Raw genomic sequence first — 53,815 nt, 5'->3', positions numbered from 1 at the left:
CCTCCTGCCGCCTCACGCGGGCAACGGGCTCGGGGGGCTGGGTGGGGGTAATCAAAATGTTTGTTTTTTTTTCTTTTTTTCACACCCCCAAACCAACGGCCCCCCCCCGATAATTCGCCGGGGGCGGGCGTCTCCTCCCCAAGTCGTTCAGATCACCGAATGATTTTGACGATCTTGCGTGTGCCTGGATCAACGATAACGGTCTGATTGTCGACGACTACATAGCGGTATTCGACGTCGGGAACTTCATGAAGCTCGACCGTATCGGGTAGCGTTGAGCCGATATTGAGCTCCACCCCAGGGATCTTCACCGAGGCGAGCGGCTGCTTTTCCACATATTCCCTGATGACGGTCTCCTGCTCAGGCGCGATGATCACGTCCTGAGCGGCAGCGGCGCCTATACCTGCCAGTAGTAGAAACCCCGCGGCTACAGTGGAAAGTCGCATTTTCATAGTTGCCTCCTTTATGATGTGACTTTAGCTGAGCTCTTTTGGCATCATCTTCGCGCCAGACTCATCGAAACATCAGGCCGCTGCAAATGTTCCTTGGCTGGGCTTCGGTCCGATCCGAGAAGCCTTGCCATTGGACTTAAGTCTGACCTGCCGCGCGCATGGGTCCGGCTATCGATCCGCCCGGAACCGCGACCGCTCGCACTCGTTCGCCGCAAGTTCATGGGAGGAGTTCAAGGAGAGGAGTGTCCAACACCCTCATCCAGCCTGTTTCCAACCGACATTCAGACCCCGTGTTAGGCTTCGCCAGGAGAAAGGAAATGGCCGACAACAAGTGCAATCGAGACTTCCTCGACCACGACCGCCTGTCGGTGGACGAGTATTACGAAGTGGAACATTTCGCACGAGAAAATGGCGTTTCGCCCAGCCAGGTCAGCAAGCTGATCAAAAAGAACGGCAACGATCGGATGACCCTTACTCAAGCAGTGAGAGCCTTGCGCGACCGGAAGTGAAAAACCCGCCGCGTCTTCCGCCGCGCGGGCGATCAGGCGTTGCACCATCTGTGCCGAAGGATCGAAAGCATCGGAGTTGGCGCGTCATGGCTTGCTGCCTCGCTCAACGAGGGCAGTGGAGTTTATGCGAAAAAACCCGTCGGGTGCGGTTTCCGTCCAGCCCGTAAAGCCCTAAGTTCCCTAGCGATTGATCAGTTGCAGATCAAAGATGGCGTCGCTTAGCGTCGTTCGACGACAGATTGGCCGGTTCTCTCGAATCATGCCGCTGGCGCGACGCGCCGCCGACCGGGCCGTTGGGGATATGGCGCCATACAGAGCGACAAGACTGATCGATCGATGGAATGCACTGTCGCTGGCCACTCAGTTTCTGCTCGCCGGCGGGCTATTCTCGCTGTCGGCGATGATCGTGGTGGGAATTTCCGTGACAAGCCAGATAGAAGCCGCGGTCACCCGGAACTCGGCTTCTGCGACCGCTCTTTACGTCGACAGCGTTGTCGCGCCGCTGCTCCCCGACATGCGCAGGAGCGAAGTGCTCGACGAGAGCGTTGCCCACGCGCTGGATGAAACGCTGGGACAAGGCGCACTCGGCACAAGGCTCGAATCCTTCAAGCTCTGGCGCCGCGACGGCACCATCCTCTATTCAACCAATAAAAATTTGGTCGGGAAGCGCTTTCCACTCAGCGACAATCTCCGGGCCGCATTCGCAGGCGACATAGTTGCTGAATTGGACAGGCACTATGATAACCAGGCTGAGAGGGACAGCGGCTTGCATCTTCTTGAAATCTTTAATCCGATGCTTCAGCCGTGGTCGGGCGAAGTCGTGGCTGTTTTGGAATTCGACGAGATCGCCACCGATTTTGAAAAGGACCTCCGGCAGGCACTCGTTCGGACCTGGTTCGATGTCGCAGCCGTCACCACTATTTTCTTCCTCGGGCTCTCGGCGATCGTTTTTCGTGGCAGCCGCACGATTCGTTCCCAGAGCCGCTCATTGAAGCAGCGCATTGCCGAACTTTCCGAACTGGTTGTTCAAAACAGAATGTTGAGACTGCGGGTGCAGCGTGCCTCGCAGCGCGCTACGGCGCTTAACGAACGTTACCTCAGGCGGATCGGCGCGGACCTGCACGACGGGCCGGCGCAACTGGTTGCCCTCGCGGCGCTGGGGATCGACAGCCCCGTGCTTGCCGATTCTGCCACGCCGGCTGCGGCGCGCGCACGGGAATTGCAGGCAGTCAAAGCCAATTTGGACGATGCGATGCGAGAAATCAGGAATGTCAGCAAGGGCCTTATGCTGCCGCATGTCGAGAATGCCGAGTTGACGGAAATCCTCGAGCTTGCCGTGCGAGCACACGAAGGGCGAACCGGCGTCAAAGTGATGCTGTCCATGACCGGGGGACACACACCCTTGTCACCAGCGGCCAAGATCTGCATCTTTCGCTTCATTCAGGAGGCGCTGAACAATGGCTTCCGCCACGCCGGGGGTGCCGGTCAATCGGTCGCGAAACATTTCGACGGGGAGCGCGTTTCTATCGAGGTTTCCGACACCGGCCCAGGTTTCGACCCGAAGATCATCCACCCTGAAAGGCTGGGGCTCATCGGGCTGCGTGAGCGGGTAGAAAGCCTCGGCGGCCAATTTAGTGTAACATCTTCACAGAATGGCACGGTGGTGAAAATGGTTCTCAACATAGTTGAAATAGGACAGGCGTGATGGCAGCGGCCATAAAGCTCGCCGTCATCGACGACCATCCGCTGTTCAGGGAGGGCGTCGTGCGCACTCTCGAGCAGATCGGCGGGTTCGAGATCGTTGCCCAAGGCAGCAGTAGAGATGACGCCTTGCGGATATCGGAAGACCAGCAGCTCGATATTCTCCTGATGGACATCTCGGTGCCTGGAGGGGGCCTCAGCGCGATCGAACCGGCTCTGGAGCGGCACCCGGATCTGAAAATCGTGATGCTGACCGTTTCGGAGGAAAACCAGCACGTCATGACCGCCTTGCAGAGCGGGGCAAGAGGCTATGTCCTGAAGGGTGTCGGGTCGAGAACCCTGGCCGCGATACTGCGCACGGTGGCGTTGGGCGAACGGTATGTTTGCCCGCAATTGTCGGCGCGCGTGTTGGTCGACCTGTCTATCCAGTCAACCGCGACCGCGAAAGTTGACGTGCTGGCCGAGCTCACCAATCGTGAAAGAGAGATACTGACGCTCGTTGCCGCGGGATTGAGCAACAAGCGGATCGGTCTTCAGCTGAATCTGCACGAGAAAACCATAAAGCATCACATGACGCGAATCCTCGCCAAGCTCAATGTGAGCAACCGGACCGAAGCCGCGATGACATTGCGCGACGCGACCGAGCATCAGCATCCGCCTGCCCGCCATCCTGCGTGAAGCAAGGTAGCCTGCGGCCTGTGAACTCGTCATCACTCGATCATGGCGAGCAGTCTTGCCCGATCGGAGTTCGTTGCCTGCCGGCGAATGATGGTACGGCCCATGGCATCCCGCATTTCATAATGGCCGCCGTCGATGCGCTCGCTGAGCCCGTTGGAATGCACCACACCCACACTTGCCCCGCGCACTTCGATCCGGTCTCCAGTGGTCGCGTTGACATAAACTTTTGGCTTGTTGCCAGGGGTTACCGCGGCAACTGGATTTGCCGGGGGGTTGCCTTTCGATGATTTTGATTTGCCCTTGCCCGCGTTGGCATTGGAGTTCGAACTCCCTGGAGTTCCAGCGTTTCCAGAGTTCCCGGGGCTTCCAGCGTTCCCGGAGTTTCCAGAGTTTCCGGAGTTTCCAGAGTTTCCGGAGTTCCCAGCGTTCCCAGAGTTCCCTTGTGCCTGGGCCGCCTGCGGGCTAAGCGTCAGGGACAGGCCGTCCTGTGCCACACGGTAGGGGCTCACGACGAGAGCCAAGGCCGATGCGCTGAGGCAAATGGCGACGCGAAGCCTTCGAAGAGATTTGAGCCTGGGCTGCGATTGAGGGCACGCAGGCCGCGCATTCATCCTGGCGAGAACTCTTGTCTCACGGAGCCTCAGGCGTTGCGGCCGTATCGCGTCTGTGATCAATGAATTTGCCAATAGCACGCTAGAATATCCTCTGACCGTCTTGGTCTGCGTCGCGTTTCTACCTGTTTCGAATTCGAGCCAATCCTCTGTACTTTGCACCAGTTTATCACGCTTTCGCCATCATCAGGCGGTGTCAAGACCCACCAGTCTCAGGGGGAGAAACCGGTGGGTCTCGCTAGCGCAGGAAGGGACTCATTACTGCGCAAGTGTGTTGCCTTCATTGATCGGGCCCATCAGCCGATAATAAGCCCGACGGCTGCGACCCCGAACACCAAGCCAAATACCGGAAAAAGCAGCCAACGTGCCTGGTGAATGCTGGGGTCCATTGCAGCCTCCTGTCACGGGATCGGCATCGCAACGACGCCTGCAGGATCTCGGTTCCTGAAAACACTCTCATCTCAGGCTTTTGCGATAGCAGTCCCGGACCAAAGCACCGCCTGCGCCAGCCCATGGTCGGCCAGCGGGCAGACTGAAGTCCTATCTCAGGCCTTTTTTTGAGCATGAAGGGCACCCGTCGAGGGGTATCGGCCGGAAGGGTCCTCAATATGCATGCAAAAAGCCCGCCAGCTTGAACGGCGGGATGTACTGGCGACGTAAATAGCAGTCGCCGTTCGATGAAAGGAGACTGGTCTCCAACCTCAATCGATGCATGTTGAAGGGTCCGCCGTGGGGGCAGCGGACCCCTCCTTTATCCCGAACAAGGGCGTTAGGTCAGAATAAGGACGATCGTGAGCGTATCCGGGTCGACGATGACGATTCGGCCATCAGCCAACACGAAATACTCATAGGATTCGTAAGCCGGGACAATCTCGACGATTCGCGGTGGCAGGCGACGCAGTTTGATCTTCTGTCGCGGAACCTCAACACCCACTGAGATGTCAAAATCGACGCTGGCAACCGGTTCGACCTTTTCCTGCTTGAGGATTTGGGTGATTTCCGTTTTCTGTTCAACGGTCACATTGCTGATCGCGCCGGTCGAAGTCTCATCCTGTGGCTGAGTAGAGGTCGTGCCCTGAGTCTGCTGCTCGGTAGTGGCACCGGCCTCGCCCTGGGTCTGCTGCTCGGTTGTGGCGCCAGCCTCGCCTTGGGTCTGCTGCTCGGTGGTTACGCCGGCTTTGCCCTGGGCTTGCTCATCGATCTGCATCTTCGCCTTGCCTTGAGCCTGCTCCTCGGCTGTGGCGCCGGCCTTACCTTGGGACTGTTCGCCCATCGTACCTTCCGGGCAACCGGCCGTGCCGGCCGGGCAATCGGCGCCCGACTGGCTTTGGGCCGGCTGCTGTTCCTGAGCGAATGCTGCACCACAGCCAACGCCGATGGCCAGCATACTGGTGATCAGAACTTTTTTCACGAAACATCTCCTTCGAAAAGTCCGTCCCTTCACGGGGAAAACCACCTCTAAAAAGTTTTGTTCCAGGCGAATTGACCGGGCGGAAGCGATCGGGCCTGTTGGAACAGTCTGCATCCAGGCGCGCGCCGTACTGAGCCATGGTGCGCGCGCCGAATAGGGCTCGTTCTTTGTTCCAGCAGAGGTGCGGGTTCCCTTGTTCGGCCCACGCGAGGTCCTGGTAGGGGGCGGAGATTGAAAGATCCGCGCTCGCTGCTGACAAATCTCTTCCAACCGCCGGTTGCTGGACGCCGGGCAGCCGGCGCGCCTAGGATTTTGCCCGGTCCGCGCGCACCGGGCACATCCCAGCCCCCCAAGCCGTGCTTTGATCGCCCCGTCGCACCTGCAGGTAGGGCGGGCTTTTTTTGTCTGTGCTGGAACTTGTTGTAATCAGCACAGCATGTTCTTACGAGGGCCAACGCTCCGTCGCAGACGCAGCCTTGGAAAGTCAGAAAACGTGGAAGAATCTGTTTGGGAAACCAACAAGATCCGTGCGACGCGCGTTCCGCAGACCGTCGAACACGGAAGGGCGCTGGTTGAGGACCTTCGCCACACACTGGCCCTGTCACATCGCTTGGTGCAGGCGTCGCGTGCGCTGCTGAAGCGGTCCAAGGACCAGGGCGTTGCTACTGAGCCTTGAAACCGAAAGCAGCCGAAAATGGTCGGACCGGGCCATCTTGCCTTAAAAACTGCCGAAAGCTAAAATTACATTAGCAAGTTGGACATAGTTCAAAGCAGAAGACTTGTTCGCGAAATGGACAAGAACACTGGCCGCAGTCTCCCTGAATGGCTTCAGAGGCATCTGCCCGATGATCCGGTGATCGCATGGGATATCGCCACCAAGATTTCGACAGAGACCCAGGGCAAAACTGGGCTTGGTCGCAGCGTCATCAGGAAGGGCGATCGAAACGAGAATTTGAACGAGAAACAGGACGAAGCTGACGCCGTCGTCAGCGAGCCATACCCGGTCGCCTTGCTCCTGGTTCTTTCTGTACTCTCGATAGTGGGCGGGGCAGTGTACGCGGTCCTTCGTTGGGAGGAGTTTCTATAGCGGCGAACACAAACCTGCAGTTTTTTCCTTTGAGGATGGAACACTGTCCTGCGACGAAAGTTTAGTGCCAGCAGCGTAGTATTGTCCCCCATACAGATGCTGCGAGATCGGTGGCCCCGATTAGCCCGCGTCCTCTCCCCCGAGGGCGCGGGCTTTCTGCTGTTGTCACGGTCTTTCCGGGCCGCCTTTGGTGCCGCCGGGCGGTCTTTGCGAGTGTTCGGTTTTCAGCGGGAGCAATGGAGTTCAAAGCACCCTCGGCTGCAGGTTGCAGCGGTACACAGCGACATTACGCATGCGGTCTCGGTCCTGCGATGAGTTTTGCTTCAGTCAAGAATTGGTCCTTCCTTGACAGCAAAAAGTGCTCTTCACATATTTTCCCGCAGCCGTCGCTCACGGCTCTCGTGGAAGCTCAAATACTCGTTCAGTTGAATGGAGGTTGTAATGAACGACAGGACTTTCGATCGGCCTGTTTTCGTCAGGAAAGGGGAGTTCATGGTAGAGGAAATCGAATGCTTGGCTGATGCTTTCGAGTTCCTGCAGGAATGGCCGAAGAATCGCAGAGGGCCAATCTTTGACACGGCGCTCCGAGCTTGCCAGCGCGCCTATGATGGCCAAGTCCCCATTTCAGTTGCACGCGAGGCTTTCGCCGGCTTCGCCAGATCGGCCAAGATCCTCGAGGACGTCTCTGCAGCTATGCCCTGGATGACAGCACCGAAAACCGGTCGTGGTGGCGTGATGGCGTAACCGATGTAGTAACTAGCGAAGGATCGCCGGCGCCGCAGGGGGGCGGGGAAGGTGGGTTGCCTTGGTTGGCGCCGGCCAAGCGGCGTTGGAGTTCGCCACGAAGGAAGAGGTTCGCCAGATTGATTATGGCGTGATTGCGGAAGTTCGCCGGGCCTGCCGATAGCGGCGCTCCTCGATGCCTCCGATATCGTCCCGCGCTCGGCGAAAATACATCAGGGCTCCGGCCGTAACTGCGTATTTAGAAATCGCACTTCTAGGCTCATGCAACGAATGCCAGCTAATCCGGCTTTGGCACGGGGTTTATCGTCGCCAAAAAGAAAGCCCGAGCAAATCGAAGTTTGGATCATCTCACCTGATATCCACGAGCCTAGCTCCATTGATCGCACCTTCACTAGCAATTCCGGTCGGGCTTTTAGCTGTCTAGTTCGGGAACAATTTGCGTGAAAAAAATTCTGCCTTGTGTCGCGTCCTCTGCCTTGGCCGTTCTGTCGATATCTGTCCCTGCCTTTGCGGAGGGAGATGCTGCGTTGGGGCAAAGAGCGTTTCAACGCTGCTCAGGCTGTCATTCAACCACCGACCAGAGAAAAGCTGGCCCGGCCCCGGCGGCATTGTGGGACGGCCCGCCGGATCTGTGGAGGGGTTCCGTTATTCGGAAGCCCTGAAGTCGGCCGGCTTGGTATGGGACGAGACAACGCTGGACCGGTTTCTAGCAGCGCCCCGCGATGTTGTTCCGAAAACGACGATGACGATGGGTGTGTCGAAGCCTGAGGATCGGCAAAATATTGTCGCATACCTGAAGTCGCTCTCGCAGTAGACTCGAACTTGTTCTCGCAATGCGGGACTGCTTTCGAACCTGATGGTCTCGGAAAACGCCGGGTCATCTTCCGTAAAGTCCTGTCACGCCTTGAGCCGCCGGCCCTGGAGCACGCGCAGTCGCTCCGATCTGCGGCAACGGCCGCGCTTTGTTCTGACGTCTACCCCAACATTGCCAGGTGCTTTTCGGAGCGGAAGCAGCAGTCCTTTTCAGGGCCGTTCTGCGCAGATGGCGATTGTACGTGATGCGCACCCAGTGAACGACAATACCGGTGCCGACCGCGCAATGCGGGACGTGCCTGTGTGGCTGCATTTAGAAGCCACGTTTCTAAGGTCATGCAAATTGCGGTGGCTAATCCAGCATCGCCCGGCGAGCTAGCTTTAGCACTAGCCACCAAATTGCCAATGTCTCAGTCGGCCGGGAAGCTCCAGGCCGCTTGGGAAGCCTATTCGGGTGGAGCAACCCAGGAGAACCTACCGGCCATGATCTCACTGAATATCAACGGGCGAGAGCACGAGGTTGACGTTGACCCCGAAACCCCGATCCTTTGGGTTCTGCGTGATACGCTAGGAATGAGCGGCACCAAGTTCGGCTGCGGCGCAGCGCTCTGTGGCGCTTGTACGGTGCATCGGGATGGCGAGGCTATCCGCTCGTGCAGCACGCCGATTTCCGCCGTTGAAAGCGGCAAGATCACCACGATTGAAAAGACAACCGACGGCACCGACCGTGTCGGCGCGGCTGTCCATGCTGCATGGGTCAGGCACGACGTGGCGCAATGCGGCTACTGTCAGAGCGGCCAGATCATGAGCGCGACGGCCTTGCTCGCCTCGCTGTCGGCCGGCGCGCAGCCGACCCCTGAAGAGATCGACTCCGCCATGGCTGGTAACATCTGCCGTTGTGGAACCTACGCTCGTATCCGCGCCGCCATAGCCGACGCCGCCAGCACTCTCGTCTGAAGGAAACGCATATGTTCCCCAATATAGATCACAAAGAGCTGCCGCGTGCGCTGCAGCACATGTTGGAACGGCGTCAATCCACCGTTGCTCAACCGTTGCCGCGCCGCAGCTTTCTAAAGTTGACTGGAGCCCTCGGCCTGACAATCGGCGTTTTTCCACACCTCGCCGCTGCGCAGTCCACCGATGCGGCTGACACGGCCGGCAGCCTCAAGCCAACGGAACAGCCGGCCGCCTTTGTGCGGATCGCGCCCAATGGCGAGGTCACCGTGACGGTCAATCGGCTGGAGTTTGGCCAGGGCGTGCACACCGCTTTGCCGATGATCCTGGCCGAAGAGCTCGATGCCGACTGGTCCCTGGTGCGCAGCCGGCTTGGCACCAACGACGCCGCCTATGCTGATCCTCTCTTTGGCATTCACCTCACGGGCGGGTCCAACACGATCAAGAACAGCTTTACGCAGTATCGCGAGCTCGGCGCCCGCGCGCGGGCCATGTTGCTCGGCGCCGCCGCAGCGCGCTGGAACGTGGACGTGTCCACATTGCGTACTGAGGCCGGCGTGGTTCTGGGTCCCGAGGGCCGTAGGCTGGGTTATGGCGACCTGGCCGATGCGGCCATGGAACAGCCCGTGCCCTCGCAAGTGCAACTGAAGGATCCGAAGGACTTCCGCATCATCGGCCGCCCCACCGGACGGCTCGACGCGCGCGCCAAGAGCAGCGGCCAACAGGATTTCGGGATCGATTTCCGGCTGCCCGGACAACTGACCGCCGTTGTCGCCCGTCCCCCGGTCTTCGGCGCTCGCATCGGCTCTTTGGACGACAGCGCCGCGCGCGCAGTCAAGGGCGTGAAGGCCGTCCTGCGCGTGCCGCTGGATCGTGGCGCTGAGGGCGTGGCCGTTGTGGCCGACGGATATTGGCAGGCCAGCCAGGGTCGCGATGCCCTTAACATCGAGTGGGACACATCGGCTGTAGAAAAGGTCGACAGCGAACAGCAACTCGCACAATACCGCGAGATGGCCGCTCGCCCTGGCCCGCGCCAGTTCGATGCCGACATGGCGCCGTTGGAAACGGCGCCGATGAATCTAGAAGCTGAGTTCGTGTTCCCGTACCTCGCCCACGCGGCGATGGAACCGCTGAACTGCACGGTTCGGCTTTCCGACGATCGTGCCGAGATCTGGATGGGCAGCCAAAGTGCCGGGCTCGATGCCGGCGCTGCCGCAACCGCGCTCGGCCTCAAGCCGGAACAGGTCGTGGTTAACGTGCAGATGTCGGGCGGCGGCTTCGGCCGGCGCTTTTCCAGCACCTACGACACGGTGATCGAGGCCTGCGAAATAACCAAGGCCGCCAAGGCGGCGGGACTGAACGCACCGATCCGCACGCTTTGGAGCCGCGAGGACGATATGAGGGGCGGCTACTACCGTCCCATGCACCTGCACCGCGCCCGCATCGGCTTTGACAAAGAAGGCAATGTGCTGGCCTGGGATCACAGCATCGTCGGTCAGTCCATACTTACGGGAACCGTGTTCGAGCAGTTCATGGTGAAGAACGGCATCGACGCCGCCACGACCGAGGGCATGCGGAACCCCTATCCGCTTCCAATGCGCCTGACAGTGCATCATCCCGAGGTCAACGTGCCGGTTCTGTGGTGGCGTAGCGTTGGCTCCAGCCATACGGCTTTCGTGATGGAAACCTTGCTCGACAATATAGCGCGTGCAACCGACCAGGACCCGGTCGCCTACCGCATGCGGCTCTTCGGCGATCAGCACACTCGCCACCGTGACGCATTGCAACTGGCCGTGGACAAGAGCGGCTACGGCAAGACCCGGCTTCCCGAGGGTCGAGCCTGGGGTGTGGCCGTGCACGAGTCCTTCAGTTCAGTGGTGGCCTACGTGGTCGAAGCCTCTGTTGCCGACGGACAGCCGACGCTGCATCGGGTCACGGCCGGGGTTCACTGCAATTTGGCCGTCAACCCTCGGACCGTGGAAGCACAGGTACAGGGCGCGGCGATCATGGGCTTGTCGATGTGTCTGGCAGGCTCTGCAATAACGCTCAAGGACGGCGTCGTCGAGCAGAGCAACTTCAGCGACTATACGGTGGCGCGCATGACGGATGTGCCGGAATTCGACATCCACATCGTGCCTAGCGCCGAACCCCCCACGGGCATGGGTGAGCCCGGCTTGCCGCCGTTGGCGCCGGCATTTGCCAACGCCATCGCACGGCTCACCGGCAAACCGCTGCGTCAATTGCCCTTCAATCTGACGTAGTCCTTTTTTGCGCCAAATCGCTTCTGCTCGCTGCTCCCTAGTTCAGCAGCGAGCGAAGCAGATACCGCCTTGTCGGCGCTCGGCTGCCATCGGGGCGTTCGGAATCTGCGCAGTACCAGGCAGTCCCGGACTACGCCATCGCATCCTGAGCGGTCGCGGCAATGCTGACTCGTGCCGGCAGGGGCCGCGCGGAGAATAAATATGTCGAGACAAGCATGCTGATTATCCGCCATAATCCTCATGGACCTAGAAATGAGGTTTATAGGTGAGAAGAGGCGACTTCAGCGAATGGGCTGTTTTTATCGCGGTTGCTGAGGAAGGGAGCTTCACACGCGCGGCAGCAAAGCTCGGCCTCTCCCAATCCGCACTCAGCTATGCGGTCCGCATGCTCGAGCAACGGATCGGTGTGCGATTGATCTCGCGAACGACGCGCAGCCTGTCGCTGACCGAGGCAGGCGAAAGGCTACTTAGCAGCCTGCGGCCGGCGTTTGACCATATCGACAGTGAAATTGCTGCGCTCACGGCGCTTCGCGACAAGCCTGCAGGCACGATCCGCATCACCACGTTCCGGCATGCCGCCCGAAATGTTCTGTGGCCCGTGTTGTCGAAACTCCTGCCGAATTATCCCGACATCACGGTTGAGGTCCATGTGGATGAAGGTCTCACCGACATTGTGGCAGAGCGCTTCGATGCCGGTATCCGCATGGGTGAACAGGTGCAAAAGGACATGGTGGCGGTCCGGATCAGCCCAGACGTCAGGATGGCAGTTGTGGGATCCCCGTCGTACTTTGCCAATCGTCCCGCCCCGCAGACACCCCGCGAATTGAGCGAACACCGATGCGCAAGCTATCGTCAGAATACCGGGGGCGGCCTCTACGCCTGGGAGTTCGAACAGGACGGTGTCGAACTTGAGGTCCGGGTCAATGGACCGCTTATTTTTAACGACAACGAGATGCTCTTGGATGCCGCAGTCGATGGCTTGTGTTTGGTGTACACGTTCGAAAGCCAGGTATCCCAGCATGTTGCGGACGGCCGCCTGGTCCGGGTGCTGGAAGACTGGTGCCCGCCATATTCCGGCTACCACCTCTATTATCCAAGCCGGCGGCAGCATACTGCCGCCTTCACGCTTCTGGTCGACGCTCTCCGATACAGGGCATAATGCGGACTGCCGATCATTTATCAATGTGATTTCTAACTTCATGCCGATTATGCCGTCTAATCGGCCGGCGCGACATCACCTAACTTCCCGTTCATCGAAGACAGGAGTTAGCCATGAGCAAAGTTTGGTTCATCACAGGGGCTGGCAGCGGTATCGGCGCCGCAACCGCCAGCGCGGCACTGAAGGCAGGCGATCGGGTGGTCGCGACCGGCCGCAATCTCGACAAGGTGAGTAACGCTCTGCGTGGTGTCGCTAGCGACAGACTTGCGGTCGTCCAGTTGGACGTGGCCGATGAAATACGGGCCAAGGCGGCCGTCGATAAGGCGATGGCGGCGTTCGGCCGCATCGACGTTCTGGTCAACAATGCCGGTTACAGCCTGCTCGGCAATTTCGAAGAGTTGACCACCGCTGAAATCGACGGGTTGATTTCGACCAATCTGTACGGCGTGGTTCATGTCATGCGCGCGGTCCTTCCCGTCATGCGCAAACAGCGCTCAGGACACGTTATCAACGTCAGTTCGCTCGCCGGAATCATGGGCTTCAAGCATTGCGGGGCCTACAGCGCCGCCAAGTTCGCCGTCGAAGGCCTTTCGCAGTCGGTGGCTCAGGAAGTCGCCCAGTTCGGCATCAAGATCACCGCCGTCGCACCGGGCTTTTTCCGCACCGACCTCCTCGATGACCAAAACGCCAGGTACGGCAGCGGCACCATCGACGACTATGCTGCAGAAGGCAGCGCCAAAGCCATGTGGTCCGGCTACAACGGCAAGCAGCACGGCGACCCTGCCAAACTTGGCGACGCCCTTGTGAAAATCGCCGGCATGGACAATCCGCCAAAGCAGTTCCTGGCCGGTAGCGATGCCGTTACTGCGACAAGGTCGGCGCTTGAGGCACGGCTTGAGGAAATTCGCGCATTCGAGGACCTGTCCAATTCGACAGATGGGTCTTTCTAGATCAAAGCACGGAGAGCGGGGCCACGCCGGGTCGAGCGAATGGACTGCGCGCGAATCCTTATCAAAGCAGCCAGCATCGACAATATCGAGGAGACGAAACCGCCCCGGCCTCTGCGCGCTGCCGAGCGTGTAGCGGGCAGCGCGGGACACTCGCAATCTGGCCTCGTCGGGCATTGATGCTGACCTCGCGAGAAGGAGTATCTCAGGGGCGAGGACGAACTTCGGCACGCCTCGCTGCAGGATTTCTGGGACGAGGGCTAAAGCGGGATATCTCAGATCCCATACCTCATGGCGATGAAGACCACCGGTGCAAAGATCAGGAAGATCGCCATTACTATAATAACGGCAAGGGCCAGGTTCTCTGTTCGCCTGACAAGGGCAGCGACCTCATCGTCGCTCGACGAAACGAGATCAACCAGCGAGAAATCTGTTGGGTTAGGAGTTTGATTGTCATTTGCGGGTCGGCTTGCGACCTCATCGACAGTCTGTCTGCTCTGGATAAGAGTCACAGTTCTTTCCGCCGTTAGGGTGTCATATCGGGTGCCCGCCGATGAGTGATACAGCAGGCCCCCGATGAACCACCGATGAAGGGACTTTACTTGGCAGCCCAACACCAAATGCATTGGTAAGGTCTTGGTTGCCAACCCTCAGCCCTATGTCCATGACGCAGGGACTTCAGTCTTACCGCTTGTCGACCATAGCCCAGCGGCGGAACCGAGTGCTGCCCGTCCCGTTTGCCGACCAGTGATAATTCAGAGATCGGAGAGGTAGCCATGGCTGACGGTCCAACGGTTGTTAACTCAGGCGGAAATGGCGGCGGCACTGCTATCGCCATCGTTCTCGCAATTATCGCAATCGTGATCCTGCTGTTGTTCACCGGCGTTATCAACATCCAAGGCGGGGGCGACGGAAAGGACCTCGATGTAAAGGTTGAAGCCCCCAAGGTTGAAGCACCCACGGTCGAAGCGCCCAAGGTCGAAGCGCCAGCCGCGCCCGCTCCGGCAGAGCCGGCCGCACCTGCCCCAGCCGCGCCCGCTCCGGCAGCACCTGCTGACGGCGGCTGAAGGACGCCTTCAGGGGAAAGGTCCGCAACCTACAGCCCCGCTTTTATTTGAGCGATTGTCAGTCGTTTGCGGGGGTGGCCGGCGCCATTTGGGGAGCGTTGGGGTAGATTGCCTGTAGGGCGCAGGCCGGCGGCGTTGGGGTCCGCCGCCGTTGGATACTGCCGAACCTGGCGATTCAAGTAATTCGGTGATCGCGGAAGTCCCTGTGCACTGCCGTCGGTCTCGCTTTCCTCATTGGTCGCCCGGACCGGCAGATAGGCATTGGTGTCCAACCGCAGCACGATCTGAATGAGGTCCGATCGGCCGATCTTTATTTCACCAGCAATGGAGTTGAGTGCACCCTCGGTTGCCTCCAGCTATCGAGATCTCGGTATGGTTCGTCGCCAGCAACAAACGGCACGAGTTGAGGATGTGCCGGCGAATCGCCGCGTTCAAAGCCGCGTTTGCCAAGGGCCAATATTTCAACGAGCACATCCGCAATCACTTCCGGTATTATTTGGTTGCGACCGATAACGATGCTGCGTGACCTGCCGATCGGTATTCATCGTGTTCGCTTTGGTGAATCGCCTTGCTGTTTCCACTCGCGTTGGACCTCGATTTCCTCTGGTTCTTTCTTGTCTACCGTCGCGGTCTCGCTGTCGGCCTCACTGGCCGCGCGAAGCAGTTCGTCCAGTTTGGCGTGCAGCGCCTGCGTATCGCGATGCTCGGCGCGCTGGATGAACAACGTCATCGCCCACGTCGCCAGTGTCGCAATGGCGTGCCAATCGAGGCTATCCCGATCGAAGATTAGCCAGAGGCCGGCATAGGCAAAAAAGATCAGAAATGCCTGCGGGCGCGACGTCAGCGTGCCAATGTGGGTGATAGTGCTTCGGACCTGGTGGTTTGCCATGTGCAAGGCCTCCTATGTATCTCCATAGGATAGCGGCTGGCGGTCCGGGGAGTAGTGATCAAGATCGCGCATGTCGAGGGTCCTGGTCGCATATGGGGCACCCTAAAAAGTGCTCTGCATCGGGCTTGATCTGCCGATCGTGACCTCTGCCCGGGCATCCAGTGGCTTCGCCCGGAATTGCGACGCTGACGCGTCCTCGGTGACTTGCTTTCGCGCCGTGGCCGTTATCACCACCCCGTCACCAATGCCAATTCCCCGCGCCATGCAGAAGATTTTGGAGCGGCAAGCGGCATCGTCAAGCGTTGGCTAATATAGATGAGCCCGCTTCATCCAATCGATGGATGAAGCCCATATGGGCCGGTGCTACTTTGATGCATAGCGCGACCATGGCAAGGCCAGGGACGGCAGCCCGGTTTTGCTGCCCAAGAAGCCCGCTGGCTCTAGGGGCTGAATATGAGCAAGACGACTCTCATTGCTATCGCTATCCTCGCGATCAGCGTCGGCTATGCCGAAGCCGCGGACCGTAAGGTCGAAACCGCGCCCCTCGGGACGTACGCCAATTCGAAGAACCTGCCGGTTTGCAGCGCGTCAAGCTCACTCTTCGAAGTCCTCGGTGACAAGTGTTTTCTCGTCAAGGGTTCGATGATCTATGGCGACATCGCCGAGCTTTCCCAGATAATCACTTTGGGCTGGTAGCCGGAGCAACAACGGCGCTCGACGCTAATTCCGCAGCCTTACGCCGACACCACACTGCTATCGGCCGTGCCGTTGATCGAACTGCTCGAACTGGAGACCGACAGCGGCACGATTGAGCTGGCCATGAATAGGATCGTCGCCCGCCAGCGAATTCCCCCTCATGAAAAAGTCTGACGCGAGATTGATTTGGTTTAAAGCCGCTTCTTTGCGCGTGAATCGCAAGAGTTTTCCCAGGGGCGGTGGGGACAGGGCGATCTTGTCGTCGACATTTGTCGGCTGGCCACCCCAACCGACCTTCGTCGGTGTATCCACGATCCGCTGTATGCCGCGCTACTGATCTTTCATGCGCAGCAAAGCGGGTGACGCCTTAGCAATCGACATCCGGACCCAAGCGGCGGAAGCGCCTGGCGATTCAAGAGCATGTCGCAGTGTAAGTTCCTTCCGAACGCCTTGCCGTTATGAAGCAACTGCCTGCGATCCGAACCTAGTTCATTTTCAACTGGCCGACGCGGTTTTCGGCGATCCAGCGGGCGGCGAGCACCAATGCGCCCATACTGAAATCCTTGCCGTGCTTGGCCACCATTTCTTCCGACAGGTTGGCGAGCCGTTCGAAAAATTCGTCCTTGCTATGGTCCTCGGGTGTGGGTTCCGTTTGCATCTTTTCCTCCTTTTGCATGCAACCACTATTTGAACATCTGCGCGGGAAAAGTGACGATCGCGGCGGTGCCGTCTACCGAACCGACCGCCAGGTGCCGTCCGTCACCCGACCAGGCAAGCGCCGCGATCTCACCGCCCAAGGGTCTGACCAGCAGTTCGTCCCGCGCGCCGATCTGGGCTATGGTGATCCGGCCATTGGTATAGCCGGCTGCAATCAGTTTCTTCTCCGGGTGCGCAGCCACTGTCTCGACCGGCACCAGCCCGGCGCGGCCAGTCTCCAACGCGCCGGAGGCATCGCCGTGAAGCGGCGGCGCGGTCATTGACCAGCCGGCGATCCGGAATGCGCCCGATGTGAACAGTGCATTCTCCGGCAGGCTCCAGCATACTGTCCGGACCGGCGATGGAAATCCTTCGACGATGTCAGCTCGGCCATCGGTCACGCTGACCAAAGCAAAGCCTCCGGTTTCGAGCCCGCAGGCCAACCAAGTGCCGTCGCCACTCCAGCGGATCGACACGGGGCGCGCTGAAAAACTGATATCGCTTATCAAGGTCGCGTCGCCTTCGACAATCCAAATCGATAATCCGTCCTCCAGACCATAAGCGAGGCGCCGTCCACCCGGCGAAAAGGCAAGCGCGTCCGTGGACGGTGCCGCACCATGTCGCAGTCTCACCGCGTCGCCGTGGCCGCGTGACAGGAAGACATCCTGCCCGTTGCTGACGGCTGTCATTGCCGGCTGGCGGCTGTGGTCGATAGCGACGATCGGTCCGTCGATCTTCACCAGCGTCTCCATCAGGCTGCCGTCCGCGGTCAGATGCACCGCCTCGCCGGCCGCTGTTCCGACGAGGAAGCTGGACCGAAGGTAGCTGGCGAGCGGGATATCGCCATCTCCCAATGCAGCAGTGGCAATCAATGGCGCTGGTAACTTTTCCCTTGGGCGGATCGTCGTCTGGCCGAGATCGCCGCTCACTCTGATCCGCGACTCCGGCGGCTCCTGGTCCGCGACCGTGGCTATTGCGACCGTTCCGTCCATGCACGTAAAGGCGACTATCGAGTCATCGGTGCTGAAGCGCAGATCGGCGATCGCCGACGGGCGACGCCAGCTCCGCGCCAGCAGGTCGAACAAGGTCAGGTTCTGTATCGCGTGCTGGTTCATGGCTGGCTCCCATCGTAATTCTCATCCGGTGCCGCGAGGCTGCGGTCGACGTCCTCGACGTCGGCTTCCGCGGCGACGATGCGCTCCTCGCACGCCGCACATGCGAGCATGATTGCCGCGGCTCTCTCCTCCGCTTCATGCAAGTCCTGCACCAGTTGCGCGTTCGCGCCGCTCCTGCCGATTTCGAGTTCCAGGCGCAACACATCCATCTCGATGCCGGCGCGCTTCTGATTTAGCCGCAGCGCCTCGGCAGTAAGCGCGGAGACGTTGGCGATCAGATCGAGCCGGCGAGCGAGCAGCGCGTCACGCCAGTCAGGTTGCCCCATCGGATCCTCCTGTCATTTTTCGCTTCCGGCCATCGGTCCGTGCGGTTTTTCAAAAGCTGATAGCAACCTGGGCAACGTGCCCGCCTGCGAATGGAACTGTTTTTCAGCCGTTTCGATGTGGCTCTTGAGCTGATCCCAGATGTCGACGCGGATCATCGATGTCGTATCGCCGGTGAGGTGCTCGATCTCGTCGACGCGGAACTGACGCGACAGCGAAACGCCGGAAAACACGAAGTCGCGCAACAAGATCGCATGGTTCTCGATGAACAGATGGATCATCGGATGGGTTTTCCGTGGTGACGCCGCCGGCGGCAAGCTCGGCCCGGATGAAATCCTGGAAGTGGCTCTGGAGGCGATGTTGGCTCTCGCCCATGAAGCGCATGACAAAGACCAGATCGCGGGGCATCAGCCTGACAAGATCGCCGGTGACGCCATCGGCCTGGCTGGACATCGGCTCGTGCGGCCCTCGGCTGTCTTTGTTGTTCGGCATGTTCTCTCTCCGGCGCGTCGCCCGCCCATGGGCCATCGCCGTCAAATAGTAGAGAAAGGGTAACAATTGAATAGATAATATTTGTTGTCGGATTTGCTGCACTTGCTAACTAACTATGTTGCAATTGCGAATAGATGCTAAATATTACAGGCGTACGTTACAACTGTAAAAGAACGTTACAGTTGGCTATCAGCTCATATGCCGAAAGAGCGGCGATTTTGTTTTGAGCGCCAGCCATGGGTGCTGTTTTCAAATTGGCACGGCGCTTGCCTTGTACACTCCATAAGAAGCCCATCGCGCTTTTTGACGCGGTGCCAAAAGAACGAAGGAACGGAGGAAGCAGGGACCAGTCGCGTCCGCTTCGATACGCCCCATCGCAAATGCGATTGGCGCCGAGGATCCCTGCCAGACGCCTCTAGAACCTTTGCCGCGATCCACTTGAACGGCCGAACCATGAGTCGCGCCTGAATGCGCAGCCCTTTGTCGTGCCGTTCGCACTCTCACTAGCGGTGCTGTGCGCCGCTTCATGCCGGGGTCAAGGGACCTGCGGCTCAAACCTGGTGGAGGCTTATGACCATGACGTCTCTGACGCTCAACAAGATTACCTCGCAACGCGGAATCTCCGTGGGCGAGGCAACCAAGAAGATTGCCGATCTCGGCTGGAATCCTTCCTACGTCCAGGAAGCGATGACGTTTCCGACAGACTATAAGATCAACAAGACGCCGCGAGACCCGATGAAGCAGGTCCTGCGGTCCTATTTCCCCATGCAGGAAGAGAAGGACAATCGCGTATATGGCGCGCTCGATGCGGCGTTGCGCGGTGACATGTTCCGCAACGTCGAGCCGCGCTGGGTCGAGTGGATGAAACTCTTCCTGGCCATCATTCCCTTCCCGGAAATCTCCGCCGCTCGGTCGATGGCGATGGTCGCCCGCATCGCGCCCGGCGAGGAGCTCAGGACCGGCTTCACCATGCAGATGATCGACGAGTTCCGTCACTCGACGATCCAGATGAATTTGAAGAAATGGTACATGGAGAACTACATCGATCCGGCCGGCTTCGACATCACCGAGGAAGCCTTCGGAAAATGCTATGCTACGACTATCGGCCGGCAGTTCGCGGAAGGCTTCATCACCGGCGACACCATGACCGCCGCCTGCATGTACCTGACCGTGGTCGCCGAGACCGCCTTCACCAACACGCTGTTCGTCGCCATGCCTTCGGAAGCCGCCCGCAACGGTGACTATGCGCTGCCGACCGTCTTCCTGTCGGTGCAGTCCGACGAGAGCCGGCATATCGGCAATGGCCATTCGCTGCTGATGGCGGCGCTCAAGGAGCCGGAAAATCACCTCTTGCTCGAGCGCGACCTTCGCTACGCCTTCTGGCAGAACCACGCGATCGTCGACGCGGCCATCGGCACCTTCATCGAATACGGCACCACCAACCGCGACAAGAACAAGGAGTCCTACGCGGAAATGTGGCACCGCTGGATCTACGAGGACTACTACCGCACCTACATGCTGCCGCTCGAGAAATACGGCATCAAGGTCCATCACGACGACGTCCAGGCGGCCTGGGAACGCATTACCAAAAAGAATTACGTCCACAAGGTCGGACAGTTCTTCGCGGTCGGCTGGCCGGTCAACTTCTGGCGCATCGAAGCCCAGACCGACAAAGACTTCGAGTGGTTCGAGCACAAGTATCCGGGCTGGTACGCCGAATTCGGCGACTTCTGGAAATGGTACGCCAAGCTCAGCCACAAGGGCGAGAAGGTGCTGCTGTTCAACAGCGACGTCGGTTACGTCTATCCGCACCGCTGCTGGTCCTGCCTCGTTCCCTGCCTGATCCGTGAGGATATGGTTGTCGGCGAGATCGACGGCCAGCTGCACACCTTCGCCCACGAACTCGACAAGTGGACTGCCACCGTGGCGTTCGCCGACGAGTATCAGGGCCGGCCGACGCCCGCGATGGGCCGCTTCAGCGGCAAGCGCGAGTGGGAGACGCTCTATGACGGCTGGGATCTGGCCGATGCGATCAAGGACCTGAACTTCGTCCGCTCTGACGGCAAGACGCTCGTCCCGCAGCCGCATATGCGCTTCGACGACACGGAGATGTGGACGCTGGACGACGTGCGAGGCAACAAGCTCGGATCGCCGCTCAACGCGCTGCGTGCCATGTCGCCCGCGGACCGTGAGAAGCACCTGGCGGAATACCGGGCCGGCTTCACGATCAATCCCTGCAACTGATCAGGCCAAGGGGCGGGTTCGTCCCGCCCCTTCTCTTACTGGAGGTCCGTATGTCGGAAACCCACATGGTCAGGCTTAGCCCGGTCGGCGTCGAATTCGATGTCGAAAATGGCGAAACGGTGCTCAACGCCGCGTTCCGCCAGGGCATCGCGCTGCCGCACGGCTGCAAGGAAGGGCAATGCTCAGCCTGCAAGAGCGTGTTGCTCGACGGCGAAGTCGACATGCTCAAATACTCGACCTTCGCGCTAAACGACATGGAGAAGGAGAGCGGCCACGTCCTTTTGTGCCGCTGCATCGCCTACTCCGATCTGGAAGTCGAGCTTCTCAACTACGACGAGGAGATTTTGGCGAAAGCGATCGCTGTGAAGACGTTCAAGGGCCGGATTGCTCGGATCGAGCACCTGACCCACGACATTCGCGGCATCGAGATCGAACTCGGCTCGCCGATAAAGTTCTGGGCGGGACAATATGTCGACATCACGGTTACCACGCAAAAAGGGGAGACGATTACGCGCTCGTTCTCCATGGCAAATACGCCGGACCAAACCGAAAAACTCTGCTTCATCATCAAAAAATACCCTGAGGGAAAGTTCTCCGGAGAACTCGATTCCGGAGGAATCAAGGTCGGAGCACAGGTCACTGTCGTCGGACCCTACGGAACCTGTTTCCGCCGGGACGAACGGCAAGGACCCCTGATCCTGGTCGGGGCCGGATCGGGCATGTCACCGATCTGGTCTATCCTCAACGACCATCTGAAGAGCGGCGAGAAACGTCCGGTCTACTTCTTCTACGGCGCCCGCACCCGCAACGACCTGTTCTATCTCGACAGGATCGCTGAACTCGTCGGCAATCATTCCGACGTCACCTTCATTCCCGTGCTGTCGCACGCGAATGACGACGCTGAATGGCAAGGTGAGCGCGGTTTCGTACACCAGAGTGTCGACGCCAAGCTCAAGCAACTGGGGGTCGACGGGCAGGGCGATGTTCATGCCTGTGGTCCGCCGCCAATGATCGATGCGCTTCAGCCGGTTCTGTTCATGAATGGGTTCGAGACGGAGCGGATCTTCTTCGACAAATTCACCACATCGGCAGGTGCAACGCCGGCCCACTAAGAGGGTGGCCACGCAACTGTAACCACAACTGCAACAAGGGAGTGAAGACTATGCCAGCTACCTCGAGTTCAGTCGGATCCGGAGCCGCCGGCGCGGCGCTCTTTGCCGACTCTGACAGCCGGAAGTACCGGTATTTCGACCCGAAGGGCCAGCGTGCGACCCACTACGAGGACATGACGGTCGACGTGCAGCCCGATCCCGAGCGTTACCTGATCCAGGACTGGATCATCTCCTTTGCCGACGGCAAGGGCGCCTATGTCAAGCAGAACACCGCCGCGCAGAGCTCCAACTGGCATGCCTTCCGCGCTCCGGACCAGGAATGGGAGCGTACGCACTACCAGCGTCAGTCGAAGATCGAGACGATGGTGCAGAGCGTCATCAACAATGCCCGCAAATCGGGCGCGCCCAAGACTTTCGACAAAGCCTGGGTCAAGATACTGCAGACGCAGCTCGGCGCGTGGAAACATGCCGAATTCGGGCTCGGCACCTCGCTGATGCAGGCACAGCGCTACGGCTACACCCAGATGATCAACAACGCGACGTTGACCAACTCGTCCTACAAGCTCCGGCTTGCGCAGGACATTACGCTCTACCTTGCCGAGATCGGTATGGACCTTTCCGGCTGGGACGACGAACTCGGCAAGAAGACCTGGCTCGAAGACAAGAACTGGCAAGGCACCCGCGAAGCGGTCGAGACCATCATGGGCGCGACCGACTATCTCGAACAATATTTCGCCATCAACATCATCTTCGAACCGCTGGTCGGGGAAGCATTCCGCTCAGGGTTCCTGATGCAGATCGCCGCCGCCAACCATGACTTCATCACGCCTGCAGTGATCTCGGCGGCCGAGGCCGACTACGAGCGCAACCTCGCCAACACGATCGACCTCATGCACTTGCTCGCCAACGATGAGAAACACGGCGCGACGAACAAGAAGCTCTTCCATGGCTGGGTCAAGAAACACGGCGCGCTCGCCGACAAGGCAGCCATCGGCCTGCAGCCGATCTGGTCGATGCCGCATTCCAAGCCAGTCGCGTTCGCGGATGTCCGCGCCAAATCCGAGGAACGGATTGGCCAGATCCTCGGCGAACTCGGCCTCAAGCGCTGACACAGGGAGAAATGCCATGTCACTAGCAGCACGCGACGCAACGCATTCCAACATCTTCAAGGAGATGAAGGACATCACCTTCGAACAGACGATTTCGCATCAATGCGGCGTCACCATGAATGACTCGGTCGAGGCCAGGGCCATCGCCGAATTCATGGGCCAGAAGCCGGGGGTGACCATCACTTACCAGCCGGCACTGATCCGCATCGACGGTGACGGCAAGCTGATCTTCAAGATGGACGCGATCGGTGAATATCTCGGCCGTGAGATTTCAGCGGAGACCTTCGAGGTCAACACCTCCACCCACTACGGCCGCATGGTTCGCGTCGACGACAACACCGTGATCCTGTTCGGCAACATGGATGAGATGTTCGAATACATCGAATAGCCGCCAAAAAAAAACCGGGCGCGCCGCCCTGGTTGCGGCGTGCCGAACCGATCAACGCCCATCTTGCGGAGGAAAGAATGTTTAGGACACCGGAAGGCAAGGATATCTTCGTGGTCGACGGCCACACCCATTTCTGGGACGGCAGCCCGGACAACCAGAAAAATGTCCACGGCAAGCAGTTCATCGATTGCTTCTACGCCTATCACACCGGGCTGAGCCCCAAGGACCAGCTTTGGGAGAAGAGCAAGTTCGAGAAATACAGCGCCGACGATCTCTATCGCGACCTGTTCATCGACGGTCCCGATGATGTGGCGATCGTCCAGTCGACCTATCTCAAGGACTTCTACAAGGACGGCTTCAACACGATCGAGCGCAACGCCGAGGTGGCCAAGCGCTATCCGGAGCGTTTCATCGTCAACGGTGCCTTTGACCCCCGCGACGGTGAGAAGGCTCTCGAATACATCCACTTCCTCAAGGAGACCTACAACGTCAAGGGCGTGAAGATGTACACGGCCGAATGGAACGGCGCTTCCAAGGGCTGGAAGCTCACCGATCCCGATGCCTACAAGTGCTTCGAGCTCTGCGACAAGCTCGGTATCAGGAACATCCACGTCCACAAGGGTCCGACGATCATCCCGCTCAGCAAGGATGCGTTCGACGTGCATGACGTCGACTACGCGGCGACGGATTTCCAGGGCCTCAACTGGATCATCGAGCATTGCGGCCTGCCGCGTCTCGACGATTTCTGCTGGATCGCGACGCAGGAAACCAACGTCTATGGCGGACTGGCGGTAGCGCTGCCCTTCATCCATTCCCGCCCGCGCTATTTTGGCGAGGTCATCGCCGAACTGCTGTTCTGGATTGGGCCGGAGAAGATCCTGTTCGGTTCCGACTACGCGATCTGGACGCCGCGTTGGCTGGTCGAGAAATTCTGGGCCTACCAGATCCCCGAGGACATCGCCGCGGAACGCGGTGTGCAGCTGACCGACGAGATAAAGGAGAAGATCCTCGGCCTCAATGCCGCGCGCCTATACAGCATCGACATCGAAGCCAAGAAGAAGGCGCTCGCCGGTTCGCCCTTCAGCATTGCGGCGGAGTAGGGCCATGGCAACCGCCAGCGTTTCCGGCAACCGCGAGAACGAACTCTGGCGGCGCCTTGGTGAGGTCAACGACCCGGAGCTCGACGAACCGATTACCGAGATGGGCTTCGTCGAGCGGGCCGCGATGACGAGCGATGGCAGCGTGGAGATAGACTTCCGCCTGCCGACCTACTGGTGCTCGCCCAACTTCGCGTTCCTGATGCTGGACGGCGTCCGCAAGGCGCTGGACCAGCTCTCATGGTCGCCGGCCTATCGCGTCAAGCTGCACGACCACATGTTCGCGGAGGAGGTCAATCGCGGCATGGAAGCCGGCAAGACATTCAGCGATATATTCGCCGAGCTTGCCGAGGATCAGGATCTCGGCGCTTTGCGCGAAACCTTCAGGATGAAGGCATTCAAGCGGCGCCAGGAGGCAGTCCTGCGCGGCCTCAGGCAGCACGGTCTGACAGATCGGGAAATCCTCGCCATGGACCTGCCGGCATACGACGTCGCCCGTTTCGAACCGGGCGAGGCGGCCAACCAGAAGCCGAGGTACAGGGCGGCTTTGCTCGAGCGCTACCCCGACCGCCGGATGGATGATCCTGTCTTCGTGACCTGGGAAGGACAACGCATACCGCCCGCCGCGCTCGGGGCCCATCTCGCCGAACTGCGCGGTGTGCGCGTCAACATGGAGTTCAACGGCGCGCTGTGCCGTGGGCTCAAGCAGACCAGATACAAGGAACTGGATGTGGTCGAGGGCGAACCGACGCTGGTCGATTTCATCATGGATCGCGTGCCGGGACGAGCCGCGCCGACCGCCTGAAGCAGAGCTGAAAACAACGGCCTCCCCCGCACGAGGCCCCTAACCAACAACCCGCCCGTAAGGCGGAAGGAGGAATCATGCCCAAGATAATGCTTCACAATTCCGACGCCCGCCGCGCTCTCGCCCGTGGCGTCTTTCGGCTGGCCGCTGCCGTCGAGCCGACGCTCGGCCCCAAGGGCATGAACGCCATGATCGACCGGCCGATCGGCACGCCGATGGTGACCCGCGACGGCGTCAGCATCGCCTCAGAAATCGAGCTGCATGATCGTTTCGAAAACATGGGCGCGCAGGTGGTCCGCGAGGTGTCGATGCAGACCAACGAGGTCGCCGGCGACGGCACCACGACTGCCATCGTGCTCGCCAACGCTCTCATCCAAGGCGGTGTAGAGGCGAATGAACGCGGCGTGAAATCCGTCGATCTGTGCAAGGGCATCGACCTTGCCGTTGCGGCGGTGGTGGCCGCGCTCAAGGCCTCGGCCAAGCCGGCAAAGGGGAACGGCATCCTGGCTTCGGTCGCCAATATCGCTGCGACAAACACGAAGCTTGGCGCGCTGGTGGCGGAAGCCCATCAGCGCGTTGGAGCCGAAGGTGTCATCACCACGGACTTCAGCGTCACCACCGAGACCACGCTCGATGTGGTCGAGGGCATGTCCTTCGAACGCGGCTATCTTTCTCATCACATGGTGACTGACCAGGAGAAGATGGAGGCGGTTCTCGAACGACCCTACATCTTGATGACCGATCTCAAGATCAAGGAGCCTGAGGCGCTGAATGCGGTTCGCCGCATTGCCGACGAGGATGGTCGGCCGCTGCTTATTGTGTCCGAGGAAATGTCGCCGGAAGTTGTGGTGACGCTGCTCGGCAAGCAGGGACCTGGAAAATACCTCGTCGTCCATCCGCCGGAATATGGCCATTGGCGCAAGGCGATGATGGAGGATCTGGCGATCATCACCGGCGGCAAGGTGATCGCGCGCGACCTCGGCGGCCGGCTGGAGGACATCACCGCCGACGATCTCGGAACAGCCGACCGGGTCAAGACCAGTTCGTCCTACACCTCGATCATCCGCGGTGGTGGCGATCATGCGGCAATCGCGTCGCGTCGCGCCCAGGTGCAGCGGCAGTATGAAGCTTCGCCGCCGAACATCGACCAGGACAAGCTGCGCGAACGTCTGGCCAAGCTTTCTGGCGGCACCGCGATCCTTTATGCCGGCGGTGTCACACCCGTCGAGCAGAAGCGAACCATTCAGCTCATCGAGGATTCGCTGAATGCGGTACGCGCCGCATCCGAAGAGGGCGTGGTCGCCGGCGGTGGTTCGGCGCTTGCCCAGATCGCGCCGCTGCTCGACAAGGTGTCGGCTGGCGTCGACGGCGATGTCGCCGAAGGCGTGCGCCTGGTGCGGTCGGTGCTGTCGCGGCCACTCTGGCGCATCGCCGCCAATGCCGGCGCCGATCCCGAAGCAGTTGTGGCGGAAGTTACGCGCATCAATGGCGGCTACGGCTACAACGCGTCTGCCGGCAGCTATCAAAACATGTTCGAGGCAGGGATCATCGATCCGGTTCGTGTCACCTACACAGCGCTCGCCAACGCAGCTTCGGTGGCGACGCTGATCCTGACCACCGAAACGCTGATTGGCCATCTCGCCGAGGACGAGGATCCGACGGCCGGACCGGCTCGCGGCGGCGGCTCCGAAAAGCTCGGCCGCGCCTAAGCAATCCGAAAGCGATCGGAACAAATCTCGACGTTGAAAGGATACGACGATGAAAGCTGCCAGACTGTACGAATACGATCCGCAAATGAATGTCCAGCTCAGGATCGAAGAGGTCAAGGCGCCGACAATCACCGCCCCCGACGAAGTGATCGTGCGGGTCGGTGCTGCCGGCCTTTGCCGCACCGACCTGCATATCATCGAGGGTGTGTGGAAGCCGACCATGGATCCCGAAGGCACGCTCTTGCCCTACATCATGGGTCACGAGAATGCTGGCTGGGTCGAGGAAGTTGGCAGCGGCGTCAAGTCGGTCAAGCGCGGCGACGCCGTGATCTGCCATCCCTTCCGCTCGTGCGGGATCTGCCTCAACTGCCGGCATGGCGAGGACATGTACTGCGACAACGGCCAGTTTCCCGGCCTTGGCATGAATGGCGGCTTCGCCGAATATTTCATCACCAGCGAGCGCTCGCTGATCAAGCTGAACGCCAATATCACGCCGATCGAAGTGGCGCCCTTGGCTGACGCCGGCATCACCGCCTACCGCGCCGCCAAGCGGGCGGCCAAGCTGCTAAGGCCAGGGAGTTACTGCGTCCTGCTCGGCATAGGCGGGCTCGGCCACATCGCGCTGCAGTCGCTGCATGCGATTTCGGGTTGCCGCATCATCGCCGTCGATCGCGAACCGGCGGCACAGGTGCTGGCCAAGGATCTTGGCGCCGACTACGTCCTTGATGGCGGGCCGAACATCGTCGAGGAGGTCAGCCAGATCACCGGCGGCGGCGCTCATGTGGTGATCGATTTCGTCAGCGAACTCGGCGTCGAGAACATCTGCTGGAAGATGGTGCGCAAGGGCGGCCAGCTATTCGTCGTCGGCTATGGCGGCAATATCAATGTGCCGACTGCCCATCTCGTCATCGAGGAGATCAACATCGGCGGCAGCCTGGTCGGCAATTTTACCGAGCTTGTCGAACTGATGGAGCTCAACGCCGACGGCAAGGTGAAGATGCACTACACCGAATACAACCTCGCCAGCATCAACACCGCACTCGACGATTTCAAGAACCGGCGGTTCACCGGCCGCGGCGTCATCGTGCCCTGAAGCGTCTGGTCGGGCCTGCACGGAGCGGGCCCGACGTTTTGGTTCGCTTGCCGGCCCGGCAAGCCTTTCTTTCTTGGGCGCCGCGGCTGATGCCATGGCTTTTCCGTATCGGGACGTCAGCGAAGCGTGGTCCTGAAACGAGTTCTTTGCTTCGCAGTTTGGAAAAATGGGAGGACAATATGGATCTTATTACAGGACTGGCCGTCGTCATCGGCATTATGGGCGGCATTGCAACGTGGGCAGCGATCACGATCGGCAACCCCTATCTGCTGATCTGGGCGGTATTTGTGGGCTGGGGGAGTTTCTATCACTGTGGCGGCAAGGAAGCCGGGTTCAAGAATTCGGCGCTTGCAAACCTTTGGGGAGCGATCTGCGCCGCCGGCGCATTGATAGCACTGACGTCTATTGGTGTTACGGCTCTCACGGCCGGCATTTGCGTCGGCGTTTCAATCGTAGTCCTGATTCTCGCTGCCAAGCTGCCATTGCTGAGTGCGATTCCATCAGCGGTCTATGGCTACGCAACGACTGCGGCACTTTTTCTGCTTGGCGCTGCCGCCTATGGCGAGGGTCCAAGCGGCATCAGCAAGGTCGCGGCAGCTGTGGTGATTTCGCTGATCATTGGCAACAGTCTCGGCTACGTCTCCGAGAAAGTGACAGCTGCTGTCGTGAAGAGCTGATCTAACCCCCGCTACCGCTTCAGTGATTGACTTATCCCAACCCCGTGGCGCGAATGCCGCGGGCTTCTTTCGTGCCGGTGACAGGCTCTAGAGGAAACCGCGGCGGATGCCGTATTGGTCGAGCTTGCGATAGAGCGTTGGCCGGGAGATACCGAGCCGCCGTGCGACCCGACTGAGGTTGCCGCCTTCGGCTGCCAATGCGTTTTTCATCGCCTGGCGTTCCGCCTCGACGAGCGTGCCTCCGTCCTGCGGGGTCGCTGCACTGCTGTTCGATCCGGCTTCCGATCCAGAGCCGGACGCGGTGATCTCCTCGGGAAGGTCGTGAAGCCTGACATCGCGGCCGCGCTTCAGGACATGCAACCGCCCGATGAGGTTCTTCAGTTCGCGTACATTGCCCGGCCAATGATAGGCGAGCAGGGCATCGAGCGCTTCTTGCGAAAATTCCAGCGGGTCCTCGCCCGCTGCGGTGGCGATCTGCTGGTTGAAATGTTCGATCAGCAGCAGCACATCCTCGCCGCGCTCGCGCAGCGGTGGAACAGTGATCGAAACCGCGCCAATTCGATAGTAGAGATCGCGGCGGAATCGGCCTGCCGCAATTTCGTGCTTGAGATCGCGATTGGTCGAGGCGACCAGGCGCACATCCACCGGGCGGCCCCGGCTGTCGCCAATGCGGTTGACCACGCGCTCTTCCAGGACACGCAGCAGAAACGGCTGGATCTCGAGCGGCAATTCGCCGATCTCGTCGAGACTGAGGACGCCGCCATGGGCGAGCTCGAAAACCCCCGGTTTGCCTTCACGCGAGGCGCCGGTAAAGGCGCCGGCGACATGGCCGAACAACTCGCTGCCGAACAGGTCCCTGGTGATCGCCCCGCAATTCATCGCGATGAACGGATCGTTCGCCGTGCGCCGGCTGCCGGCATGGACAAGCCGCGCAAACAGCTCTTTCCCGACCCCTGTTTCACCTTCGACCAACAGCGATGTTACGCTGCTTGACCGGGCGATGCGGCAGGCGACATCGACGGCGGCATGCAGCGCTTCGCTTTCGCCGACGATCATGGCGACAGCATCCTGAAGATGCTTGTTCACTTCCCGGTGGACCACCGCCGCACTGGAGACTGCCGGCACGGAGGGGAACACCAGCGCCGCGCCGCGGAGGTCGCCATCGAGCTTGAGCGGGGTGATATGGCAGGATCGCAGATGGGCCGGCAGCGCCCTGGCAAGGTCGGCTTCGGAGCCGGAGGACGGAAGGTTCATCAGCCAGCGGCCACGGCCTGGCTCCATCGGGCCGTCCATCATCTCGGTGGTCTCGCCGTCAGGCACATTGTTGCAGAAGATGGCGCGGCCGCGATGGTCGACGATTACCAGCCCGTCTTTTCGGCGGTAGCTGGGAGCCGATGAAATGAAAGCTTCGAGCAGGCGCGTGCGCTGTTCCTGCTGCTGTTCGGCCAATGCCTTTTCGATCTGCCGGGCTGTGGCGGCGACGAGCGCGGTGTTGTGCGGCCTGAAGATCGGCGAATAGCCTGACAGGTCGACGACACCGATGATCTTGCCGTCCAGCGGGTCGCGGATCGGCGCGCCGGCGCAGGTCCAGGATTTGATCCCGGCGCAGAAATGCTCGGCCGCATGCACGAAAGTCGGCTCACCGGTCCACAGCGCCGTACCGATGCCGTTCGTCCCGACGGCATCCTCGTTCCATTTGCCGCCGATGGCGAGGTGAATATCCATGCCGTCATGCAGCGTCTTCTTGTCGCCGATGGCGTCGATCAGCACGCCATCGCTGTCGGCCAAAACCAGCATCGCGCCGGTCCCGTCCAATAACTGGCCAAGGGAGGCGAACGACCGCCGTGCCGCCGAAAGCAGTTCTGCATTGGCCCGGGTCAGATATTCGATTTCGTCGCGATCACTGCTCAGCGGCGCTTCAATGCCTTGAGCGTTGATGCCGCCGGTGGCACTGCGATACCAGGAATCGTGAATGAGGGAGCGAACGTGGCTTGGGTGGACAGGATCGCGGGCGCATTTGGGCTCGTCAGCCAGAAAACTTTCCCAGGCGCGCATGGTGGCACGCTCGTCATAGTCGATGTTGCTCAGAGCCAATTGGCCGGTGGCCAGCGAGGCACGCGCCGGAAGGGCATCGATCTTCATCTGATTGGGGCCTATCTCGCGTTTCATTCAGTCATCACAGAACCTTTGAGGTATGCCATTTCTGTATGCTGTCGCGTTCGTATGCTGCCGCGAGTTGGACGTGAAGAAGCACACCCAAGCGTCTGCCTGATCAGTTGATGCCGAGTTTCGCGCCGATGTCGAAGGCAAGCTGTTCTTCGGTATAGGTGGCAGCGAGGCGGGACCCGTCCAGGTCCGCGAGCGCCTCGGCAACGGTTTCGTCGACCGGCGAGAAGAAGCCATTCTGCCTTGTTGCCAGCACGAAGACCTCGTCGCCGCCGCGGTAGCGGATATCGCCGATGTGATGAAGTTGACGCCCTGTGTTCTGATCCTTCGAAATTACGCGGCCGTTCATGGTGACCTGGATGGACGGCTTGGCCTCGGCCACCGGTGCCGCGCCGCCACCGACATGGATGATCAGGCCTTCCGCCTTCGGTTGCTGGCGTGGCTTTCGCGAAGCTGAATAGCCGCCGCCGCTGATCTGGTCGGCAAGGCGGACGATTGTCGAGCGGTTCTGCTCAATCAGTCGTTTGACCTGCATGTCCTCGCGCCGCGGGTCATCCCGCTTCGAGATGATATCGACCATGAATCCTCCCAGATCCGCTCAGCGTCGCCGTCGATACGGCTCATTCTTCTCTTGAAGTGAACCCTACACCGCCTCGGCAAAGTTCGCCATTGATATCACATAGCGCTAAAATTCAGGTCGCTGGTAGCAGGCGGCTGCTACACGGGATTTTCCGGTACTGGGCGCGTTTGAGCAATGCCCGCGGATCAGGCTGCCTTGCTCTTCAATTCCGCGGCTTCGCCGTCGAGTGGTCGCCTCTCGCGCAGTAGAGCGCGCATGTAGTGCGCAGCATGGAGGCAAAGTTCGGGATATGGCCGTTGATCTCCAGCGCTTCGTCGTAAAGCGTCGATAGGAACTTTGGCGCCGTCATCCCCTGTCCATGGGCGATCTCGTCCAACAGCGTCCAAAAAGTGGCCTCGAGCTGGATGCTCGTCGAATGGCCACCTATTCGAACTGAGCGATTGACTAGCCGATACCCATCCGGATCCTGCCCGGCAAAGACCTTACACATGCGAAGTCCTCCCGTTTGATATGCTCTCGGCGAAAGCGGCTTCTGCGCCCATTCGCCGGGATGGTACCATCTAAAGCGCATCCGCGGGGAGCATTCGCAAGCGGCCGATAGAAGGTCAGGCGGCAGCCGCCTGGGGACTCGTCCACGGTATGACCATGCTTGCGATCGATGGGCTCTTGGTGCCCGAGAAGGTGGGATCGGCCCCCTTGGATGCGGCCTTGAGCACGCTGGTGGAAGGGCTGGGGAACCCAGCAACATGACGTTCCGGACGGCTGTTGTGCAGACTCATGTGAGCGGCCGGGGACTTGTTTCCCCGACGTCGCGCAAAAGTGTGCAGCGGTTTTGCGATAGCGACATGCGTAAAAACAAAAACCTAAAGCGCGTCGCATGAGGCCGGTCAAACGCGACGCGCTTTAGTCCCATTGGTACATCCTGGCGAGGGAGAGGACCTGAAATCCAACCTTCTCCACGGATCTGCGATCACCTTCGTAGTTGTCGGCTGATGCTGTTCAGTCGACCTGTTCAATCTGCGGGCCTGGGTCGACCGGCGGAGCCGGCGTGCAATCCTGCCCCTTGCATTCCTCGACAGGGTTATCGGCTGGTGGAAGGCAGTTTTGGCCTTCGCAATGAACTGCCGGCTCCGGCGCTTCTACATGGTTAGGTGGAACAAGCTGATCCTCAGCGCGAACGGCCGGCATTGCTACGCTGATCATGCCCTTGCATAAGAGCGCAATCCCAAGCAATTTCATTTTCGCCTCCCTGTCTGGCAGCGAGCCGTACCCTACACTTTCAAGCTGCGGCCGCATCCTCTAAGCCGCGAACGACGTTAACACCGGGTTTCAGTGCTGGCCGGAAGGGAGCGGGCCGAATGATCAGCCTGTCGCATGTCGGACGCAGGCCGGATAGGCGGCTGCGGTCGATGCGGTGGGTCGGGCGGATCAGCGGCACATCGGCGAGGGACGCTTGGATTGGCCGGATCGGCCTACAGACTTTCGCCACGTACGAAAGCGGCTCTGGAGTGCAACCGCGTGTAAGCGGCGTTCGCAATTTTGATCTGAAGTGGCTCCCCGGGCTGAACGAAACTGCGAACTACGATCTGCCGATCCCCTCGAAACTACGCCACAGCCCACTATCAAGATTCGGAAGCGCGACCGCGAGCGCGCTGAGCGCACCCGATTGGCCGGCGGGCCGAAGCCATCCCTCAGAGCGCGCGCTGTCGCACTCGTACGCGAAAAGGGTGAAGTGCGAACGTGCGATCTAACCGACATTGGAACTCCCCACTGTTATCTGGCCCGCATGTGCGATGAGGGTCTGCTCGTCAAGGTCGGCTACGGCATTTATCGCGCCGCCGATCAGGAGGCGGCATGATCCGATCTTGGCCAATTCCCGGAGAATGGCAATGTCTGCAGCGGTTCGATCGCGCGAATAGAGGTTATGGCGGGAAATCGGCGACACGGCGCTGAAAATCCATGTCGAATAAAATGATGCGGCGGGTTCTGGGCATCCGTTTCATCCAGCACCGGAGTGTTATTTCACGACCCACACACCCAACAGGGTGCAGCGTATGTGTCGAGAGGCCTCGCCGAGTTCCTTTACGCGGGTTGCCATCGCCCCCAACAGGCGACTGGTGCCTTCGTGGCGCAGATCGTGGAAATACAAATCATCGATATTCATTCCCGGAAGGCGCGTCGGAATGCGGTTCCAGATGATTTGCCATTATAGGGAAGGATGGACCTTCGTCCGCAGTGGCCAAACGCTGTTCTTCGATTATGTTCCTGCCAAACTTGATGACTTGCTCGCGATTGAGGTCGGCCAGGCAGGTTCTCGCCTACAACATGAAGCTGATGATCAACATCTTCGGCGTCAAAAGACTCATGCAGACCATTGCCGCCTAATCAGAACCAGCCACCGGCCCGCATCCAAAACCTGCCTGCGAACCCATCGTCCCGAACGATGTGCGCGCAGCCGCGTTTTCACACGGTCTCGGTCAAAGCGGTCATTCGCAAACGTCTGTTTCGCGCCCAAAAAAGGCCTTCCACCGACGTTTGCATACGAATGGACCGGCCGCGCGGTTCGGGACCAACAAGACCTTTGCCGATAGCACTTCCCCAAAGAGCAATATCGTGACGACGAAACGTGAGGTAGAAATGGCCTGACGGCGGCTATGCTCAATCGGCAGAATCCGGGAACCGCGAAGTCGACGCCGAGGTTGTTGGCGCCATACGGGACAATGAATTTTGAGGACACTTACGCGGTTATTCCAGAGATTTCTCATCATCTGTCTGGGAGTAGTCAGCGTTTGGCTCATAGTCTTTATCGTTTTCGATACTGTGGACCACAGACTTCCATGGGTCCTAGCCGTAGGTCTTACCTACGGGCTTGCTGCCTATGTCATTTTGCCAAACGTAGTCCGAATGGGCCTTAAGGTTCTGCACCGGAGACTCATTCCTAGATACTCAATCACCGGAGACGGCTTGCCCGGCGATCCAGTAAATCTAGTCCTGATCGGGACCCGTCAACAACTCTGCGATGCATTTGCAGCAGCGGGCTGGTCAACGGCTGATCGTTTGGGGGTTGCAAGCTCGTGGTGGATGGTACGAGCGTTCCTGCTCAACTCCTCGTATCCCACTGCCCCATTCAGCACGCTCTATCTCTTTGGACGAAGGCAGGACATAGGTTTTCAACAGCCCATCAACGACAGTCCGCGCAAGCGCCATCATATCCGCTTCTGGGCGCTGAGCCTCTCCCACTCGAGCGACGATATCACGGCAGCAAGCTTCTGGCTGAATACGGATAGACCGCCGACCGATCAGCGTGTCCTGTGGGTCGGGGCGGGCACCAGAGATACCGGATTATCGCTAACCAGGCTGACGCTCCAAGTGACACACGCTACCGATTCAGACACGAATGCGGAACGAGACTACATAGTCACCCAGCTGAAGACGAAGCGGGTGATCGGGGAGGTCGTATTGCACCAGTCCGGTTCACGTCTGCAGACCGGAAAGGTCAATCATTACATTACCGATGGTGAGATCGCCTTCGCCAGCTTGATAGAGAATTGACAAAGGAAGATCTATACCGTCGCCCCGCCATTGGATCCGAGGACACGTGCGCCGAGATCAACAAGTGGCCGACAGTTGAGCTCGAAACGGGATGTGGGGAGAAGGTCGATGAGAATTGCGCAACCAGCTACGTTCTGGATTGGGGTTTCCGCAGTCGCCTTGGTTGCGCTGGTGCTGTTGCGCGAAATCCTGCTGCCATTTGTCGTAGGCACATTGCTCGCCTATCTCCTCGTTCCGGCGGTCGACAGGTTGGAGCGGTTCGGGATCAATCGAACCCTTGCAGCACTAGCCGTCTTCTTGCCGCTGATCGTGGGTATTATCGGGGTAATGTTGGTCATGCTCCCGGTAATTATTGGCGAACTCAGATTTTTTGTTGACGAGTTTCCCCGCTACATCACGCGTCTGCAGTCCCTTGCGACCGATGCAAGTGGCCCCTGGATGCGTAGTGTCATGGGTGAGAATCTTCACATCGAGCAATCGTCTGTCGATGTCGTGAGGACGGTGGGCAGCAAATGGCTCGACGGCGTCGTTACCTCGCTATGGTCGAGCGGAAGAGCCTTGATTTCCCTTCTTTCCCTGCTCGTTGTCACGCCAATCATCGCCATCTATCTCGCGATTGACTGGCATCGAATGATTGCAACGGTCGATGGCTGGTTTGCTCCGGAGTACCGCGACGATATTCGGGCGCTGGGGCGCGAAATCCACGATACTGTTGCCGGCTTCGTGCGCGGTCAGGTCGTCATCTGCCTCGTTCTTGCCGTCATTTATGCCGCTGCTTTGAAGCTGACCGGACTCAACCATGCCATTTTGATCGGCATCACTGCAGGCCTCATCAGTTTCGTTCCCTATCTCGGGGCAGCCACCGGTATCTTGGTGTCCGTATGCGTTGCGGTGGACCAGTTCTGGCCCGATTGGGCACCTGTCGCTGTTGTGGGGGGCGTCTTCATCGTTGGTGAAATGCTTGCCGACTATGTGCTGTCGCCGCGCCTCATCGGTCGTCGCGTCAACCTCAATCCAGTCTGGATGATGTTTGCGCTGTTCGCCTTTGGGTGGCTGTTTGGCTTCATCGGTGTCTTGCTAGCGATACCAATCGCAGCTTCGCTAGGTGTTATCCTGCGCTTCGCGAGGCGGAAATCTCTAGCAAGCGCGGGTCACAACGTTTCAGCCGGTTCTAGCACGGAACAGTGAAAAGACCGAAACTGGTGCCAGTTGTGTGGGTGCAGATTATGCACCGAACTCTGCAGGCGCGTTTGGCCTTCGAGAAATCAACCCACGGCCTTGCTACCAGAGCGCCGCCAGTAGCGAAGGTGAACGCGCCACACAGAAATCTCGCCGACTCCCCAAAGAACAATATCGCCATCCGAAAACGCTCCATAAGCTCCCGTGGCGTCAACTGACTATGTAACCGAAGACTTTCCGCAGCTTAAGGAGCACTGGACTTGCCAGCGAGCGGCGATCGGCGCTGGAAACGACCCGCTGGTTCCTGTGGGCCACGTTCTTGTCATTCCCGACCGGATTCATCGCGGTTCTGAGTGGCTGGTATACCGCCGAGGTCGGCCGGCAGCCTTGGGTTGTTTACGGCCTCCTGAGGACTAGCGACGCAGTAACGCCATCGCTGACAACCCGTGACGTGGTCATTTCACTCACGGTCTATGCGGTAGTCTACGCGCTCTTCGCAGGTTTCGGCATCTTCTACATTTACAAGCTTCTCCGCGAAGGCCCGACCCTCGCTGCAGAGGCGATTCCGAATGCCACCGCGAGCCGACCGTTGGCGTTCGCCGACATAGCGGTCAGTGCGACCGGCGCCCAGACTGGACACGGAGACGGTCATGGTTGAGCCGAGTACGCTTGCCCTGTTTTGGGCCGGGGTTATCGCTGCTGCGATCCTGATTTATGTGATCCTCGACGGCTTCGACATTGGCGTTGGTATTCTATTTGGCACCACGCGGGATGAGACGAAACGCAGGCAGATGATGTCCAGCCTTGCACCATGCTGGGATGGCAACGAGACCTGGCTGGTGGTGATCGGTGCAAGTCTCTTCGCCGCCTTTCCTGCCGCATATGCCGTGTTTTTGGGGACCTACTACCTGCCAGTATTGCTGATGCTCGTCGGGCTGATCTTTCACGGCATCGCGTTCGAGTTCCGCTATCGGCGTCAAAGGATGCGACGCTTCTGGGACGCCGGATTTACCTTCGGTTCTATACTGGTTGCATTTGTCCAGGGAGCGGCTGTTGGCGCAATGACGCGCGGAGTTTCGGTCGAGGGCATGCAATACGCAGGCGACGCGTTTGCCTGGCTCCATCCTTTCTCAGTTTTGACCGGGATCGGGTTGATGCTTGGTTACGCGTTGCTTGGCGCTTGCTGGATCGTCATGAAGACCGAGGGTCATCTGCAGGACTGGCCTATTCGCGTATCCCATGGCTGGTCGCAGGAGTGTTCGCGGCACTTGCTGTGGCCTTCATAACATCGCTGACGTTCGATGCCGGGGCTATTGCGCAGAGCAATCTGCAACGCCGCCACTGGGGGCTTATATTTCCGCTGCTAAGCGTTGCCGCCCTGCTGGGCGTACTCGTCAGCGGGCGGGCGCGGCACAACACTGTTCCCTTTGCGATGACGGCGGCATTTTTTTGTACAGCATTTCTGACACTTGGCGTGATGTTCTGGCCTTACCTCATCCCCTACGCGGTCACCGTAGCCGACGCTGCTGCCCCGGAAAATTCGATGCTGTTTTTCTTTTATGGTGGAATTGTCGTCCTGCCTGTCATCGTTGCCTATACGATCGGCGTCTACGTGGTATTCCGCGGCAAGATTGGGCGTGTCGATACGTGAGCGCGGTTCTCGCAAAGCTGAAGTCAAGCCGGTCGAGCCGACGTATTCCTTGAAAGCCGAAACTCCAGTTTGGAGGAAATTACCTGTGGCAGGTCAGTAACGTTCAGGATAGAGGTGGGCCCAATGTAATGTGTTGAGGAGCCGGTGACTTCACCCAGCCACCGCGACCCGCCCACAGCCGGGTCGTTGACGGGCGTGCGCATCCTCTTGGTTGAGGATTCCTGGCACCTCGCAAGAGCTATGGCGAGGCTGCTTAACGCGTTGGGGGCTGACTTGGCCGGGCCCGTTGCAACCGCAGCCGACGCCGAGCGCCTCATCTCCGAACGCCGCCCTGATGTAGCGCTCGTCGACTTTAGCCTCCGAGACGGCGAGCCCGCTCATGACCTGATCGACCGTCTGCAAGATCAAGGGATCAGTGTTATCGTCATTACCGGCTACGAGGTCGTTCCGCTAGCACCGGGCAAGGTTGAAGCTATCTTGCAAAAACCCGTCAGCGCGGCACATCTTATTGCAACGGTGCGTCAAGTGACGTCGCGCTAGCTGCTGGATGGCCGGAAGTGGCTCCCTTTATGTCTGTCACGGTCACGGCCTTGACAGGAAACTCAATTCTGCAGCAAACGCCGTCGGATGCAAATACGAGGTCGACCGAACCGCCGAGCTCGTGAGGGATAAGATCACGAATGAGGCTGACGCCGTATCCGCATTGCGGCGAAGCCGCAATTGCGGGGCCGCCAATCTCACGCCATACGATCGACAGGTTTGTCGCATTCTCGCTAGGCCCGCGGTTACAGACCACCTCCACCCGCCCATTTCTGGTCGACAGTGCGCCGTACTTCGCAGCGTTCGTTACCAGCTCGTGGAGCACCATCGCCAACCCCTGGGTCTCCGCGACCGTGAGTGTGAAGTTGGAGCCACGGATCGTTGTGTTTGCGTCCGTCGCGTAGGGCGCAAGCTGATGGCGGACAAGGTCCATGAGGTCAGCGCCGTGCCAACGATTCTGGCTGAGTAGCGAGTGGGCGGCGGCCATGGATTGAATGCGCCTATCGAGTGCTTGAATGTATTCGTCCAGCGAACCACTGCCCGGGCGCGTATCCGTGATGACGACGGAAACGCGTGCCAGCAAGTTCTTGACGCGATGATCCAGTTCGGCGACCAACAGGCCTTGGTGCTCCTCAGACCGCTTGCGCTCGGTGACGTCAACAGTGAGGCCCTTGAGGCGTACAAGGCGCCCCATTGCGTCGAACTCGGCCTTGGCCACTTCCTCTAGCCAGACTTCCCAACCGTCGCGGCGCTTGAAGCGGAATGTGACGGTATACCTGGGGCACTCGGGGCGGACGCCGTGGACGAGCGCTTTGAAGCGCCCGCGGTCGTCCGGATGGACTCTCGAGAGAAAGTCACTGGCGGTCAGCGTTTGCCGCGGCTCATAATCCAGGATCTGCGCAGCGTTTGCGCTGCGCTGCGACGAGCCCGTCCGGACATCCCAAACGAACGCCGTGACCGCCCCTGCCGTCAGCGCCTCTTGCAAGCGGGCACCGCTCTCCATGAGCGCGGCCTCGTGCTGACGCCGCTCGGCGAACAGCGCAGCAAGGACGTATGCGCAGAGCGCAACCACCAGGATGCCGGCTTGAGCGGCAAGGATGCGGTCCGCAATCGGGAGATCCGGGTCGCCGAAATGGCCAATTCCAAACGTCGTCGTCCACACTATCGCAACGGCAACAATGAACGCCGCTGCCGAAGCGAAGATCGGCCGGCAGCGGGCCGCTATCCACAAGATTAATGGGAATAGCAGCGCGATCGGCACTACTGTTTTCCAAGGCTCCGGTGGTAGGGAAATGACGACGAGGCTCATCGCGGCTACCGCCGCTAGAGCCAAAAGACCTTCGATTGCCTCGCTTTGCGGCGGCGGCTCACGTGTTGCTGAGGCGAGGCCGATCACCAGCGGCGCAGTCGTGACGATGCCAAGCGCGTCGGATAAGAACCAGTTTTGCCAAATGGCAAAAATCGACGTCGTCGCACCATAGAACAAAGTGAACCCCAAGCTCCCGCCGATCCCAGAGGCAGCGGCACCGACGATCGCCGCCCCTAACAGTCCCAGCACGTTGCGCAGGCGGTTGAGACTCACTCCGGAACCGAAGTAGCGCTCGATCAGACTAGCTGTAAGCAGGGCTTCCACCCCATTGCATACGGCGAAGACGGTGGCGCTCCCGAGGTTTCGGTCACCCAAGAGATTGGCCACGATGGTGGCGATCATCGTCCCAACCACAACCCCCAATCGCGCACCAGGCCCAAGGGCGATCAACGCGCCCGCGGCAATACCAGCGGCTGGCCAGAACACGGCCACGCCATCAGGAGTGAGTAGGGAAAGGCTTAACTGTGCCGCCACGAAATAGGCGATACCGACGACAACAGCGAGCCAAATTGAGCTCATCCACTGCCGGCTCTGGTCGGCGGCATCGGAACCTTGAGCTTGGACTCGTAGATGCTGCAGCATGTCACCGCCTCAGTCACATTGTCATAAATAGCACAGGATGTGTGATGCGAGTCGATCTCCAGTCTCATGGTCATGGTGCAGCTGGAGGTGGGCTTGATCGCTGCTGTGTAGTTTTGGGATCGGAATGTCCGGATCGGCCAAATCTTCCGGTTCTCGTGTTGGAAGGTTTCGCCGGCCGAATCCCTGGGACGGCTCGTTTCGGCGCAATCGCGCCGGGAGCATGTCTTTTCACGATGTCGCCGCCGAACTTACGATGAGGGCTTTGCAGACCTAGGCGAAGGCAAGGCGCCACGCTAACTTACCCTGACTTCGATAGGCATCTCTGCTGTTTGCAACCATTTTAGCAGAAGCGAACCAAATTGAAGCGTAAGGAAACATCGCACACTGCGCGCAGGATCGCGCCGTATCGTAGAAAAGGCGGTGGCTCCCCGGGCCGGATTCGAACCAGCGACCAACCGGTTGACAGAGGGTTTCTAACGCGATTTTCTGCGTCGGCGTGCGACAGCACGAAGTTCTAAATGCCTTTTATACCAATGCTTTAGGGCTTCATCTCGTCGCTAGCTGTCGCAGCCGGTATCGACGAGGCGCATAGTTTTGTGTAGATCATCCTGTAGATCACTCACGGAACCCTAGGCAAACCGGTTGTAGCCGGGTTGGTCGCTGGACAAATGCCGAAACTCGAACTCACCGACAAATTCTGCCAAACCGCGAAGGCCGGTTCCGGCCGAAAAGCCGACTATTTCGATACGACAGCCAAAGGTCTTGTACTGCGCGTCTCGGCGGGTGGGCAAAAGACCTGGTTCGCCGTTTACGGGCCGCCGAATAAGCGGCAATGGTTGAAGCTCGGCACCTATCCCGAAATACCCCTTGGCACCGACAAGGGCGCTCGCCAGAAGGCCAAGGACACGCGTGCCAGCGTACGAGACGGCGGCGACCCCGTGGCCGCCAAGAAGGCGCACGCCGCCTCGATGACCGTCTCTGATCTGGTGGAGAGCTATCTTCTTCGCCGAGCATCATCGCGGCGGTCTGTCGATGAGATCGCGCGCCGGCTGCGCAAGAATGTGTCCGGCTATGACGCTGACGGAAAAAAGATGGAGAAAGCATCGTCAGGCTGTATCGGCGACCTCAAGCTCGCGGAGCTGCATCGTCGCGACATCACCAAGGCGATCGATGCGGTGAAAGACCGGGGCGCGGCTGTCGAGGCAAACCGGGTGTTCGAGGATCTTCGCGCCATGATCCGATGGGGGCGCGGTCGTGGCGATCTGGACAGCAACCTGACCGAAGGCATGGCGAAGCCCACCGAAACGGTCGAGCGCGACCGTGTGCTGACGGCCGAGGAGATCAGGACGATGTGGGCGGCCCTGCCGGATGCCAACATGCGGGAGAGCACCCGCCGCATTCTGCGTCTTTGTCTCGTTACCGGCCAACGTGTTGGCGAGATCGCCGGCATGTTGCGCGGCGAACTGGACCTGACACGCGGCCTATGGACGATACCAGCCGGGCGCGCGAAGAACGGCCGCGACCATGTTGTCCCGCTGTGCAAAATGGCAATCAGGATCATCTGTGATCAAATCGCAGACGTGAACGCGCTGTCGGAGCGCAAGGGCAGGGCGGTTCCGCCTTTCGTCTTTCCTGGACCCGGCGCCAGCGCAGCCGTCACCGGCGCATCTGTTCCGAAGGCGGTGAAGCGAGAAGAAATCACCAAGCGCGGCGTGGCGACGATCCTAGGCATTGCGCCGTGGACGCCGCACGACCTGAGAAGATCGGCTGCGACCGGCATGGAAGAAATCGGCATTTCGCCATTTGTTATCGGGCACGTCCTCAACCACATCTCCGAGACCAAGGCGAGCATCACGTCGCGGGTCTACGCCAGATATTCCTACGACAGGGAGAAGCGCGAAGCGCTCGACCTATGGGCCGATCGACTCGTGGCCATCATCGACGGCGAGGGCAACGTCGAGCGACTGCGAGCGGGGGCGCTGGCATGAGCCGGTCGGCGCATTCTCCATTCGACCCCGAAACCTTCCTGAGCCAGGCGAGGAAGGCTGCGCCGATTGCCAGGGAAACGGAAGTCGCCATCAGCGGCCTTGTTGCGGAATCCATTGATCGCTACCTCGAAAATTTGGACGAATTCTTTGAGAGAGAGAGCAGCCGGCTCAGGAGAATTATCAAGGGGTTAAACACGGCACTTGCAGGGATCATTGCCAAGGAACTGACGATTGACTCGGACAGCGGCTTGGCGCCTTTCCATGACGAGGCCAGCGCGTTTGCGTGGTTATGCGCCGAGGGAGAGAAACCAATTTACATAGGCGGGCAGGGAGACTTTACCGTAGGCGGTCGCGAAGAGTTTTTCCAGCTTCAGCGCGACTGGGCTGTGCGCAATCTGTGGGACGTTCGAAAAGAGAAAGAAGCGCAATATTGGGACCTGCTCGCATGGCACGATTTTCGAGGAAAGGATCACTGGAACCGACCACCCGAGACACCCGCCAGACTGCCGGCTGATCTCCAGAGCCTCATGTATGACCTATGCCAAATCTGGCATGACCACGTTGACCCGCAACTTGGGCTACCAAGAAGAGATCCCGACCCGGACAATCCCCTACTCCGTTTCATAGACGCGGGTCTGACCACAGCCCTCGGCGACCAGAGGCCAGCGATGAAAACCCTGCTCGACTTCGTCTCGAAACATTGTCGTCCTTTGATCCGTAGAAAGGACGCAAAGAGGAGAGGCGCTGTTTGACGCTCAAACGCGCATAACAGCACCATCCGGATCTCTTGAAAGCCAGATGGGTGGCCTGACCCGGGCGCCAGCCTTACCCAAGGTGGACTTATCTCCAGCGAGAAAAGTCCACGATGACATAAGGCCGCAACGGGACGATCCTTCACGCGTCAACATGAATTCGCGCGAGGAAGGAAGATGCAGCCGACTGATCCCTTCGAAGAGATTGATGATCTGATTGATGAGGATGGCGCCTGCCGCACTATCGGCGGCAGAAACACGCCGATCCACCGCTCCACTCTGTGGCGGGGTATCAATGCCGGGCGTTACTCCAAGCCTTTGAAAGTTGGACCGAACACCAACCGCTGGCGGCGCCATGAGCTTATCGCGTGCCTCCAGAAGGCAGCAGCTGCACGAAACTGAAGTGCCGGATAACAGGAAGCCCCGCGATTCTGGAGAGCCAAACGGCTTTCGAGGGCGTGTATCGGACCTACTTGGTTCGACCCGGTCAAGCGCCGCTCGGCTCTCTCCAACAATGGGAGTAGACGTGATGCAATTGGGTTCTATCCAAACAGGAAACTGGCGTGAAGCACTGGCGGTGCATCCTGCAGCAGATTTGCTTCCACTGCTCGAGCCCGAACAACTCGCCGAACTTGCAAACGACATCCAAACCAACGGCCTTCTTCAGCCGATTGTCTTCTTCAAAGACACCGACGGCAACGAAGTTTTGGCTGACGGTCGCAACCGAATTGACGCGCTGCAACAGCTCGGGTTGGTCAGTATTGGGAATGGCGGCATTACAATCGAAGGCTACCCAGACGGCGCCTGGAAGCGCGAGGATGACCGCGCCGGGCTTGACCCATACGGATATGTGATCGGCGCGAACATCCGGCGCCGGCATTTGACCGCTGATCAGAAGCGCGAACTCATCGAGAAGCTGATCAAGGCCGATCCGGAGAAATCAAATCGCCAGATCGCGGCGATGACCGCCGTTTCGCATCCGACCGTCGCGGTGGTCCGGAGTGAACTCGAGGCGAGGGGAGACGTGGAAAAATCTTCCACGTCAGTTGACACGCGCGGCCGGCGGCAGCCGGCGCACAGGGTTGCGTCGAGGGCGACGCCTTCGCGCCGGCGGGCCAGCAGTTCGCCTCGGTCGACGTCGAAGTCGCGCATTCCGAATTCGCATGCAGAGAAAATCCTGGGGATCATGGGCGCCATCCACTCCTTGGCCGGCAACTGCCTAGACGTGAAACCGCATGATCTTCTGTCCGGGTGTAGCAGCGAGGCGAAGCGCTCGACCTTACTTGGGTCGGCGCGTCTAGCGCGCGACTGGCTCGATACTTTGCTCGTTGAGTCCAACCCCCCGCCATCATCTTCCTCATCAGCAGAATGAAGAAGGAAACGAACAATGTTTTACGAAATCGGCGCCCGTTGCAGGGTGCAGCTCGCTTACGAGACTAGAAGTGGGACGCGCCGCGCCATTGGCGCCATCGTTGTTCGCAAGCGTTTTCGCAAGGGCCACGGCGACAGCGTCGCCCACTCCATCCACCATTTCGTCCTCCACCACAAATAGCGCCGGGGGTCTTGCATAGGAGCCCGCCAATGCTCGTTCCTGCTGTTGATCAAACGGCGCGCACAGCGGCGGAGGGCATCGATGGATGCGTATACGGGGTAAGCCCGATGTCAGACGAGCCCGAGCCTACTTCAATCCTCGCAGCCCTGGAGCGTATCCGACGCTCACAACTTGTTGACGAGGACGCCGGCCGGAACGAGCCTCCGCCAGAGACCGACCCTCCGGCGCCCAACACCACCCCAGCCGAACGCATTGAAGATACCGCAGCCTTTTCCGAGGCAGCCGTAGCGTTTCGCACTCAGCGCAGGCGGTCGGAGCAAAAGCTGCCATTGCCCTTACAAGGCGAACCATTGCCACCGCTCGCCTCGTCCAGCGCAGCGATCTATGCCGGTATCGCACCTCCGCCGCGCGCGTTCGTCGACGCGGCAAGCTTGATCCCCTGCCGCAACATTACGTTGCTTTCGGGCGACGGCTCGACCGGCAAAAGCCTACTGGCCATGCAGCTTGCCGTTGCCATCGCCGCTGAAACGACTTGGCTTGGGATCGCTGTCGCCTGCGGTCCGGTCCTCTATATGTCAGCCGAGGAAGACCAGACGGAAATCCACAATCGGTTGCACGAGATTGCCGTCGCCGATGACATCGACCTCGCCGGCGCCGCCAACCTCGAGATCGTCTATATGGTAGGACAGGACGCGACGCTGGCTCATGAGGGCCCCGGCGGCAAGCTCAAAACGACCCGACTGTTCGACCAGCTCGACGCCAAGCTCCGGGAAATCGAGCCGGTGCTGTTGGTCCTCGACAACCTCGCCGACATTTTCAGCGGCAACGAGAATAACCGGTCGCTCGTCAAGCACTTCATCGGCTTGTTGCGCGGACTGGCCATCAGGCACGATTGCGCAATCCTGTTGCTCGGCCATCCAAGCCTCTCCGGCATGAGTTCCGGGACCGGCATGTCAGGATCGACGGCGTGGAGCAATTCCGTCAGATCGCGGCTTTACCTGCGCCGAGAGGCCGACGAGCACGGCAATGAGGCCGACGAGACGCAACGTATCTTGGAGGTCAAGAAGATCAACTATGGGCCGAAGGGCCAGCCCTATGGCTTGAGATGGCGCGACGGGCGTTTCGTCAGGGCCGATCCGCCGAAGCCATTCGATGACGTGAGCCTCGCGGATCTTGAGCGCATCCAGCAAGCCTTCGCGGCCCATGAATACCGCGCCAGCGAACAATCTCCCGACTGGGGTGGCTACGCGGTCGCCGACATCCTCGACGTCGATGTCGGACGAGGCATGGGACATGCCGAGCGCACCAGCGATCAGAACCGGGCGCGCAAACAGGTCAGGAAGATCCTTGCGACGTGGTTGCGCAGTAAGGCCATCACAATCGTCGAGCACCGCACTGAACAGCGCGAGTTGAAACAGTTCTACGGCGCCGGCGGAAGCGAAGGAGGCCGTGACGATGCGCTGCCGAACTGACGCACACTCCGGGTTCGGCATGGTTCGGCAACCCTCGGCAGACAAGGCAGGCAGGAAAGGGGTGCCGTACCCTCTCCCCGAAGGGGAGGGGGAGGGTACGGCACCCTGCCGCATACGAGCCGCGTCGGCAAAGTCGAGTACGGCAGGATGAGTTCGGCAAACCCTATTCGATAGAGGAGAAGTGCGATGCCAAACAAAATGAATGACCTTGTGCGGCAGCAGGCGGTTATCCTGACGGAAATCGATCATCTGAATCGTGAACAGCTGGAATTTCTCGCCAATTTACCTCTTCCAGAGGATGGGGTTCCCGAGCAGGATAGTAAGGCACGTAAGCTGCTGCGCGGGCTTGTCCGAAGCTTCAATGTCGGGAAGGCCCACCATCTCCACTTGATTGGGGCGACCGACAAGCCCGCCGTTTTCCCCGCATCACCGGGCTGGTTTGTCGTAGATTTGATACCGTTACCCAGCGGGGGATTCGATCGTCAGGAAGTGATGAAAATACCGGTCGTCGCATGGAGGGTGACGAATGGAATGTCGCGAAGCCAATCATACCAGGCGTATCGTTAGCTGACCGTTGGGCAGTTCTAATGCCCGGGGGTTTTGTGATGCGCGACGAATATACCTACCAGTTCTGCGCTTACCCGCTGGCTCTGCGAGACTGGATCAAAGCGGAAATAGAATGGCGCGCACATCCAGAATCCGAAGGCTCCGAATATGAGACGGTATTTGCGCGGGTATTCCAATACAGCGGACCTCTCGCGAGAGCCATCTGGTTGATGATGCTGCGTCGCTCCCATTGGGCCGGCGAGCCTGAAGACCTGCTCAATTTACTTTCCGATTTCTGTGACGACACCTCTGTGAGCGGCTGGCCACGCGAGCGGGGTGCCTTGTTGGCGGCGTTGCAGAAACTGGATCCACTGCTCGCCGACGCCGGAATTGTGGTGGGCCCAACCGACGATGGCCGGTTGGTCGTCACTCGCGCGGGAGGTGAAGAACTGGAGTGGGGCCCGGGTCTCCTCAGCCTTGGCAATAAGGCGCCGCACTGAGATCGGAGGCGACCGAGAGGCGAGCCGTTTTCCCAGCGAGGTTCGACGTGCTACAAATATGGCGTGAGGCTGGTGTTTGGAATATGTCTGAGGCCGCCATGGCAACGATTTTGAACGCGAGACAGCAAGCCTTCTGCAACTTCATCATGGAAGGCCGGACGCAGAAGGATGCCTACGTCGAAGCTGGCTATGCGGCGCGGGATAACGCGGCCGAGGCCAGCGCCTCCCAGCTTCTAAGAAATCCTAAGGTGGCCGCCCGCATTGCCGAGCTTCGGGCTGAGGCTGCACGACGGTCGGAAATCACTGTCGACAGCCTCGTCGCCGAGCTGGATGACATGTTGCAGTTGGCCACGAAGCTCGGCCAGCCGGGGGCTGGTGTGAGCGCGGTCATGGGCAAAGCGAAACTTTTGGGCTTGGTCATTGACCGCGCAGAGGTCGATGGCACGCTCAGGAAGCCTTCGCGGACACCGACAACTGACAAATCGATATCTATGGACGACTGGGTCAGAAAGTTCGCGCCGAAGCGTGTCAACTAGGCGGGCCGTCCAGACGCGCATTCGGTGCGCCCGGTCGAGGGCCGACCAAAGCGTTCGACCTACCGTGCGGCCTTCCTTGGCCCTGCGCGGGCCGATTTCGGGATCGGGGACGGCATCCGGTCGGCCGAGGCGGCCCGACGGGCGAGGTCAGCTTGCCTTAGGCACCAAACCCAATCACTCTGAGCGACCGAGTGCACGCTCTTGGACCCAAGGCGACCTACACGAGCCCATTTCGCTTCCGGAAAGCCGACATTCGAAAGACCAGCGCTTCTGGCCCCAAAGGTGACCTTCATCGACGTAGCGTTGAATATTAGCTGTTGACGGAAAGCTGCAGTTCCGCCTGGCTGGGCGAGCGCATACGTGCGCCCACGGGTCGGCAACGTTGCTGCGGCCGCTGCTTACTGTCGATTTCTGAACCACAGCGGCTGTTCGGCTTCGGCGGCCCGAGGTACTCGAGGCGGCCCTTGTCGGCGAGCCCCTCGAGCAGTGCGCGGGCGTTCGCTTCGTCCTTGGTCGTCAACATGTCGTGCCCGCGCCGATCGTCGCCGAACCGATCGACCTCATAGGTGATGGGCTCGGGCATGGGCGGTGTGGACGCGCCGAGGGCGCAATACCTCTATTTGGTGGCGCGAAGTTGGAAGTTGGTCACGCCGGCTGCAACGTTCAGGCCAGTCTGCGCCTGGACACTGACTGGCTGCAAGGTATAGGTTCTGTTGGATCCTCCAACCAGAAGATTGGCACCGGCGCCTACCACGACCGTTGCTTCGGCGCCGACGCCGCTGTAGTCGCCGGCCAGCACGCCGGGCGCATAGACGTTACCAGTTGGCGCAAGGATCCGCCACCGCAGCACTGCCCTCGGCGTCGGACCGACGTCCAGCCCCAACTTCGTGATGACCCCTACGTATGTTTCGGGTGCGACCTTCGGGTTGGCCGACGTGAAGGTGCATGTCAGAGCTTTTTTTGAACCGATGATGAAGCGTGTGCCAGCTGCGACAACGCAGTCGAGCAGGCCGACCGTCGTGTTGGCCTGCTGAGCCGCCGCGCTGGGCACAATGGACGCTGCGATCGCGACAAGAGTGATGGCCGTGAGACGTTTACGCATTGTGGTTTCTCCTTGTGAGATGTTCAAGACTTCCCCGGAGGTGTGAGCGCTTCTAAGCATAATACAAAAGGATATTACCGGGACTTTGTTCCGGAACCTGTTTGGCCTGCGGCTATTGGGGCGGGTCGGCGTCTCGCCCGGGGTCATCACGGCACGCATCTCGGCGATTGGCGGCAGCCAACTGATTGAGGTTGCCCCTAGGCCGAGACCCGTTGCAAAGCCGCACAGGCGGGCCCTGGAGGCCGAAGAGGCCCGCCCGGTGAGATTTCTCTTCATGAGACATCCCGCGGTTCCACGAACGCCGACCGGCCTGCGATGCATCCGGCCCGGCGGCCGACAATGGACCATCTCCGGACCATCTCCGGCTCTTGTAAGAACTTAGAACGAGCGTATATTGTCCTTACATAGGTAAGGAGCCGCTCATGAAACGACCCGCCATCGGCTATCTTCGCGTCTCGACGAATGGTCAAGGCAAGTCAGGACTTGGCCTCAGCGCACAACAGGAAGCCATTGCCCGCTTTGCCGAAGCAGAGGGGTTCGAAATCGTCGGTGAGTTCACCGATGTTGAGACCGGCAAGGGCACTGACGCGCTCACCAAGCGCCCGCTGCTGGCCAAGGCGCTTGCAGCCGCGCGGAAGAACGGCAATTGCCCGGTCGTCGTCGCCAAGCTCGACAGGCTGAGCCGCGATGTCGCCTTTATCTCCGGTCTGATGGCGAAGCGTGTTCCCTTCATCGTCGCCGAGTTCGGCTCCAACGTCGATCCGTTCATGCTCCACATCTACGCAGCGGTGGCCGAAAAGGAGCGCGCACTGATTTCCGAGCGCACGCGCCATGCATTGCAAGAGGCAAAAAAAAGGGGCGTTGTGCTTGGCGGCCCGAGACTTGCCGAAGCGCAGCAGAGATCGATTGAAGTTCGCTCGGCACAAGCCGATGCCTTCGCGGCCAACGTCTTGCCGGTCATCCGCGACATTCAGGCGAGCGGAGTTAAATCGTTGCGGCAAATCGCGGCGGCGCTCAATGGCCGTGGCATCGCCACCGCGCGCGGCGGAACGTGGACAGCTGTTCAGGTGACGGACATCATCAATCGCGATGCTCGCTTGAAGTCCAATCCGCGCGAGCCAGCCGCTCCTGAGCAGCAAGACCAAGATGAGGCGGTAGAAGGTGCCGAACCCGGATCGCGGACACCGCTCGGCTCGCGCTGGTAGCCGGTACGGCAGCTGGACGACCCCGACCTGGCCCGCAGGGGTTTGCCCGAAGGCCGGGGGGTGGGTCGAATGTGGGGCCCCATGTCTCGGCGTGCTTTCGGGGTTCAAGGCGTTCTACCATGAGAGAAAACGCTGGCGTGTCGCGCAATACGCTTGCCCCAACCACTGCCAGGAGCGAGGCTCGCGACGTGTCTGTTTCGATGCAGTGGCCCGTCGCCAGTCGCTTAATTGCCCTTGACGGTACCTATTAGTTCTTCCAACGTTGAGACTGTTTCGCACAAAGACTGAAGTGCTTGCGGACACAATGGACCCTTGGGAGCGACGGTTACATCGTGGTCGAAAAAAGTAATGCCGCCCCCTACAGAGAGAACTACTATAGTTAAAAACAGTACTAGCATGACGGACTTATAAAAAAGCTCAATCTTACCGTCGGAATGCAATCTGCCTTCCTGTCGAAATTTGTCATGGGAAACGAGCAGATTCGCTATCCAACTCAATGGCCACCGGGGCGCAAACGCGCTCTCTTCTCCAATTTTGGCGCTTAGCGATAGCTCTGGAATCTCATCTTTGTACTGCTGTTCGATTGCTATTCCGTGCTTTACGGAACCTACGAGCAGTCTGTGATACCAATAACGGTCTATGAAATACAGCAGCCACGTGGCGAACAATCCAAACATCGGAACCACGGTGGAGAACTTAATGCGAAGGTCACCGATTTCGATGCTGAGATTTTGATCGAGTAGAAATCCGAGTGCCGCAAAGAATCCGAGTAGGATCGTCACAAACATGCCACGGATGCGCATGCTAATGTCGTTGAAATGCCGTTGAACTTCGATAATCGACTTCCAAATTTCGATTACTTCACTTCGCCGCGCGTCTTTCATACTTGTCACTTCGCCTGTTTGAATTCGCAAAAGTCAAATAACGGTAGGATCTGCGAAAATGAGCCATCAAGTGTGTGGGTTGGTTCCACGTGCTCGCGCTCCTTAATCTTCTGCTCTCGTTCAACCTCCTCCAGAGTCCAATGGGTTACGTCCTGCAGGAGTCTATATTCAGGACGCTTGTGGGCCTGCCCATATTTTGCCCACGCATCCTCAATCCCGCCGTCGAGTGCCATAGCGACGTCTTTCATCAAGTTGTCCCCGACGTAAACGCAATCAGCCTTGTTGAGCCCCAAATCCGACACGATGGCGTTGAGAACTGCGGTATCTGGCTTTTTTGATCCCTTTGGGGTGAAGTGCTGTTTGGTGAAATTAAGTTTGTAATGTTCAGATGGGTACTTCCGCAGATCCTCTTGAGAAAGCCCTTCCGGCAACAAGTGGTCTTCCGGACAAAAGACGTGGTCCAGCACTCCGTCTAGTCCCAAGCGCCGGAGGCGGTAGTTCGAATAGAATGACATCGACTCGGTGTATCCAATGATCAGAGTTCCCGCTCCCTTTATCCTCAGCAAGGTCTCTCCTACCGTTGGATAGAGCCTTAGATAGCAACGGCGCTGGCGGCGATAAATATCGATTGCAGTTCCAAATACCTTGGTTGCCTCGCGACCGGACAGAAACCTTTGAATGGAGGGAAGCTCCTCGATCAAAAACGAATATTCTGAAGTCCCGTGTCTCCGATGGACCTCACGTATTTCTGGAATTAGTCTGTCTTTTGTAATACCGCTGATTTCCGCGATCTCGTCGAGCATGGGTGAGAAGCAATTCAGCCAAAGCTCGACCCAATCAAAAAGCGTGTTATCCAAGTCAGTGATTAGCGCAGTCTTTTTGGGTTGCATCTCTCTCTCGAATCTATCGCTAGTTAGATCACATAGCCGGTTGATCCGACGGTGAGCAACATCATATTCACTGGAACGACAACTCCTCAAACGGCCCAACCAGCGGCATCGCCGCCCGAGCGGCGGGGCAGGGGGTGGATTGTGGGGCCCCACCACGCTGCGCGTTTTCGCCGCCGACGGACGACCGTTGTATAGTCGGAGGCATTCGTCCTAAGGGGAGATGAGTAATGGCCGCCTATCTGATCGCCGATGTCGACATATCGGACGCAGCCGTTTTCGAGGAATACAGGCGGGAGGTGCCTGCCACCGAGCAGCGCTACGGCGGTCGCTATCTGGGGCGCGGTGGTGCGACCAAGGTGCTGGAAGGCGATTGGGAACCCCATCGCCTTGTCATCGTCGAGTTCCCCGACATGAAGTCATTGCTGGGCTGGTACAACTCGCCGGAATATAGCCGCCTCAAAGCCATCCGCGAGCGGTGTGCGAAGACGAGGATTATTGCTCTCGAGGGCGTCGCGCTGTAGCGACGGCACCCGCCGCCCCCGTTCATCGGCAGGCGGGGACAGGGTGACTTTTTGGGGCCCACATTGAGGCGCTGCTAGCGTAGGCGGCAGGCCTCCGCGACTGGCGGCGACAGCGCTGATCCACTGGGTCAAGTATCGACCGACGCACGATCCTCCTATAAGACCTTAACGCCGTGAGCGGAGCCGGGGGAGCGCTGTGGAGAAGCATCTGATCGCAGCGTTTGCCGCAACGGCGATGGGTAGCTCGGCGATGTCTGCCGAGGCGGCAGAGTGGAACCCAACCTATTTGGGTTGCGTATTCACGGTGTCAGCGTTTTCCGCTACGGACGACATTTACCCGGACCATCGCAATGAAGAGCAACTCAAAGTTGGCCCAACAAGATTTGAGTTGGCGTTCGCTGCTATCGACCTTTCGGCGCAGCGCGCACAGCTGATCGGAAATCAGGGCACGGTGCAGGTCACTGCTCAGCGAGGTGGCTTTGAAAGCATGGTGTTTCTGGAGTGGACCCCACTAGGCAGTGTCAACTTGACGACGGTGCTGCCCCCGACGAAAGACGGCACGATCCGAGCGGTGGCATCTAGGCACATCGTCGAGCCGCTCACCGGCTACATGGCCTCTCAGTTCTTAGGCACATGCAAGGATCACATCGGGGAATTGCCGATGGCTGCCCAGTAATAAGGTCGGTCGCCGGGGCTTGTCGGCAGGCAGGGGCGGGGTGACATGTGGGCCCCGCCCGTCTGGTCACCACCGTGGACGATGGCTCCAGCGAGTTCAATGGAAAGCGGATGGTTCTGCGGCTCCCTTGGACTGCTCGGCCCGACGATGTGGTGCCCGAACGTACGTGGGAGCGCATCACATCGAGCCGTTGAGACCGGTTCGAGGTGCAGCCGCCCGGTATCTACTTACGCGGCGCGTCGTTGAGCGAGGTGGAAACCCGAACGGGCTCGACGAGGCTCGACGGCGGTCACGATGCTGTGGTGGTGATCACAGTAGACGCGATCCGGCGAAGTTGGCCCAGCGCAAAAACGGTAACCGCCAGGTACTGACGGGTCTTCGCTCACCGGAAAGCGGCACTGATACAGGCCTAGCTGAATGAGGGGGACGTCCCTCGAAGTTAGTCTGATATTATCAGGCATGATGGTTTTCAGGTTCCTAGTTCATAGCCATTGCCTGCTGACTGCCGCGGTGCGACTGCGTCGGTGCGAGCTTCTCTCGGTTTGGAGGGCTATGAATAACCATATGGTGTTGGTCGCAGCGTCAATGAAGCCCGAGGCCCTGCTTACTGAAGCCAATAGTTTGCGACTTAAGGCCACACCTGCGCGGGTAGGAACACACATGCAAAGCGCCATCGTAGGCGCCCGCGGGCCTCGCCCCGCCGGGGTTTGTCGGTGGCGGGGGGGGGGGGGG

General features: G+C 59.6%; 56 protein-coding genes. 39 read left to right on the top strand and 17 right to left on the bottom strand.

The annotated features are described in order from the left end of the window. Positions 1-152: 152 nt before the first annotated feature. On the bottom strand, positions 153-452 hold the full coding sequence (locus AC0L3N_RS26465; protein ID WP_123150565.1) for a DUF1236 domain-containing protein: 300 nt from the start codon (positions 450-452) through the stop codon (positions 153-155). 317 nt (positions 453-769) lie between these two features. Between AC0L3N_RS26465 and AC0L3N_RS26460 the strand changes: the two genes are divergently transcribed. The 3 genes from AC0L3N_RS26460 to AC0L3N_RS26450 all read left to right on the top strand — a co-directional run bounded on the left by AC0L3N_RS26460 (position 770) and on the right by AC0L3N_RS26450 (position 3,340). Further along, on the top strand, positions 770-961 hold the full coding sequence (locus AC0L3N_RS26460; protein ID WP_123150566.1) for a DUF3606 domain-containing protein: 192 nt from the start codon (positions 770-772) through the stop codon (positions 959-961). Between the two features lie 301 nt (positions 962-1,262). Beyond that, on the top strand, positions 1,263-2,666 hold the full coding sequence (locus AC0L3N_RS26455; protein WP_473550457.1) for a sensor histidine kinase: 1,404 nt from the start codon (positions 1,263-1,265) through the stop codon (positions 2,664-2,666). Beyond that, positions 2,666-3,340 carry a LuxR C-terminal-related transcriptional regulator gene (locus tag AC0L3N_RS26450; RefSeq protein WP_123150568.1) on the top strand — a complete coding sequence of 225 codons (675 nt, stop codon included), beginning with the start codon at positions 2,666-2,668 and terminating at the stop codon, positions 3,338-3,340. Before AC0L3N_RS26455 ends, AC0L3N_RS26450 begins: the two co-directional genes overlap by 1 nt. Before the next feature lie 32 nt (positions 3,341-3,372). Here AC0L3N_RS26450 and AC0L3N_RS26445 read toward each other — a convergent pair whose 3' ends face one another. Both AC0L3N_RS26445 and AC0L3N_RS26440 read right to left on the bottom strand, forming a co-directional pair. Next, a complete protein-coding gene (locus tag AC0L3N_RS26445) occupies positions 3,373-3,528 on the bottom strand; it encodes a hypothetical protein (RefSeq protein ID WP_165848745.1) in 156 nt (51 codons plus the stop codon). A gap of 1,192 nt (positions 3,529-4,720) precedes the next feature. Further along, entirely contained in the window at positions 4,721-5,362 is a 642-nt protein-coding gene (locus tag AC0L3N_RS26440; protein WP_473550411.1) for a DUF1236 domain-containing protein, read from the bottom strand. 790 nt (positions 5,363-6,152) lie between these two features. Between AC0L3N_RS26440 and AC0L3N_RS26435 the strand changes: the two genes are divergently transcribed. From AC0L3N_RS26435 to AC0L3N_RS26410, 6 genes are all read left to right on the top strand, one after another. Beyond that, entirely contained in the window at positions 6,153-6,449 is a 297-nt protein-coding gene (locus AC0L3N_RS26435; RefSeq protein WP_473550408.1) for a hypothetical protein, read from the top strand. 441 nt (positions 6,450-6,890) lie between these two features. Further along, a complete protein-coding gene (locus AC0L3N_RS26430) occupies positions 6,891-7,193 on the top strand; it encodes a DUF982 domain-containing protein (RefSeq protein WP_292213858.1) in 303 nt (100 codons plus the stop codon). A gap of 1,296 nt (positions 7,194-8,489) precedes the next feature. Further along, the gene (locus tag AC0L3N_RS26425; protein WP_473550407.1) at positions 8,490-8,963 is read left to right on the top strand and encodes a (2Fe-2S)-binding protein; all 474 of its coding nucleotides are present in this window, start codon (positions 8,490-8,492) and stop codon (positions 8,961-8,963) included. An 11-nt stretch (positions 8,964-8,974) separates the two neighbouring features. Beyond that, the gene (locus tag AC0L3N_RS26420) at positions 8,975-11,221 is read left to right on the top strand and encodes a xanthine dehydrogenase family protein molybdopterin-binding subunit (protein WP_473550405.1); all 2,247 of its coding nucleotides are present in this window, start codon (positions 8,975-8,977) and stop codon (positions 11,219-11,221) included. A 265-nt stretch (positions 11,222-11,486) separates the two neighbouring features. Then, the gene (locus AC0L3N_RS26415) at positions 11,487-12,380 is read left to right on the top strand and encodes a LysR family transcriptional regulator (RefSeq protein ID WP_473550404.1); all 894 of its coding nucleotides are present in this window, start codon (positions 11,487-11,489) and stop codon (positions 12,378-12,380) included. A 113-nt stretch (positions 12,381-12,493) separates the two neighbouring features. Next, a complete protein-coding gene (locus tag AC0L3N_RS26410; protein WP_473550402.1) occupies positions 12,494-13,330 on the top strand; it encodes an SDR family NAD(P)-dependent oxidoreductase in 837 nt (278 codons plus the stop codon). A 272-nt stretch (positions 13,331-13,602) separates the two neighbouring features. Here the strand turns inward: AC0L3N_RS26410 and AC0L3N_RS26405 are convergent, their stop codons facing one another. Further along, complete coding sequence (locus AC0L3N_RS26405; RefSeq protein ID WP_473550401.1) at positions 13,603-13,839, bottom strand: hypothetical protein; 237 nt, start codon at positions 13,837-13,839, stop codon at positions 13,603-13,605. Between the two features lie 264 nt (positions 13,840-14,103). Here AC0L3N_RS26405 and AC0L3N_RS26400 point away from each other — a divergent pair, with 264 nt between their 5' ends. Next, positions 14,104-14,394, top strand: a complete 291-nt coding sequence (locus AC0L3N_RS26400) for a hypothetical protein (protein ID WP_473550398.1) — start codon at positions 14,104-14,106, stop codon at positions 14,392-14,394. A gap of 541 nt (positions 14,395-14,935) precedes the next feature. Here AC0L3N_RS26400 and AC0L3N_RS26395 read toward each other — a convergent pair. Continuing rightward, positions 14,936-15,283, bottom strand: coding sequence for a low affinity iron permease family protein (locus AC0L3N_RS26395; protein ID WP_123150589.1), 348 nt, complete (start codon positions 15,281-15,283; stop codon positions 14,936-14,938). A gap of 453 nt (positions 15,284-15,736) precedes the next feature. On the opposite strand from AC0L3N_RS26395, the gene AC0L3N_RS26390 reads away from it, so the two are divergent. Continuing rightward, the gene (locus tag AC0L3N_RS26390) at positions 15,737-15,979 is read left to right on the top strand and encodes a hypothetical protein (protein WP_123150590.1); all 243 of its coding nucleotides are present in this window, start codon (positions 15,737-15,739) and stop codon (positions 15,977-15,979) included. Positions 15,980-16,463: 484 nt separating this feature from the next. Here the strand turns inward: AC0L3N_RS26390 and AC0L3N_RS26385 are convergent, their stop codons facing one another. Genes AC0L3N_RS26385 through AC0L3N_RS26370 form a run of 4 tightly spaced genes read right to left on the bottom strand, consistent with a single transcriptional unit; the run spans position 16,464 to position 18,395 of the window. After that, positions 16,464-16,637, bottom strand: coding sequence for a hypothetical protein (locus tag AC0L3N_RS26385; protein ID WP_473550397.1), 174 nt, complete (start codon positions 16,635-16,637; stop codon positions 16,464-16,466). A 25-nt stretch (positions 16,638-16,662) separates the two neighbouring features. Then, complete coding sequence (locus AC0L3N_RS26380) at positions 16,663-17,790, bottom strand: WD40 repeat domain-containing protein (RefSeq protein WP_473550396.1); 1,128 nt, start codon at positions 17,788-17,790, stop codon at positions 16,663-16,665. Further along, positions 17,787-18,116, bottom strand: coding sequence for a hypothetical protein (locus tag AC0L3N_RS26375; RefSeq protein ID WP_123150593.1), 330 nt, complete (start codon positions 18,114-18,116; stop codon positions 17,787-17,789). The genes AC0L3N_RS26380 and AC0L3N_RS26375 overlap by 4 nt, the downstream gene beginning before the upstream one ends. 12 nt (positions 18,117-18,128) lie before the next feature. Further along, entirely contained in the window at positions 18,129-18,395 is a 267-nt protein-coding gene (locus AC0L3N_RS26370; RefSeq protein WP_473550394.1) for a hypothetical protein, read from the bottom strand. On the opposite strand from AC0L3N_RS26370, the gene AC0L3N_RS26365 reads away from it, so the two are divergent. From AC0L3N_RS26365 to AC0L3N_RS26320, 10 genes are all read left to right on the top strand, one after another. Beyond that, a complete protein-coding gene (locus AC0L3N_RS26365) occupies positions 18,379-18,669 on the top strand; it encodes a hypothetical protein (RefSeq protein ID WP_473550393.1) in 291 nt (96 codons plus the stop codon). The two genes, AC0L3N_RS26370 and AC0L3N_RS26365, sit on opposite strands and share 17 nt — an antisense overlap. Positions 18,670-19,176: 507 nt before the next feature. Further along, positions 19,177-20,850 (top strand): aromatic/alkene/methane monooxygenase hydroxylase/oxygenase subunit alpha, encoded by a 1,674-nt coding sequence (locus AC0L3N_RS26360; protein ID WP_206072795.1) that lies wholly within the window; start codon positions 19,177-19,179, stop codon positions 20,848-20,850. Positions 20,851-20,900: 50 nt separating this feature from the next. Then, positions 20,901-21,962 carry a 2Fe-2S iron-sulfur cluster-binding protein gene (locus AC0L3N_RS26355; protein WP_473550391.1) on the top strand — a complete coding sequence of 354 codons (1,062 nt, stop codon included), beginning with the start codon at positions 20,901-20,903 and terminating at the stop codon, positions 21,960-21,962. Positions 21,963-22,012: 50 nt separating this feature from the next. Next, on the top strand, positions 22,013-23,071 hold the full coding sequence (locus tag AC0L3N_RS26350; RefSeq protein ID WP_473550390.1) for an aromatic/alkene monooxygenase hydroxylase subunit beta: 1,059 nt from the start codon (positions 22,013-22,015) through the stop codon (positions 23,069-23,071). Between the two features lie 16 nt (positions 23,072-23,087). Beyond that, a complete protein-coding gene (locus AC0L3N_RS26345) occupies positions 23,088-23,459 on the top strand; it encodes an MmoB/DmpM family protein (RefSeq protein WP_006206781.1) in 372 nt (123 codons plus the stop codon). 77 nt (positions 23,460-23,536) lie between these two features. Further along, positions 23,537-24,559, top strand: coding sequence for an amidohydrolase family protein (locus tag AC0L3N_RS26340; protein ID WP_123150763.1), 1,023 nt, complete (start codon positions 23,537-23,539; stop codon positions 24,557-24,559). Positions 24,560-24,563: 4 nt separating this feature from the next. Further along, complete coding sequence (locus tag AC0L3N_RS26335) at positions 24,564-25,361, top strand: iron-sulfur cluster assembly protein (RefSeq protein ID WP_473550388.1); 798 nt, start codon at positions 24,564-24,566, stop codon at positions 25,359-25,361. A 77-nt stretch (positions 25,362-25,438) separates the two neighbouring features. Continuing rightward, positions 25,439-27,070 carry a chaperonin GroEL gene (gene groEL, locus AC0L3N_RS26330; protein ID WP_473550387.1) on the top strand — a complete coding sequence of 544 codons (1,632 nt, stop codon included), beginning with the start codon at positions 25,439-25,441 and terminating at the stop codon, positions 27,068-27,070. A gap of 49 nt (positions 27,071-27,119) precedes the next feature. Continuing rightward, positions 27,120-28,163: an NAD(P)-dependent alcohol dehydrogenase gene (locus tag AC0L3N_RS26325; protein WP_473550385.1), complete on the top strand. Its 1,044-nt coding sequence runs from the start codon at positions 27,120-27,122 to the stop codon at positions 28,161-28,163. 89 nt (positions 28,164-28,252) lie between these two features. Then, on the top strand, positions 28,253-28,840 hold the full coding sequence (locus tag AC0L3N_RS26320; RefSeq protein WP_473550384.1) for a DUF1097 domain-containing protein: 588 nt from the start codon (positions 28,253-28,255) through the stop codon (positions 28,838-28,840). An 87-nt stretch (positions 28,841-28,927) separates the two neighbouring features. Here AC0L3N_RS26320 and AC0L3N_RS26315 read toward each other — a convergent pair whose 3' ends face one another. From AC0L3N_RS26315 to AC0L3N_RS26305, 3 genes are all read right to left on the bottom strand, one after another. After that, entirely contained in the window at positions 28,928-31,009 is a 2,082-nt protein-coding gene (locus AC0L3N_RS26315; protein ID WP_473550382.1) for a sigma-54-dependent Fis family transcriptional regulator, read from the bottom strand. 103 nt (positions 31,010-31,112) lie between these two features. Then, complete coding sequence (locus AC0L3N_RS26310; RefSeq protein WP_473550381.1) at positions 31,113-31,586, bottom strand: hypothetical protein; 474 nt, start codon at positions 31,584-31,586, stop codon at positions 31,113-31,115. A 202-nt stretch (positions 31,587-31,788) separates the two neighbouring features. After that, a complete protein-coding gene (locus tag AC0L3N_RS26305; protein WP_473550379.1) occupies positions 31,789-32,076 on the bottom strand; it encodes a ribbon-helix-helix domain-containing protein in 288 nt (95 codons plus the stop codon). A 2,237-nt stretch (positions 32,077-34,313) separates the two neighbouring features. On the opposite strand from AC0L3N_RS26305, the gene AC0L3N_RS26300 reads away from it, so the two are divergent. The 6 genes from AC0L3N_RS26300 (at position 34,314) to AC0L3N_RS26275 (ending at position 38,508) form a co-directional block, all read left to right on the top strand. Continuing rightward, complete coding sequence (locus AC0L3N_RS26300) at positions 34,314-35,138, top strand: LssY C-terminal domain-containing protein (protein ID WP_473550378.1); 825 nt, start codon at positions 34,314-34,316, stop codon at positions 35,136-35,138. A 108-nt stretch (positions 35,139-35,246) separates the two neighbouring features. Beyond that, positions 35,247-36,326, top strand: coding sequence for an AI-2E family transporter (locus tag AC0L3N_RS26295; protein WP_473550376.1), 1,080 nt, complete (start codon positions 35,247-35,249; stop codon positions 36,324-36,326). 274 nt (positions 36,327-36,600) lie between these two features. Then, positions 36,601-36,975: a cytochrome ubiquinol oxidase subunit I gene (locus tag AC0L3N_RS26290; protein WP_473550454.1), complete on the top strand. Its 375-nt coding sequence runs from the start codon at positions 36,601-36,603 to the stop codon at positions 36,973-36,975. Further along, positions 36,968-37,603: a cytochrome d ubiquinol oxidase subunit II gene (cydB, locus tag AC0L3N_RS26285; protein WP_473550375.1), complete on the top strand. Its 636-nt coding sequence runs from the start codon at positions 36,968-36,970 to the stop codon at positions 37,601-37,603. The genes AC0L3N_RS26290 and cydB overlap by 8 nt, the downstream gene beginning before the upstream one ends. Beyond that, positions 37,573-37,968 carry a cytochrome d ubiquinol oxidase subunit II gene (locus AC0L3N_RS26280; protein WP_473550373.1) on the top strand — a complete coding sequence of 132 codons (396 nt, stop codon included), beginning with the start codon at positions 37,573-37,575 and terminating at the stop codon, positions 37,966-37,968. Before cydB ends, AC0L3N_RS26280 begins: the two co-directional genes overlap by 31 nt. A gap of 240 nt (positions 37,969-38,208) precedes the next feature. Continuing rightward, a complete protein-coding gene (locus tag AC0L3N_RS26275) occupies positions 38,209-38,508 on the top strand; it encodes a hypothetical protein (protein WP_473550371.1) in 300 nt (99 codons plus the stop codon). Here AC0L3N_RS26275 and AC0L3N_RS26270 read toward each other — a convergent pair. Further along, positions 38,474-40,459 carry an MASE1 domain-containing protein gene (locus tag AC0L3N_RS26270; protein ID WP_473550370.1) on the bottom strand — a complete coding sequence of 662 codons (1,986 nt, stop codon included), beginning with the start codon at positions 40,457-40,459 and terminating at the stop codon, positions 38,474-38,476. The genes AC0L3N_RS26275 and AC0L3N_RS26270 overlap by 35 nt on opposite strands. A 668-nt stretch (positions 40,460-41,127) precedes the next feature. On the opposite strand from AC0L3N_RS26270, the gene AC0L3N_RS26265 reads away from it, so the two are divergent. The 9 genes from AC0L3N_RS26265 (at position 41,128) to AC0L3N_RS26225 (ending at position 47,805) form a co-directional block, all read left to right on the top strand. Continuing rightward, positions 41,128-42,447: a tyrosine-type recombinase/integrase gene (locus AC0L3N_RS26265; RefSeq protein ID WP_473550369.1), complete on the top strand. Its 1,320-nt coding sequence runs from the start codon at positions 41,128-41,130 to the stop codon at positions 42,445-42,447. Then, the gene (locus tag AC0L3N_RS26260) at positions 42,444-43,199 is read left to right on the top strand and encodes a hypothetical protein (protein WP_473550367.1); all 756 of its coding nucleotides are present in this window, start codon (positions 42,444-42,446) and stop codon (positions 43,197-43,199) included. Before AC0L3N_RS26265 ends, AC0L3N_RS26260 begins: the two co-directional genes overlap by 4 nt. Positions 43,200-43,376: 177 nt before the next feature. Next, on the top strand, positions 43,377-43,601 hold the full coding sequence (locus tag AC0L3N_RS26255) for a helix-turn-helix transcriptional regulator (RefSeq protein ID WP_473527590.1): 225 nt from the start codon (positions 43,377-43,379) through the stop codon (positions 43,599-43,601). A 127-nt stretch (positions 43,602-43,728) separates the two neighbouring features. Next, positions 43,729-44,571: a ParB N-terminal domain-containing protein gene (locus AC0L3N_RS26250; RefSeq protein WP_473550366.1), complete on the top strand. Its 843-nt coding sequence runs from the start codon at positions 43,729-43,731 to the stop codon at positions 44,569-44,571. A gap of 15 nt (positions 44,572-44,586) precedes the next feature. Next, positions 44,587-44,751, top strand: coding sequence for a hypothetical protein (locus AC0L3N_RS26245; protein WP_473550364.1), 165 nt, complete (start codon positions 44,587-44,589; stop codon positions 44,749-44,751). A gap of 350 nt (positions 44,752-45,101) precedes the next feature. Beyond that, positions 45,102-46,223 carry an AAA family ATPase gene (locus AC0L3N_RS26240; protein WP_473550363.1) on the top strand — a complete coding sequence of 374 codons (1,122 nt, stop codon included), beginning with the start codon at positions 45,102-45,104 and terminating at the stop codon, positions 46,221-46,223. Positions 46,224-46,409: 186 nt separating this feature from the next. Further along, positions 46,410-46,790 (top strand): hypothetical protein, encoded by a 381-nt coding sequence (locus tag AC0L3N_RS26235; protein WP_473550361.1) that lies wholly within the window; start codon positions 46,410-46,412, stop codon positions 46,788-46,790. Between the two features lie 38 nt (positions 46,791-46,828). Further along, positions 46,829-47,269 (top strand): hypothetical protein, encoded by a 441-nt coding sequence (locus AC0L3N_RS26230; protein WP_473550360.1) that lies wholly within the window; start codon positions 46,829-46,831, stop codon positions 47,267-47,269. A gap of 98 nt (positions 47,270-47,367) precedes the next feature. Then, complete coding sequence (locus AC0L3N_RS26225; protein ID WP_473550359.1) at positions 47,368-47,805, top strand: terminase small subunit; 438 nt, start codon at positions 47,368-47,370, stop codon at positions 47,803-47,805. A 310-nt stretch (positions 47,806-48,115) separates the two neighbouring features. On the opposite strand, the gene AC0L3N_RS26220 is transcribed toward AC0L3N_RS26225, so the two are convergent. Together AC0L3N_RS26220 and AC0L3N_RS26215 are read right to left on the bottom strand one after the other, a co-directional pair. Further along, positions 48,116-48,388, bottom strand: coding sequence for a hypothetical protein (locus tag AC0L3N_RS26220; RefSeq protein WP_473550357.1), 273 nt, complete (start codon positions 48,386-48,388; stop codon positions 48,116-48,118). 33 nt (positions 48,389-48,421) lie between these two features. After that, positions 48,422-48,907 (bottom strand): DUF992 domain-containing protein, encoded by a 486-nt coding sequence (locus AC0L3N_RS26215; RefSeq protein WP_473550356.1) that lies wholly within the window; start codon positions 48,905-48,907, stop codon positions 48,422-48,424. Between the two features lie 422 nt (positions 48,908-49,329). On the opposite strand from AC0L3N_RS26215, the gene AC0L3N_RS26210 reads away from it, so the two are divergent. After that, entirely contained in the window at positions 49,330-50,112 is a 783-nt protein-coding gene (locus AC0L3N_RS26210; RefSeq protein ID WP_473550354.1) for a recombinase family protein, read from the top strand. Between the two features lie 224 nt (positions 50,113-50,336). Here the strand turns inward: AC0L3N_RS26210 and AC0L3N_RS26205 are convergent, their stop codons facing one another. Then, on the bottom strand, positions 50,337-50,996 hold the full coding sequence (locus AC0L3N_RS26205) for a hypothetical protein (RefSeq protein ID WP_473550352.1): 660 nt from the start codon (positions 50,994-50,996) through the stop codon (positions 50,337-50,339). Positions 50,997-51,001: 5 nt separating this feature from the next. Further along, positions 51,002-51,886, bottom strand: a complete 885-nt coding sequence (locus AC0L3N_RS26200) for an HAD family hydrolase (protein ID WP_473550351.1) — start codon at positions 51,884-51,886, stop codon at positions 51,002-51,004. A 227-nt stretch (positions 51,887-52,113) separates the two neighbouring features. Between AC0L3N_RS26200 and AC0L3N_RS26195 the strand changes: the two genes are divergently transcribed. After that, complete coding sequence (locus AC0L3N_RS26195) at positions 52,114-52,407, top strand: DUF1330 domain-containing protein (protein WP_473550349.1); 294 nt, start codon at positions 52,114-52,116, stop codon at positions 52,405-52,407. A 196-nt stretch (positions 52,408-52,603) separates the two neighbouring features. Continuing rightward, a complete protein-coding gene (locus AC0L3N_RS26190) occupies positions 52,604-53,083 on the top strand; it encodes a hypothetical protein (RefSeq protein ID WP_473550348.1) in 480 nt (159 codons plus the stop codon). Positions 53,084-53,815 lie beyond the last annotated feature (732 nt).

This window comes from Mesorhizobium sp. WSM4807 (genome assembly GCF_055811615.1).
This window is presented reverse-complemented; position numbering and strand designations above follow the sequence as displayed.

Coding starts and splice junctions, on each gene's coding strand:
- AC0L3N_RS26465 (WP_123150565.1), bottom strand. CDS start 452: ATGAAAATGCGACTTTCCACTGTAGCCGCGGGGTTTCTACTACTGGCA.
- AC0L3N_RS26460 (WP_123150566.1), top strand. CDS start 770: ATGGCCGACAACAAGTGCAATCGAGACTTCCTCGACCACGACCGCCTG.
- AC0L3N_RS26455 (WP_473550457.1), top strand. CDS start 1,263: ATGGCGCCATACAGAGCGACAAGACTGATCGATCGATGGAATGCACTG.
- AC0L3N_RS26450 (WP_123150568.1), top strand. CDS start 2,666: ATGGCAGCGGCCATAAAGCTCGCCGTCATCGACGACCATCCGCTGTTC.
- AC0L3N_RS26435 (WP_473550408.1), top strand. CDS start 6,153: ATGGACAAGAACACTGGCCGCAGTCTCCCTGAATGGCTTCAGAGGCAT.
- AC0L3N_RS26430 (WP_292213858.1), top strand. CDS start 6,891: ATGAACGACAGGACTTTCGATCGGCCTGTTTTCGTCAGGAAAGGGGAG.
- AC0L3N_RS26425 (WP_473550407.1), top strand. CDS start 8,490: ATGATCTCACTGAATATCAACGGGCGAGAGCACGAGGTTGACGTTGAC.
- AC0L3N_RS26420 (WP_473550405.1), top strand. CDS start 8,975: ATGTTCCCCAATATAGATCACAAAGAGCTGCCGCGTGCGCTGCAGCAC.
- AC0L3N_RS26410 (WP_473550402.1), top strand. CDS start 12,494: ATGAGCAAAGTTTGGTTCATCACAGGGGCTGGCAGCGGTATCGGCGCC.
- AC0L3N_RS26400 (WP_473550398.1), top strand. CDS start 14,104: ATGGCTGACGGTCCAACGGTTGTTAACTCAGGCGGAAATGGCGGCGGC.
- AC0L3N_RS26395 (WP_123150589.1), bottom strand. CDS start 15,283: ATGGCAAACCACCAGGTCCGAAGCACTATCACCCACATTGGCACGCTG.
- AC0L3N_RS26390 (WP_123150590.1), top strand. CDS start 15,737: ATGAGCAAGACGACTCTCATTGCTATCGCTATCCTCGCGATCAGCGTC.
- AC0L3N_RS26385 (WP_473550397.1), bottom strand. CDS start 16,637: ATGCAAACGGAACCCACACCCGAGGACCATAGCAAGGACGAATTTTTC.
- AC0L3N_RS26380 (WP_473550396.1), bottom strand. CDS start 17,790: ATGAACCAGCACGCGATACAGAACCTGACCTTGTTCGACCTGCTGGCG.
- AC0L3N_RS26375 (WP_123150593.1), bottom strand. CDS start 18,116: ATGGGGCAACCTGACTGGCGTGACGCGCTGCTCGCTCGCCGGCTCGAT.
- AC0L3N_RS26365 (WP_473550393.1), top strand. CDS start 18,379: ATGAACAGATGGATCATCGGATGGGTTTTCCGTGGTGACGCCGCCGGC.
- AC0L3N_RS26370 (WP_473550394.1), bottom strand. CDS start 18,395: ATGATCCATCTGTTCATCGAGAACCATGCGATCTTGTTGCGCGACTTC.
- AC0L3N_RS26360 (WP_206072795.1), top strand. CDS start 19,177: ATGACCATGACGTCTCTGACGCTCAACAAGATTACCTCGCAACGCGGA.
- AC0L3N_RS26355 (WP_473550391.1), top strand. CDS start 20,901: ATGTCGGAAACCCACATGGTCAGGCTTAGCCCGGTCGGCGTCGAATTC.
- AC0L3N_RS26350 (WP_473550390.1), top strand. CDS start 22,013: ATGCCAGCTACCTCGAGTTCAGTCGGATCCGGAGCCGCCGGCGCGGCG.
- AC0L3N_RS26345 (WP_006206781.1), top strand. CDS start 23,088: ATGTCACTAGCAGCACGCGACGCAACGCATTCCAACATCTTCAAGGAG.
- AC0L3N_RS26340 (WP_123150763.1), top strand. CDS start 23,537: ATGTTTAGGACACCGGAAGGCAAGGATATCTTCGTGGTCGACGGCCAC.
- AC0L3N_RS26335 (WP_473550388.1), top strand. CDS start 24,564: ATGGCAACCGCCAGCGTTTCCGGCAACCGCGAGAACGAACTCTGGCGG.
- groEL (WP_473550387.1), top strand. CDS start 25,439: ATGCCCAAGATAATGCTTCACAATTCCGACGCCCGCCGCGCTCTCGCC.
- AC0L3N_RS26325 (WP_473550385.1), top strand. CDS start 27,120: ATGAAAGCTGCCAGACTGTACGAATACGATCCGCAAATGAATGTCCAG.
- AC0L3N_RS26320 (WP_473550384.1), top strand. CDS start 28,253: ATGCCATGGCTTTTCCGTATCGGGACGTCAGCGAAGCGTGGTCCTGAA.
- AC0L3N_RS26315 (WP_473550382.1), bottom strand. CDS start 31,009: ATGAAACGCGAGATAGGCCCCAATCAGATGAAGATCGATGCCCTTCCG.
- AC0L3N_RS26310 (WP_473550381.1), bottom strand. CDS start 31,586: ATGGTCGATATCATCTCGAAGCGGGATGACCCGCGGCGCGAGGACATG.
- AC0L3N_RS26305 (WP_473550379.1), bottom strand. CDS start 32,076: ATGTGTAAGGTCTTTGCCGGGCAGGATCCGGATGGGTATCGGCTAGTC.
- AC0L3N_RS26295 (WP_473550376.1), top strand. CDS start 35,247: ATGAGAATTGCGCAACCAGCTACGTTCTGGATTGGGGTTTCCGCAGTC.
- cydB (WP_473550375.1), top strand. CDS start 36,968: ATGGTTGAGCCGAGTACGCTTGCCCTGTTTTGGGCCGGGGTTATCGCT.
- AC0L3N_RS26275 (WP_473550371.1), top strand. CDS start 38,209: ATGGCGAGGCTGCTTAACGCGTTGGGGGCTGACTTGGCCGGGCCCGTT.
- AC0L3N_RS26270 (WP_473550370.1), bottom strand. CDS start 40,459: ATGCTGCAGCATCTACGAGTCCAAGCTCAAGGTTCCGATGCCGCCGAC.
- AC0L3N_RS26265 (WP_473550369.1), top strand. CDS start 41,128: ATGCCGAAACTCGAACTCACCGACAAATTCTGCCAAACCGCGAAGGCC.
- AC0L3N_RS26260 (WP_473550367.1), top strand. CDS start 42,444: ATGAGCCGGTCGGCGCATTCTCCATTCGACCCCGAAACCTTCCTGAGC.
- AC0L3N_RS26255 (WP_473527590.1), top strand. CDS start 43,377: ATGCAGCCGACTGATCCCTTCGAAGAGATTGATGATCTGATTGATGAG.
- AC0L3N_RS26250 (WP_473550366.1), top strand. CDS start 43,729: ATGCAATTGGGTTCTATCCAAACAGGAAACTGGCGTGAAGCACTGGCG.
- AC0L3N_RS26245 (WP_473550364.1), top strand. CDS start 44,587: ATGTTTTACGAAATCGGCGCCCGTTGCAGGGTGCAGCTCGCTTACGAG.
- AC0L3N_RS26235 (WP_473550361.1), top strand. CDS start 46,410: ATGCCAAACAAAATGAATGACCTTGTGCGGCAGCAGGCGGTTATCCTG.
- AC0L3N_RS26230 (WP_473550360.1), top strand. CDS start 46,829: ATGCGCGACGAATATACCTACCAGTTCTGCGCTTACCCGCTGGCTCTG.
- AC0L3N_RS26225 (WP_473550359.1), top strand. CDS start 47,368: ATGGCAACGATTTTGAACGCGAGACAGCAAGCCTTCTGCAACTTCATC.
- AC0L3N_RS26220 (WP_473550357.1), bottom strand. CDS start 48,388: ATGCCCGAGCCCATCACCTATGAGGTCGATCGGTTCGGCGACGATCGG.
- AC0L3N_RS26215 (WP_473550356.1), bottom strand. CDS start 48,907: ATGCGTAAACGTCTCACGGCCATCACTCTTGTCGCGATCGCAGCGTCC.
- AC0L3N_RS26210 (WP_473550354.1), top strand. CDS start 49,330: ATGAAACGACCCGCCATCGGCTATCTTCGCGTCTCGACGAATGGTCAA.
- AC0L3N_RS26205 (WP_473550352.1), bottom strand. CDS start 50,996: ATGAAAGACGCGCGGCGAAGTGAAGTAATCGAAATTTGGAAGTCGATT.
- AC0L3N_RS26200 (WP_473550351.1), bottom strand. CDS start 51,886: ATGCAACCCAAAAAGACTGCGCTAATCACTGACTTGGATAACACGCTT.
- AC0L3N_RS26195 (WP_473550349.1), top strand. CDS start 52,114: ATGGCCGCCTATCTGATCGCCGATGTCGACATATCGGACGCAGCCGTT.